Genomic DNA, 57,671 nt, shown 5'->3' on the forward strand with positions numbered 1-57,671 from the left:
TCAACAACGTCCTGTGCTTCCCCTACATCTTCCGCGGCGCCCTGGACTGCGGCGCGACCACCATCAATGACGAGATGGAAATCGCCGCGGTTCGCGCGATTGCCGAGCTGGCTCAGGCCGAGCAGAGCGAAGTGGTCGCCGCAGCCTATGCGGGCGCCAACCTGAGCTTCGGCCCCGAGTACCTGATCCCCAAGCCCTTCGACCCGCGTCTGATGATCAAGATCGCGCCGGCGGTGGCTGAAGCGGCGCAAGCTTCGGGCGTGGCCTCGCGCCCGATCGCCGATATGGACGCCTACCGCGAGAAGCTGCAAAGCTTTGTCTACGCCTCCGGCACCACCATGAAGCCCATCTTCAATGTGGCCAAGCGGGCTGCGAACAAGCGCGTGGCTTACGCCGAGGGCGAAGAAGAACGCATCCTGCGTGCCGTACAAGTGGTGGTGGACGAGGGCCTGGCCCGCCCCACCCTGATCGGCCGCCCGGCCGTGATCGCCGAGCGCTGCGAGCGCTTTGGCCTGCGCCTGCAGGAAGGCCGCGACTATGACGTCGTCAATGTCGAGAACGATCACCGCTACCGCGACTTCTGGCAAACCTACCACCAGATGACCGAGCGCAAGGGCGTGACGGTGCAAGTGGCCAAGATCGAAATGCGCCGCCGCCTGACCCTGATCGGCGCCATGTTGCTGCACAAGGGCGAGGTCGACGGCATGCTCTGCGGCACCTGGGGCACGACGGCCAATCATCTGCACTACATCGACCAAGTCATCGGCAAGCACCTGGGTGGCAGCCCCAGCACGCCGCAAGACGTGCCGGTCTATGCCTGCATGAACGGTTTGATGCTGCCGGGCCGCCAGGTCTTCCTGGTCGACACCCACGTCAACTACGACCCGACCGCCGAACAGCTGGCCGAGATCACCGTGATGGCCGCCGAGGAAATGGTGCGATTTGGCATCCAGCCCAAGGCCGCCCTGCTCTCGCACTCCAACTTCGGCACCAGCGACCACCCCAGCGCGCTGAAGATGCGCCGGACCCTGGCTCTGCTACGAGAACAAGCCCCCTGGCTGGAAGTGGACGGCGAAATGCACGGCGATGCAGCCCTGGACCCCGCCAGCCGCGCGATCACCATGCCGCGCTGCACGCTCAGTGGTGAGGCCAATCTGCTGGTGCTGCCGAATATCGACGCCGCCAATATTTCCTACAACCTGCTGAAGACCTCGGCCGGCGGCGGCATCGCCATCGGCCCGGTGCTGCTTGGCGCAGCCAAGCCGGTGCATGTGCTGACACCCTCGGCAACCGTGCGACGCATCGTCAACATGACCGCCCTGACGGTGGCCGACGCCAACGCCGCACGCTGAAATTCAAAGAGTTTCAGCCATCCAGCCCGCTGCATCGCGCACCAAAAAAGTGCGCATCGCAACGGGCGGGGGGTGTTTTTTACAAAAGTTTGTAAGGGCTTACCGGACCTGATCCGGTTACAAAAACTACACGATTTCGCAACATATTGCGAATGTGTGCACACACAAACAATTACCAGATTCCCGTTCCACCCCGGGCCTAGCGCTTGAGGTTTTCAGGCGATTTCGTTACCATTGCGCTTTCAGGAACAGGGTAATCCCGTGTCTTTGCTCTCTCGACCACCAATGTGGTCCACTTGGTGTAAGTCAGTCATCGCCAGCGTTTTGGTGGTGGCGGCAAGCGTTCAGGTGCAGGCCAAAGAATCGGTAGCCGCACCGGATCAGTTGTCAGCGACAACCGAAACGGTTGCTTTGTCAAAGCTGCCCCGCGAAGCCCAATCGACGCATCGCCTGATCCTTGACGGAGGACCATTTCCGTACGACAAGGATGGCAGCGTTTTTGGCAATCGCGAACGCTTGCTTCCCGCCAAAGCACGTGGCTACTACCGCGAGTACACCGTCAGAACGCCCGGCGCACGTAACCGTGGCGCTAGACGTTTGGTCTGCGGAGGCAAACCCCCTACAAATCCTGATGTTTGCTATTACACCAGCGATCATTATTCAAGCTTCAAACGCGTTGAACATTGATTCGATGGTGATGAAAAGTTCTGTGACTATATAGGAGGATCGCGACCATGCTTTTGCAGACCGTCCGTCCCAATATCGTGCAGGCCATACGGGCCTACCGCGTAGAGGACTTGATGCAAGCCGCCCAAGATGCCGGCCAGCATTTCTTGTATGCCAACTTGACCGAAGCACAGTCCAAGCAGGACGTGCTGGAAGCGATTGCTCAGGCATTTCTCTTTCCGGCCCACTTTGGCAAGAATCTGGACGCCCTCCACGATTGCATGACCGATCTGGTTCACAAGTCAGGCGCGCAGCCGGGATTTGTCGTTGTTCTTGAGCAGTTGCCCGACAACGTCAAGTTCGATCGCGAAGCACGCGAACAACTGCTCGACGTCTTCCGTGAAGCGGCCGATTACTGGGCCGATCGGAAGATCCAGTTCAGGTGCTTCTATTCTTTTCAGTAGCCCGCTCTCAAGACACTACGTCCTGGGAGCGGGCTACCGAAGAAGCCGCCGCCGTGGCAGCCAAGCCTGCCGCCAAGAACTCCAAAGCTGCCGCCAACGCCAACTTCGGCATGAATATGCCGATGATGAGCAGCGCGTTCGACACAGCCATGTGGCTCAGCGCCGCCTGAGCGACTCAGTTGCACCCATAAAAAAGGAGCCCTAGGGCTCCTTTTTTTTCGTCGGTTCGAAGCCGATAGCAGCAGAAAGCAGAGCCGAAGACCGCGAGCTTGGATTAGCTTTGCAGCGCCTGCGCCAGGCTGACATATTCCGCCACCGGCACCTCTTCGGCGCGCCGTTGCAAGTCGAACTGGCCGCTGAACCCCCGCGCCGACAACCAAACCCCCAGGCTATGCCGCAGCAGTTTGCGGCGTTGCGAAAACGCTGCCGCCACCATTTCGCCGAAGAGCTTGGCATCCAACTGCGGCGGCTGGGCATAGGGCTGCATACGGACAATGGCGGAGTCCACCCGCGGCGGCGGATCAAAGGCGCTCGGTGGCACATCCAAGACCGATTCAATGGCATAGCGCCACTGCAGCATCACGGTCAAACGACCATAGTCCTTGCACGCCGGCGAGGCCGCCATGCGATCCACCACCTCTTTTTGCAGCATGAAGTGTTGATCCACCACATGATCGACAAAGCCCAGCAGATGAAACAGAATCGGCGTTGAGATGTTGTAAGGCAGATTGCCGACGACGCGCAGTCGCTGGCCCTTGGCTGCAGCCAGCGCCGCAAAATCGACCTTCAACACATCGGACTCGATCACCTCCAGGCCGCTCTGATGACGCAGTTTGGCCGCCAAGTCCCGGTCCAACTCGATCACGGTGAAGGGTTGGATGCGCTTGAGCAAAGGCAAGGTCATCGCACCCAGGCCCGGGCCGATTTCCACCACGGCCTCGCCGGCCCGGGGGTCAATCGCATCGACGATGGATTCGATCACATGGACATCGGTCAGAAAATGCTGACCAAAGCGTTTGCGAGCAATATGTTGTGCCACGCTTCGACCTCAGTCCAACCACTCACGCACTTCGACATAGGCCCGCGCACGCAACTCCTTGACCCACTCCTGGTAAGCCTCTTCGTACTTGGTCTCTCGCAGGGCGGCGCGCGCCTGCTCTCGCAGCTGCTTCATTTCGATTTCAACCGATCGGCGGTCTTGCACTTGAATCAGGTGCAAGCCAAAGCGCGAAGGCACCGGGTCCGAAATACCACCCACTGGCAGCATATTCATCGCCTGCTCAAACTCGGGCACAAAGGCTCCGGGCGACATCCAGCCCAAATCACCCCCCTCGGGCGCACTGCCGTCCTCCGAGTTCTCACGCGCGATTGCCTCGAAGCTGGTGCGGCCAGATTCAATGGCTCGCTTGAACTCAGCCAAGCGGCGTGTCGCGACTTCCTGCGTCAACTGAGCGGAGGGACGCAGCAGGACATGTCGTGCGCGCGTTTGCATCACCGTGCTCAAGGAGCCCGAGCCTTCACGGTCAACCACCTTCAGCACATGAAAGCCTGCGCCTGAGCGAAGCAGCTTCGCACTCACCTCACCCTTGCCCAAGCCCTTGACCGCCTCGACAAACAAGTCGGGCAGCCGGTCGGCTGGACGCATGCCGAACTCGCCGCCGCGCTCTTTGCTGCTGTCATCGGAAATCTCCTTCGCCAGCTTGGCGAAGTCTTCTCCGGCCACAGCGCGGGCCAAGGCCTGTTCCGCCTTGGCCTGGCGCTCGGCTAGCACCGCATCGCTGCTGCCCTCTGGAACCTTGATCAGGATTTGCGCCAAATTCATCTGACCCGAGCCGCTCAGCTTCTCGCGACGCTGCTCCAGGTATTTGTCAATCTCACCGTCGGTGATCCGAATGCGCCCCTGCACCTCGCGCTCACGCACGCGCTCGGACATCATCTGATCACGCAGGTTCTCACGGAAGGTGCGGTAGTCGGTTCCGTCTTGCTTGAGCCGTTCGCGCAACTGCTCCAGAGTCAGCTTGTTCTGCGCCGCCACATTGGCCACCACCCGATCCAGCTCGGGCTCATCGACCTTGCCGCCGGCCTCTCGCGCATAGGTGACCTGAACACGGTCCTCGATCAGCGCCTCCATTGCCTGCTTGTGCAAGGCCACAGAGTCGGGCATCGCTTCGCCGCGACGACGTGCCTCTTCCTTCAGGCGGGCGGTGCGTTGCACCACCTCGCTGGCCGCAACCACGTCTTGGTTGACGACCACGGCGATGTAATCGCCGGGCTTCAGGTCGAAGGCTCGCTGCTGCGCCCAAGCCGGCTGGCTGGCCTGCAGGCCAAGCAGGATGAAAGAGCCAAGCAGAGTCAGAGATCGAATCGACATATCAGTCATAGGGAGCTTCAAGGCTTGCCGAGCGATCAGAGCTCAGGCGTCGGTAACCGGGGATATTGTCCCTCAAGACATTGAGCGCATTGGAGCCCAGCTGGGACAGGCCCACCAGTTCCATCTGCAACATCAAACGATTGTTCGTTTCGGCACGACCAGCGGAAAGCCGCTCGACCCCGAAACGCAAAATCCAGCAGCCGGAGTCGTACTCGAAACCCAGCACCGAATCGGTCAGTTTTCGATCCACCAGGCTGTACTGCAAGCGTCCGGCCGTATACCAAGCGCCGCTGCAACTGCTGGCATCACGCTTGACCGAGCTTTGCCCGTACAAAGGCCATTGCCACGCCAGTTCCAGCTGTTCGCTTTGGCCGTCCAACACACCTTGGCCATTCGGCACCGCTTGGCCGCGCGCCAAACGGTAGGCGGTGCTGATGGTACGGAAGGGGCCGGGTGAGTAACGCGCCCGCATGACGGTACGAACCGAACGGTTTTCATCCGGATTGAACTGCACCGCCCCATCCAACCACCACTTCGGATCCAGGTGAACGGCCCCGAGCAGCAACAAATCAGAGAAGCGCTGCGTGAGGGGCTTCTCGTTGGGCGTGACAAACTGGTCACGGAACAAATAGCGCTGCACCAGCCCCAAGCGCAAGACCTCATCACCTTGCGATTGATTGACCCACCGGCTGACGGCTCCGGCGGTCAGTTGATGGCCATCAGAAACCCGGTCGATGCCGGAAAACTGATTCGGGGTGTAGATCGAATCAAAGTTGAAATCCTTGGGGGCCGAGTCGAACTTGGGGAAGTTGGCTTGCGAACGGTAGGGCGTGTTGACGTAAAGCACACGCGGCTCCAAGGTCTGCAGCAAGGAGTGCCCCAGCCAGGAGGTGCTGCGCTCGAAGATCCAGCCATGATCCAGACTGAAGCTTGGCACGGTGCGGCTCATGCTTGTACGGCCATCCAACTGGGCTTGGTCGAGCCGGTAATGCGCCGAGTTGACGGCCACACGGGGAATCAACCACCACGCCGCGCCACCCAGCGGTGCGCTGACATGGGCCAATACATGCGCTCGCTGGCCCGTCGGTAAAGCGGTCAACTGCAGATTGCGCAACTGCGCATTGCGCGGCAGGTCGAAGCGGTTGTACTCCAGCTCGACCGAGCCTTCCAATCGGGCTTTACGACCCCAAGGCCGGAAGCCTTCAAAAACTGCGTCATCGGCTGCGGTCGTCAGTCGAACCCCCACCTGCGGTGAGCGTTGATACGGCGACTGGATCGGCGAGTCCAACTCCTGCAAGACCTGCCAACGCTGCACCCGGGCATAGGTCAGCGCATCACCCCAGGTCGACTGCCGAAGTCGGCTGAACTGCAAATCGGTCGCCAGCAGCCGTTCGGTCTGGCTTTGCATGCGGTCGGGCAAGTCCTTCCAGTAGTCATCATCAGACACCCGCTCGGCCCGCAGCTTGTAATCCCAGTTCTGGCCGAGTGTGCCGCGCTGATCCAGATTCAGCGCCCAACGGGCATCCCCTGTGGCACGGTCATGCGGCAGCATGGCCAGATTCAACTTGCCCGCATGTTCGGGCTCAAGGTAGCGAAACTCGCTGTCCAGGCCGACGCCTCGCCGAGACATCATGAAAGGCGTCACCGTCGCATCGCGCTGCGGTGCGATGTTCCAGTAGTACGGCATGCCGAACTCGACGCCGCTTCGGTTGCCAAAGCTGATGTTTGGCGCCAACCACCCCGACTTGCGCTGTCCGCCCAGCGGAAAGCTGAGAATCGGCACCGGCAGGACAGGCACACCATAAAAATGCAGCACGGCACCATGGGCCACGCCTTCATTCGCCTCAAAGTCCATGTCGAGCTTGCGCGCCGTCACCTCCCAGGCCCGCGGTGAGGCGTCTTCGCTCACAGGGCAGCTGCTATAGGTGCCGGCAATCGCCTGAATGCTGGAAGGTCCGGCGAAGGTGACGCGTTCCGCTTGACCGCCACCGCCGGTGAGCGAAAAGAAATAGCTTGGATTGAGAAACTCGCCCTCAAAGCGCTTGAGGTAGAGGTGCAGCTCCGGCCCCCGAAACACATTGCCGGCGCGACTCACCTCCACATCGCCGCGCGCGGTGGCCAAGTCTTCGACTTGCTCGTAACGCAAGTTCTTGGCCCGCAACAGCAACTCGCCATAACGCAACTCGGCCTCACCCTCGGCGTTCATCTCCTCATCAATCCGAGAGCTCAATCGCTGAGCACTGAGCGCCAGCGCCGGCCTGGCATCCCCCGCGGCCGCTCGGCCCAGCGTCTTGGCGGGCTTCAGTTTCAGCCCTTGTGTGCCTTGGGAATCGATCGTCCCCTGCGCCAAGACCCAGCCCGGCGCGCAAACAAGCAAGAGACTCAGCCAAGGACGAATCTGCGGGCGCGACACCGCAACGCGGGCCGGCGTCGGTCTGAACAACTCAGCGAAAGGGTGGCGATCAAACGTAGACAAAGGGCGCGGCACTGCGTCGGCGAGAGGCTGGCAAAGAGAGGGCTGGAATCGACTCAGCGGAGCGATGCATCCGCGTATTGAGCGGATCGCGACCCATGAGCCTGCGGTTTGTAAAATCCATTATCCATGAGGCCGCTTGTCCAAACAGCGGGCTCGACACCGACCCGAGAAGCGCCCCGCATGAATTCCATCTCCTGGCCCGACGAGCAACGCAAGCAAGGCTTTGATTCCTGGCTGCAAAGCCTGCAAAGCAGCCATGCGCTGCGCCTGGAAACGCTGGCCATTGCCAGCGCCGACGCCAGCGCCCGGCGCTATCTGCGCATCCAAGCCAATGAGGGCCAGAGCTTCATCATCATGGATGCGCCGCCCGCAGCCGGCAGCTGTGCGTCCTTTATTCAGATTGCTGGGCAGATGATTGAAGCCGGCCTGCATGCGCCGCGCGTCCATGCCGCAGACGAAGCCCAAGGCTTTTTGCTGCTGGAAGATCTGGGCGATCTGACCTATCTGAAAGCCCTGAAAGCCGCTACACCTGCCGAGGCCGATCGGCTGATGCGCGCCGCCACCCAGTCCTTGCTGCAATGGCAGCTGAAGATGGATGCCGGCCGCTTGCCGATCTATGACGAAGCCTTCATCCGGCGCGAGTTGCAGATTTTTGTCGAGTGGTGCGTGCAGCGCGAGTACGGCCGCAGCTGGACCGAGACCCAAGAAAAATGGTGGGCGCACGGCTGCGACGTACTGGTCAAAAACATGCTCGAACAGCCGCGCATCGCGATGCACCGCGACTACATGCCGCGCAATCTGATGGTTTGCGACCCCGCCAGCGGCAGCCCCGGCATTCTGGACTTCCAAGACGCGGTCGCCGGCCCGATCAGCTACGACCTCGTTTCGCTGCTGCGCGACACCTTCATTTCCTGGGACGAAGAACAGGAGCTGGACTGGGCGATTCGCTACTGGGAGCAGGCCCGCAAAGCCGGCCTGCCCATCAATGAAGACTTCGGCCAGTTCTGGCAGCAGCTGGAGTGGACCGGCCTGCAGCGCCACTTGAAGATCTTGGGCATCTTCTGCCGCCTCAAGCATCGCGACGGCAAGCCCGCCTATGCCGAAGACCTGCCGCGCTTCTTTGCCTATGCCATCAAGGTCAGCACCCGCTATGTGCAACTCTCACCGCTGACCCATTTGCTGCAAGACCTGCAGGGCTCGATGGTGGAGACCTCCTTCACTCTGCGCTAGGCACAAAAAAAGGCGGCACCTGGCCGCCCCATATTGAGCTAGAAGGCGCTCAGGGGTGCGCCGCCATCACCTGTGCCACGGCGGCGGTCAGACGCTTGCCATAGGGCACATGCAGGAACTCGTTCGGGCCATGGGCATTGCTCTTGGGGCCCAAGACGCCGCAGACCATCATCTGCGCGGCCGGGAAGCCTTTTTGCAGCATGCTCATCAGCGGGATGGTGCCGCCCTGGCCGATATAACCCACTGGCGCGCCGAAATGGGTCTCGCTGGCCTGGTTCAAGGCCTGGCTCAACCAGGGTGAGAGGTCGGGCGTGTTCCAGCCGGTGGCGCCATAAGCCCCAGCACGTCCATCGGGCACAAAGGTCACCTTGGCGTTGTAGGGCGCGTTGTCTTCCAGCAAGGCCTTCAGACGCAAGGCCGCTTCATTGCCATCGACCAAGGGCGGCAGACGCAAGGACAGCTTGAAGGCGGTGAAGGGGCGCAAGACATTGCCGGCATTGCTCATCGCCGGGAAGCCGTCCACACCGGTCACCGACAAGGTCGGCCGCCAGGTGCGGTTCAAGAGCACTTCCACTGGCTCGGCCGTCATCGGCAGCACGGGGCCACCGTCGGCGCCGCAGGCCCAGGGCAGGCGCTTGTAGACCTCGTCTTTCAAAATCGCAGCCGTCGCCTGCGCTTGCTCAATGCGATTGCCCGGGATCTCGCAATGGAAGCTCTCGGGCAAGAGCCGGCCGGTCTTGGAATCTTCCAAGCGGTCCAGCACCTGGCGCAGGATGCGGAAGCTCGACGGCACCACGCCCGAGCCATCGCCGGAGTGAATGCCTTCGGTCAGCACTTCCACCTTGAGCACGCCGCTGACCATGCCGCGCAGCGAGGTGGTCAGCCACAGCTGGTTGTAGTCGCCAGCGCCGGAATCCAGGCAAACCACCAGAGACACCTGACCCAGGCGCTCTTTCAGCACGTCCAGATAAGCGGGTAGATCGTAAGAACCCGACTCTTCGCAGGTCTCGATGATGCCAACGCAGCGAGGGCGGGCAATGCCTTGCTTGTCCAGCGCCATGATGGCAGTCAGCGAGGCATAGACGGCGTAGCCATCGTCGGCGCCGCCGCGCCCGTAGAGCTTGCCGTCTTCGTATTTAGGCGTCCATGGGCCCAGATCATTGCGCCAGCCGCTGAACTCGGGCTGCTTGTCCAAATGGCCATAGAGCACGATGGTGTCCGTGCTGTCGGCCTTGGTGGCCGGCACTTCAAAGAAGATCACCGGGGTGCGGCCGGGCAAGCGAATCACTTCCAGCTTCAGGCCGGCGACTTTCTTGCTCTCGACCCAGGCCGCCGCGTCGCGCAAGACCTTCTCAATATGACCGTTGGCGGCCCAGTCGTCATCGAACATCGGGCTCTTGGCCGGAATGGTGATGTACTGGGTCAGGGCCGGGACGATCTCATCGTCCCAAACCTGGGAGGCAAAGTCGGCGATGGCCGTGGATTGGGCGGGCTGCAGTGGCAGCGAGGGGTCGCGAGCGTTCATGGTGGGCTTCCAGCTTGTGGCGGGGGAAGCCTTTAGTTTAGGCCAGCAAGGCAGATTCAGCCGAAGCGCGCGGCCATCCAATGCTGCAGTCGGGCGAACACCTGCTCCTTTTCGGGCTCATTGAAGATCTCGTGGAACAAGGCGCCAAAACACTCGCTCTGCACCACGGTAGATGGGGCATGAGCAGCGAACTCAGCACTGCCGGCCGGGGCGACACAGCGGTCGCTGCCGGCCCAAAGCAAGAGCGTCGGAACCACCCAGTCCGCAGCATGTTGGCGCACCAATTCGCCGCCATCGACAATGGCCTTGGCCAGTGTTGGGGTGATGCGGTTGTGCACCAGCGGGTCGGCCAGATAGGCTCGCACCACGGCCGCATCGCGTGAAATCCAAGCCGGCTGTAGCCCATTGCCCACGGCCACATGCGGCAACAAGGCCACGCCCAGGGCCAACTGCAGGCGCTTGAACGCCGACATGCCGGGATCCAAGGCCGGGGAAGACAAGACCAGGGCATCTACAGGGCGGAACCAACACGGCAACTGCCCGCCACTGCTGGCCGCCAAGCCTCCCGCCACAAAGCGGGACGCCACCAGCCCCCCCATGCTGTGGCCCAAAAGCAGCATCGGGCCCTGCCCCAGCAGCGGGTCAGCACGCAACTCATCAATAACCTGGGCCAAGTCCTTCAGCAGCCGCTCATCATCCTTGACATCCCCGCGTCTGCCGCCCGATGCGCCGTGGCCACGCTGATCGTGTCCCACCACATGCCAGCCCCAACTGTTCAAGCGCGCGGCGACCGCCTCATAACGGCCCATATGCTCGCCAAGCCCATGGACGATCAGCACCGTGCCCCGCGCGGGCTCCAGGCCGGGCTTGCTCCATTGGCGCCAGTGCAAGGGCACGCCATCATCACATCTCAGGGTACGCATGCTCGCAGTGTAGGCAAACCGAGCCCGACCGCAGCCCAGGGCTTGCCCGGTCGGTAGAAGTACGCAAGCAGGGCGGCGCAACGCCCATGGATCCACAGGGCAAGACGCGCTAGGCTCAGCAGTTCTGGCACTTTGGAACCCTTTCAATGAACGATTTTTTCAGCCTGAGTACCGATGCCCAAGGCGTCGCCCATCTGATCTTGAACCGTCCGGAACGCTTGAACACCATGGCGCCCGCCTTCTTTCCGGCCTTCAGAGACGCGGTGCTGGGGCTACACCAAAGTGGTGAGGCCCGGGTGCTGGTGATTTCTTCCACGGGCAAGCACTTCAGTGCCGGCATGGCTTTGGAGACCTTTGCCGGCCAAGGCGCATTGCTAGACACCCGCAGTGCTCGGGCCCGCCTGAGCTTTCAAGACTCGCTGCGCCAGCTGATGGCTTGCTTCAGCGTCATCGACGAGGCGCGCTTCCCGGTGATCTGCGCGGTACAAGGTGGCTGCATCGGCGGTGCCCTGGATCTGGCTGCCGCCTGCGATATCCGTTATGCCTCGGCCGACGCTTTCTTCAGCGTGCAAGAGATCAACATCGGCATGACGGCAGATCTGGGCGTGCTGCAGCGCCTGCAGAGCATCATGCCGGCCGGCCTGGCGCGCGAGCTGGCCTACACCGGCGAACGACTGCTCGCCGAACGCGCACTCAGTTGCGGCTTGGTCAATGCGGTGTTGCCGGATGCGCAAGCGCTCTTGACTCATGCGATGGCCGTGGCTCACCAGATCGCAGCCAAGTCCCCCTTGGCCATCGCCGGCAGCAAGCTGGCCTTGAACCATGCGCGCGACCATGGTGTGGCCGCCTCTTTGCAACAGATGAGTCTTTTGCAAAGTGCCATCTTTGACACCGCCGAAATGGGTCAGGCCATCAGCGCCTGGCAAAGCAAAACCCCCGCAGACTTTGCCCCGCTGTCAGAAATTGCTCGACTATGAGTTCACTTTTGCAACGGGGACGCAGCGCCGTCAGCCCCGCGCCATACTGCCGCCCTACACTGCGGCTTTTGGCCCCCATCTCGCTGATGAAAACGCTGCTTTCCCTGTTGCTGTGTCTGCTGCTGGCGGCTTGTGCGGCGCCGAAGTACACCGTGGATGATGGACGCAAGGTGGACGAAACCTTGCTGACCAATATTCGCAACTACGGCGCCGGCGAACAAAGCTTGCGGCCCGCCATCGTGCGCAGCGCCAGCCTGAAGGATCCGGAATGTGATCGCCAATGGGAGCTGCCTTTCGCGGTGGCTACCAGCTATGGTTGGGCCGAGAACGACCGCGTGGCTTGGGTACGCGGCCTGCAGGTTGATGAACGGCTGACGGTGGTGGCGGCGGCCCCCACTTCACCGCTGAACTTGGGTGAAAAATTACAGTCTGTGGCCGCCCTGAAGGAAGAGAACAGCGAGAAGATGCTCGCCTTTTTGGCCGAACGCCGGGACGCTGGCAAACCCTTCTTTGTCACACTCAGCACAGGCGTGCAGCGGGTGATCACCCCCTTCGAAGTGTGTCGCGGCTATACCCGTCTGGCCCCACCCAACACACCCGAGGTGCAGGACTACCACTGGCTCTTGAGCATGCACTCGCTGGAGTTCAGCCAAATCCAGCCGACCGAGGACGAGGCCCTGTGGGCGGTGCTTTGGACGCAGGGGCTGTCCGAGGAGGGCGGCGTTCGTATGAAGACCTACCACTACGGCACCAAGATCGCCGGCACGCTCTACAACCTGGTCACCCTGGCCACCGGCTTGAAAGGGGCAGCACTGGCAGCTGAAGCGGCCATCTCCGCCGCCAAGCAGGCCGCACAGACCGTGGCCTCGGAGATCATCAAGCAACAATTGATCGAGCAAGGCAAGGCCCTGGCGGCGCAACGCGTGCGTGAAGGCCTGATCGATGCCGCCCGTGAATTGACCAAGCAACAGGTGATGAATGGCCTGCAGGCTGCGGCCTTGAACCGAAGCTCCTTGTCAGGCGTGGCCCGCATCGGCGCGACCGTATTTGACCGGGCCGACCAATGGGCTTTTGACCGCATGGCCAAGCTCGGCGGTAACCCGCTGGCCGGTTTCAGCCTGCATCAGAAGATGTTGGAACGAAGCCTGTCGGGCAACGCCTTTGCCTTGGACTTGGAACGGCTGGAGTCGCTGAGTAAATTGGCCCAGACCCGCGGCATCGACGATCAGGTGCAAGCCATTTTGCGCGGCTTCAAGGCCAGCGATCTGGCCTTGGAAATGGGTGCCATGCCGCTGGCCTCGGCCCCGGATGCCTTCTCTTTTGAAAGTCCCACCGACCCCGGCAGCGGGCGCTTTGCGCGCGGCCTGATTGACGCAATGCTGGAGATCCCGACCGAGTCGGGCAGCAAGAAATGACCCGTTCCCCGACCCGGCTTTTCACGATGCACCCGAAACTGATCTGCGCCGCCCTGGCCCTGAGCCCTTGGCTCGCGCTGGCCCAAACCAGCCCAGCGACTTCGGTCGCGCCCGCAAGCCCGGTCGCTTCTGCACCAACGCCAACGCCTGCGGCATCTGCCCCCACGCCCGCCAACGACATCGCCATGCCGGGCATGCCCAGTGCCGCAGCCTCAGGAGCCGAGAGTGGCGAGCCGGTCGCCCCGCCCCCCAGTTGCGCCACCCTGACCCAGCGCGCCATGTCCACCGATCTGCGGGCCGCCACGGCCGCCTCGCAGAACAAGCCGGTCGACGAACTGGCCAAGCTGTTCGACCGGGCCATCGCCCAATGGACGCTGACGCTGGACGCCTGTGAAGGGCGTGCCCGTGAACGCGCCCAGAAGAACCTCAGCGATGCAGAGCGGCAACGCAGCCTGATTGCCGAGCGCCAGGCGGCCGGTTCCCAATGTGAGATGTCGCACCGTGACGCGGCGGCGCTGCAGGACTTGGCCAAGCAAGCCTTTGGCGAGCGCCGCTGGCCGGATGCCGCCTCGCTCTACGGCAAGGCCGAAACCATGTGGGATTTGGCCGCCGAGCATTGCACCGGCAGCCAGCAGCAGATCGCCACCAAGCGTCGCGAGCAAGCCGAGATCGACGCCCACAACGCCGAGTTCTGTGCCCCCTTGTTTGACCGCGCACGCGAGTTCACGCAGAAGTTCCGCAATGCGTCCTCGGGCTTGGCGGTCACCGAGCGCCAGCAGCAGTCGCAAATCGCCGAAACCCTGTGGCGCAAGACCAGCACCATGTGCAAGGGCGCCGCGCTTGAACTGGCCGGCAACAATGCCCAAGCCTTGGCGCGCGAGCGCGGCACCCCCTGGGTCGCAAGCGCTGTCCCGGAGCCCGCCGCAGCCGCGCAAGCCGCCAAACCCAGCACTGCTGCACCCGCAGTCTCCGCAGCGGCTGTGGGCGCCGCCGCCCTATCCATCGTCAGTGGACGGAATGCGGCCGCTGCAACCACGGGTACGGCCACGACAGCCAGCACTATTGCCAAGAGCAGCAACACGGCTGTGGCCTCGCCCGCACCCGCTGCTACAAGCACTCCGGCGCCCGCAACGACGCCGCCAGCCGTCGCGGCACCAGCGCCTGCTGCGGCACAGCCCAGCAGCGCCAGCAAGCCCGCCGGCGCCCTGCAAGATCTGGATGTACGCGCCGGCGACACCCATTACAAAGGTCAGTTCGTGCGCGAAGAGGGTCAGGTGGTGACCGGTACCGGCCGCGTCGAGTGGGCCAACGGTGACGTCTACATCGGCGCCTTGGTGCGCAGCGCCCGCCAAGGCAAGGGCGAGTTCATCTGGGCCAATGGGCAACGCTACGAAGGCGATTGGGTGCAGAACAAGGCCACCGGCATGGGCAAGGTTCAATTCACCAATGGCAACCGATACGAAGGCAGCGTGATTGACGGCACGCCCGATGGCGAAGGACAGATGAGCTATGCCAGTGGTGATGTCTACAAGGGGCAGATCAGCCAGGGCATTCCCCATGGCAAAGGCAGTTACCGCTGGAAGAACGGCCAGCAGTTCGATGGCGACTGGGTGCAAGACAAGCCCCATGGCAAGGGCATCCTGCGTTATGCCAACGGCAACCGCTACGAAGGCATGGTGTCCGCCGGGCAGCCGCACGGCACCGGCAAGATGGAGATGAGCTCGGGAGACCGCTACGAAGGCAGCTTCCACCAAGGCAAGCCGCACGGTCAGGGCAGCTACCACTGGAAATCGGGTGAACGCTATGTGGGCGCCTGGGTCAACGGGCTGAAGGACGGCCAGGGCACCTTCCACTGGCCCAGCGGCGACCGCTGGGAAGGCCTCTTCAAGGCGGATGAACGCACCGAAGACGGCCTCATCATCCGCAAAGAGTGACTTTGAGGACACCTCCCTTGCAAGCCAAAAATCGCGAGCCCATAGAACTGAGCCCGCCGGACATCAGCGCTTATCGCCACAGCCTCAGTGGCGTCGACTATGTGCATCTGTTCGACTCGGGACGACCGGGACCGACCGTGATGGTGCAGGCCTTGACGCATGGCAATGAGCTGTGCGGGGCGATTGCGCTGGACTGGCTGCTCCAGCAAGGCATGGGCCGCACATGGCAGCCGAGTTGCGGCCAGTTGATTCTGAGCTTTGCCAATGTCGAGGCCTTCGAGCGCTTTGACCCGGCCAACCCGAATGCCTCACGCTGCGTGGATGAGGATCTGAATCGCGTCTGGGCCGACGAGGTACTGTTTGGCTCCAGGGACTCACTGGAACTACGGCGCGCCCGCCAGTTGCAGCCCTTTGTGGACCGCGCCGATCTGCTGTTCGATATCCACTCCATGCAAGATGCTTGCCGCCCCTTGATGGTTTGCGGCATGTTGGACAAGGGCGCGGCCTTCGCGCGAGAACTTGGCATGCCGGGTGATTTGTTGATCGACACCGGCCACCCCTCGGGCCTGCGCATGCGCGACCGCGGCGGCTTTGGCGACCCGGCCAGCCCCAAGAATGCCTTGCTGATCGAGTGCGGCCAACACTGGGAGCAAAGCTCGGCCGATGTCGCCATCGACAGCCTGGTGCGCTTCCTTCAACTGACCGGCATGGTGAGCCCGACCTGGGCCTCGGCTCATCTGCGTCTGCCGCTTCCGCCAGCGCAGCACACCATCCGGGTGGATCGTGCCATCACCGCGCTCAGCACCGACTTTCATTTCCTTTCCCCCGTACACGGCCTGGACGTGATTGCCACGGCAGGCACCGCCTTTGCTCGTGACGGCGACACCGTCTTTGTCACCCCTTATGACGACACCGTCTTGGTGATGCCCAGCATGCAACACGGCAAGCCCGGCAACACCATGGTCAGGCTGGGGCGTTTCGAAGCGGCTTGATCCGGCGAAGACATCGGTGCGTCATGGCAAGACGGCATCGTGAAGCAAGACCTCAGGCGGGTAGTAAAGCTGCAAGGTGCGCTGTAGGCTGCCGTCGCGCGCAGCCTTGCTCAGGGCCTCACGCAAGACCTGTTGATCGACCTCATTGAGCGAACGGCGCGAGATATAGGCGCCCACCTCGGAGCGCGGCAAGCCCTGCAATTCGGTGAAGCGAAAATCACCGCCCGCGTCGGTGTCGCTGCGCCCCTCCTGCAAAGCCGAGTACAGCAGCGTCGGCGGCAAGATGGTGAATTCCACCCGCCCCCCTCGCAACATCGCGCCGACGGTGCGCAAATCGGACACATAGTCGACACGCTTCTCGGCCTCCAGTTGTCGCATTAGCCGCTCATACTCATCGCCCCAGCTGTAGCTGCGCACCATCGCGGCACGCCAGGTGCTGCGGCTCAGCAAGCTGCGCACATCGGTCGGCACGTCGGCCCTGTTGGCCAGCGAAATCAGCGTTGGACTGAGCTTGAGCATGGGCACAAACTGGGCCTTTTGATCCCGCTCTGAGTTGCGCGAGGCCGGCAAAAAAAGGTCCGCCTCCTGACTCTCGAAAAACATCATGGTCACGCGAGCGCGCGGCACCACCGGAAACACAAACTGGCAGTCCAGCGCACGGCCAATTTGGCGCAGCAAATCCGGGTAGACGCCGTCCACCCGATCCCCGATGACACGGACATTGAAGCCAGCAGAGGCCACCGGCACACGCACGGCGCGAGAACAAGGCTGGGCCCAGGCCAACTGACTGAGGCACAAGCTCAGAAGTCCCAGCAGACCCACGAGTCGGGGGCGTTATCCGGCCATCCTTACCTCTGCAGAAGTTGCTCCCAACGATGGAGCCCGGGCAGCGAGCGGCTCAGCATAGCAGCGTGAGTCCTGCCCCGCTCACCAGCCAGGCCGGCCAGAAGCCTGACCCCCTCGAATCAAGCGAAGCAAAACGCGTTCAGCTTGTTGCCATCCAGGTCACGGAAATACGCCGCATAAAAGCCCTCTCCGCGCGGACCCGGCGCACCTTCATCCTGAGCTCCCAGCGCCAATGCCTTGGCATACAGGGCATCGACCTTGGCTCGGCTGTCCATCGCCAACGCAATCATGACCCCATTGCCCACCGTTGCCGGCTGCTCGTTGAAAGGCAGCATCACGGCAAAGCCGGGCTGATCCATGCCCGCGCCCCAGGCGTAGCCTCGGCCGAACTCCATCATGCGCTTGATGCCGATGACCTCAAACAAGGCGTCATAAAACGCCGCCGCGCGCGGCAAATCATTGGTGCCCAAGGTGGTGTAGCCAATCATCTCGATCTCCTTGAATCAAAGAAAAACCGCGCTGCCTCGGGGGCCTGGGTGGATCAACCGCGGTCGAACTTGAACACCGCCATACTGGCCAAGAGGTTCGGAAAACTGCGCACCACCTGTCCATCTTGGATGCCAAAGCCATCCAAGATGCGCAGCCGGTTCTTGCGCGCCAGCACCTCAAAATCGGCAAAGGTACCGACCCGGATGTTCGGCGTGTTGTACCACTCGTAAGGCAGCACGCGCGTCACCGGCATGCGCCCCAGCGCCACCTGCAAGCGGTTCGGCCAATGGGCGAAATTGGGGAAGCTGACGATGCCGGTGCGGCCCACCCGCGCAGTCTCGCGCAGCATGGCCTCGGTATTACGCAAGTGCTGCAAGGTCTCGAGTTGCAGCACCACGTCAAAACTCTGGTCCTCAAAGATGTTCAAGCCGTCTTCCAGATTGAGCTGAATGACGTTCACCCCGCGTTGCGCGCAGGCGAGCAGATTGGCATCGTCCAACTCCACGCCATAGCCGGTGCAGCCCCGGTGCTTTTGCAGATAGGCCAACAACTCGCCGGTACCGCAACCCAGGTCCAGCACCCGTGAACCCTTGGGCACCAGGGCCGCAATGTGTTGAATCACGCCACTGCTCATGCTGCCTCTCCTGACTGCTCGCCCGCAATGCGGGTGAAATAGGCGCGCAGAACGCCGTGATACCTTGGGTCATCCAACAAGAAGGCGTCATGCCCGTGCGGCGCATCGATCTCGGCATAGGAGACATCGAGCTTGTTGTCGAGCAGCGCCTTGACGATCTCACGCGAACGGGCCGGCGAAAAGCGCCAGTCGGTCGTGAAGCTGGCCAGCAAGAACTTGCAACGGGCGCTGGCAAAGGCCCGGCTCAGATTGCCGCCATGCTCGCGCGCCGGGTCGAAGTAATCGAGCGCGCGAGTGATCAGCAAATAAGTATTGGCATCAAAGTAATCGCTGAACTTGTCGCCCTGATAGCGCAAGTAACTCTCGATCTGGAACTCGATGTCCTGGGTGGAATAGCCCAGTTCGGTGGAGCGCAACTCGCGGCCGAACTTCTGCTCCATCGCATCGTCGGACAAGTAGGTGATGTGCCCGATCATGCGCGCCACCCGCAGGCCGCGCTTGGGCACCACGCCATGGGCGTAGAAGTGACCGCCATGGAAGTCAGGGTCGGTGATGATGGCACGGCGCGCCACCTCATTGAAGGCAATGTTTTGCGCCGACAGACAGGGCGCGGTGGCGATTGCAATGCAGTGACGCATGCGCTCGGGGTAGCGCAGCGCCCAGTCCAGAGCCTGCATGCCGCCCAGCGATCCGCCCAGCACCGCCGCGAGTTGTGTGATGCCCAGTTGATCGAGCACACGGGCTTGCGCATCGACCCAGTCTTGCACCGTCACCACCGGGAAGTCAGCGCCGTAGACCTGACCGGTGGCCGGGTTGGTGTGCATCGGCCCGGTCGATCCGAAGCAGGAGCCGAGGTTGTTGATGCCGATGACGAAGAACTTGTCGGTGTCCAAGGGCTTGCCAGGCCCGATCAGGTTGTCCCACCAACCTTCGCTCTTGTCTTGGTCGGCATAGGTGCCGGCCACATGGTGGCTGGCGTTGAGCGCATGGCAGACCAGCACCGCATTGCTGCGCGTGGCATTGAGCTGCCCATAGGTCTCGTAGACCATTTCATAGTCGCGCAATTCAGCGCCGCTGCGCAAACGCAAGGGCTGCGCAAACGCCATGCGCTGGGGACTGACGTCACCCAATTGACCGCTGTGTGGCATGAACAAGGCCTCCTGAAAAACAAAACCGGCACCGCTGGAAAGAAGCGGACGCCGGCTGTTCGGAGTCCCTCTTTAGCGGCATTTATTGAGCGCCCGCAATTCGGAACAAATCGGCGCTATGGACGGCATTATAGAAGGGCGCTGAAACTCGCTCAGCGCCCAGGCTTGCTAGCTCAAGGGGCCCGGCACAAGCAATGCACCACCGCCCCAAAGGGCTTGCCGCTGTTGCTGATCTCGCTGACGAAGGCCAGCTCCGCCTGCGCCTCTTGCACTGCCTTGGGTAGGGTCAAGCCCAGCTCCGCGCGAATCGCGGCGGCGATCGACGGAGCCACCACCTCGTCCAGGCTGGACAGCAAACGCTCCAAGCGCCCCATTTCGCCTTCAACATAACTGACGCGCGCATCGGTACCCAGCTTGGCCTTGACGGCGGCGGACTTGATGGCGTCATCGAGACTGCCCAAGCGGTCCACCAAGCCGCGCTCCAGGGCCTGGGCGCCGGTCCAGACTCGGCCTTGGGCCACGGCGTCGATCTCCGCCACCGGCTTCTTGCGGGCCTTGGCGGCCTTGCCGGTGAACTCAGCATAGATGTGATTGATGCCGGACTGCACCGCCGAGGCCATGCGCGGGTCCAAAGGCCGGCGCGGGTCGTAACCGCCGGCCAACCAGGTGGTGGTGTGGCCACCGGTGTGGATGGAGAGTTTTTCCAGCAGCTTGTCGCCGGTCGGCAGCATGCCGAAGACGCCGATCGAACCGGTGATGGTGCCGGCCTCGGCGATCACCTCATCCGACGACATCGAAATCCAATAGCCGCCCGAGGCCGCCACATCACCCATGGACACCACCACCGGCTTGCCGGCCTTTTGAGTCAGCTCCAATTCGCGCCGAATCACTTCGGAGGCAAACGCACTGCCGCCCGGTGAATTGACACGCAGCACCACCGCCTTGATGTTCTCGTCCTCGCGCGCTTGGCGGATCAATTTCGCGGTCGAGTCGCCGCCAATCTTGCCCGGCGTGGCGCTGCCGTCGACGATCTCACCCTCCGCCACCACCACGCCCACCGCGGGGCCATGAGTCAGGATCGGCTGGATATGCGCTTGGTACTCGGCCAAAGAAACGCGCCGGAAACTCTTGCCCGTCTCATCCTTGGCCCCTTGAGCGATCAGCAAATCGCGCACCTCGTCGCGAGTCTTGATGCCGTCGATCAATTTGGCGTTCAGCGCCAGCTTGGCCGCGTCCCCGCCGACTGCCGCCAAGGCCTCGGGCAACTTCTCAATGCCGGCGGCAATGCTGCCCTTGGGCAGCTTGCGGGCCGTTTCCACCGCATCGGTGTAGCGGGTCCACAGCTCACCGTAAAGATAGCTCTCGGCTTCTAGCGATTCCTTGGAAGGCCCGTTGGCGAAATAGGGCTCGGCAAAGCTCTTGTACGTGCCAACACGCAAGACATTGGCTGAAACACCCAGGCGGTCCAGCGCGTCCTTGTAATAGTTGCGATAGCGGCCAAAGCCCTCAATCAAGACCACGCCCAGGGGGTTCAGATAGATTTCGCTGGCCTGCGCCGCCAAGAAGTAGCTGCGCTGATCAAAGTTGTCGCCATAGACGACGATCTTCTTGCCGCTGGTCTTGAAGCGCGCCAAGGCGGCCGAGACCTCATGCAAGCCCGCCATGCCGGCGCCGCCGAATTCGTCCAGGTCCAGCAAGACCGCGCTGATCTTGGGATCTTTGGCGGCCGCATCCAGTGTGGCCAGCACATCGCGCAAGCGGGTTTGCTTCTGGGCTTGGCCACGCAACTGCGCCATGGCCTGATCGCGCGCCGAACCCGAAAACTGCTCGACCAAGCCGCCATGCAAGTCCAGCACCAGAATGGTCTTGTCTTTCAAGGGTGCCGGCCCACGCGACACCAGCGCCGAGACCAAGGCCACCAAAATGGCCAGCATCAGCAGATTCAAGACGAACCGCCGGCTGCCGTCCAAGAAGGCCCAGAACTTGCTCAGGACCCACCACAAGCCGGTAAACACGCGTTTGACGCCCATCTTGGCGCTCCCTTTTCAATGAGTGAATGCGCAAGGATTGTGCAGCAAGCATGCACGGTATGAACTAGTCAGGTTTCCACACGGTTTGCTTGTCCATGATGGACTGGAACAAATCGCTGCCCTCCAGCCCACCGAGCCAGCCGCGCAGCGCGACATGGGGCGCTGATTCAAACCAAGCCAAATCGACCCGGGCGAACTGGCGAACAAAGGGCATCAAGGCCATATCGGCCCATGAGGGCGATTCGCTCAACAGATAGGGCCGCTCCTGCAAGACCTGCTCCATCGGGGCCAGCATCAAGGACTCGGCCTCGGCGCGCCATTCGGCCTGTGTCGCAGCGGGATGCCGCTCAGGATACTTGTAACGATCCAAGAGCTGTTTGAACGGGCCGTCGTTGCGGGCAATCCAGGCCTGCGCCTCGGTCTCGAACTGCGGCTGCCGCCAGCCCTCGGGGTCCTGCTGCGCCAAGGCCCAGGCCATGATGTCCAGGCTTTGCTCCAACACTTGGCCGTTGGCCAAGACCAGGACCGGCACCGTGCCTTTGGGCGAGGCCTGTAACAGGGCCGCCGGCTTGTCGCGCAATTGAATCTCTCGAATCTCGACGGTGACCCCGGCATAGCGCAAGGCCAGACGAGCCCGCATGGCATAAGGGCAGCGACGGTAGGAGTACAGGATGGGCAGTTCGGTCGTCAGCATGGGCTTGCGATTGTGCCCGCTCCACTACCCCGACTCGCGGGGTTGCCCTCACCCGACCCTGAGGCAAGAATCCGGCCGTTCCCTGTGACCGATCTGCATGCCTTCCGTCTTCTTGCTGCGCCGCAGCGCTCAATCCATCGCCAAGTCTTGCGCCGCTCTTCTCGGGACGGCGGGCTGGGCTCTGGCGGGCACGAGTGTGCGGGCATCGGAGTGTTTGCCGGCCCTGCATCAGGCCCGTCCGACCGTGCTGGCCTGTGATCTGCGCATGAGTGATGGTCATGTGGACCGCCTCTTGCACCGGCTACGCATCGAGGGGCAGGCGCCCAAGGTGTTGCTCTTCACCCCCAGCGCCGATGACCCGCTGCTGTTCCCGACCTTGGCAAACGGTGCGCATGGCTATTGGGTTGAGCCCGAGAAACCCGCCGCAGCCTTGCCGGCCGCACTGGCAGCAGCCCAGGCCGACCGGGCGCGCATGTCACCGCAAATCGCCCGCGACACGCTCGCCGCCTTCGACTTGAGCCGCGGCAGCGCCAGCTGTCTGCACAAACCATCGATCGCACACGATCTCAGCCCGGTGTCTGCCCAAGGCGAAATGCAGCGCTCGGAACAGGCCTTGCTGTCCTTGCTGGCGCATGGCCTCTTGGCCAGCGAGATAGCCTTGAGTTGGCAATTGGCGGTGGATGAGATTGAGGGCCGGATTGCGGCGATCTACCGAAAGCTGCACTTGTTGAAGGCCGCTTCGGCCATCGACCTTCAGCTGTCCTGAATCAGTCCCGCCTTCTGACGCGGCCCTCAGGCCGCAGGCGGCGCGCTATCCACAAAGCTCTGGCGCGCGCTGAGCTTTTCAAAGTGGCGGGCCAGATTGGGATTTGATTCACGCCACTGAATCGCTGGGAAGCGGAAGTCCACATAGCCCAAAGCGCAGCCGACCGCGATGTCGGCCAAGGAGAAATGATTGCCCGAGCACCAAGGCTTTTCGCCCAGGCCTTGGTTCATGGCCGCCAAGGCGCCGACCACCTTGTCCAACTGGCGCTGCACCCAGGCCTCACAGCGTTGCTCGGGCGTCCGCCCGGCAAAGCGGTTCTCCATCAAGGCGGCGACGGCGGCGTCCAGCACGCCATCGGCCAGCGCTTCCCAGGTCCGCACCTCGGTGCGTTCGCGGCCGCGCTCAGGGATCAGCTTGCCCACGGGCGACAGCGTGTCCACATATTCAACGATGACACGGGAATCGAACACCGCGCCGGTGATCGAGTCCTGTCCTTCCATCACCAAGCAAGGCACCTTGCCCAGCGGATTCACTTTGAGAATCGCGTCGCTGTTCCAAACGTCCTCGAGAATCAACTGATAGTCGAGCTTCTTTTCGGCCATCACGATGCGCACCTTGCGAACGTAAGGGCTGGTGAGTGATCCGATTAATTTCATGGTTGCTGCTGTGAGTTCGACTCTGTTGAAACCATTCTAGCCATGGCATTGTTGCAACTCGTCCTGTACAAAAGACCTGATCTCAGGCATACAAGCGGTGATTTTCAGCGCATCAAGTCTGCGAATCAGCGAGGCAAGAAGCCTGCCATGGCCGGCGCTTAAAATGGGCGCCCTGCTCCACCTCTCTTTCAAAGCGGCACCTTGCCGTCTCAAGCCATGACTCAACACGCCCTCTCCTCGATCAGCGCCCTTTCGCCCCTGGACGGCCGCTACGCCTCGCGCGTCGCCCCCTTGCGGCCGCTGCTGTCCGAGTTCGGCCTGATGCATCGCCGCGTCCAGGTCGAGGTCGAATGGTTCATCGCCCTGTCGGATGCCGGCTTTGCCGAGTTCAAGCCCCTCACCGGCGCCGCACGCGGCCTGCTGCGTGGTCTGGTAACGCGCTTCTCGGAGGCCGATGCCCAGGCCATCAAGGACATCGAGAAGACCACCAATCACGACGTCAAGGCGGTCGAATACTGGCTGAAGTCGCGCTTTGAAGCCCAGCCCGAGCTGAAGGCGGCCGGCGAGTTCGTGCACTTCGCCTGCACCAGCGAAGACATCAACAACACCAGCCACGGCCTGATGCTGAGCCACGCCCGCGCCGAAGTGCTGCTGCCCACCGTCGACCGCATCATCACCAAGCTGACGACGATGGCCCATGCCATGGCCGCCACGCCGATGCTGAGCCGCACCCACGGCCAAACCGCCAGCCCCACCACCGTCGGCAAGGAAATCGCCAATGTGGTGGCGCGCCTGCGCAACGCCCGCGCTCGCATCGCCGAAGTCAAGCTGCTGGCCAAGATGAACGGCGCTGTCGGTAACTACAACGCCCACCTGAGCGCCTGGCCCGAGTTCGACTGGGAAGCCTTCAGCCAGCGCGTGATCGAGCAGCAACTGGGCATGACCTTCAACCCCTACACCATCCAGATCGAGCCGCACGACTACATGGCCGAGCTGTTCGACGCCATCACCCGCGCCAACACCATTCTGATCGACTGGTCCCGCGATGTTTGGGGTTATGTCTCGCTGGGCTATTTCAAGCAGCGCACCATCGCCGGCGAAATCGGCTCCTCGACCATGCCGCACAAGGTCAACCCGATCGACTTCGAGAACGCCGAAGGCAACTTCGGCCTGGCCAACGCCCTGCTGACCCACCTGAGCCAGAAGCTGCCGATCAGCCGCTGGCAGCGCGACCTGACCGACTCCACCGTGCTGCGCAATATGGGTGTCGCCATCGGCTACGCGGTGCTGGGCTATGAGTCGCTGCTGAAGGGCCTGGACAAGCTGGAAGTCAACGAAGCCGCCCTGGCCGCCGACCTCGACGCCGCTTGGGAAGTCTTGGCCGAACCGATCCAAACCGTGATGCGCCGCTTCGGCCTGCCCAACCCCTATGAGCGCCTGAAGGAGCTGACCCGCGGCAAGGCCATCACCGCCGAGGGCGTGCGCGAATTCATCAGCGGCCTGGAAATCCCCGAGGCCGAGAAAGCCCGTTTGCTGGCGATGACCCCGGGCAGCTACACCGGCAAGGCCGCCGAACTGGCCCGCAAAATCTGAGTCGGCTGACTCATAGTCAAGAAGGCGCCCACCGGGGCGCCTTTTTTTCGCCTGCCGATCACAAACGGTCACAAAGGCGGCACGCATCAGGCACAGACAGGCGGCAGCACGCTGTCCAGAATGAAGTCAGACGCATCAAGCCAAGAGCTGCTGCTTTCTTGCCCCGCCTTCCTGTCTCTGGAGTCCCGCCATGCCTTCGTCGCGCCCTCTTCTTGCCGCCGGCCTCTTGAGCTTGTCATCAGCCTTCAGTTGGGCCGGCCCGGTCGCGCCCACGCCCATTACGCTCAATTTCAACGGCACCGACACCTGGTCGGGCAGCTTCACCGCGCTCAGCAGCGGCAGCAACAGCTTCGTCTTGGACCTGAGCCCTTTCGCCGGCATGCAGCTCGGTGGCTTGACGGTCTTGCTGTCCTCCAACTTCTTGAGCAATAGCGGCTATGACATCAGCAGCGCCAGCTTCGGTGGCCAGGCCTTCAAGCCCTTGCTTGATCAGACCTATCCAGGTCTTGGCGGCGCTGATCTGTGGCTGTTCAGCACCTCCTCATGGAGCCCCGCACCGCAGCTGATCCAAGTGACGGGGCAGTTGCTGGGCGGCACGGTGGGCTTCACCGGCTCGGTCAGCCTGATCGCCCAGCCCGTGCCCGAGCCCGCCAGCTATGCGCTCTTGATGCTGGGTCTGGCCGGCATCGCTTGGGTGCGCCGACAACGTCAGCCGCAGAACTATGGGCGCTTGGTACACCTGCCTGAGCCCAAAGTCCTGCGCTGACGCCAGCGCCGTTCCTCGGATGCTGGCTAGCGCCCCAGTGGACTCAAACCGGCCAGCGCAGCAACAGCCTCGCCCCACCGAGGACCGGCGCGGCCTGAATCAGGGCCACGCCGCCATGGGCCTCGGCCACCCGGCGCACGATGGCCAGGCCCAGGCCAAAACCGCGGCTGCCGCGCTCTTTGGCGCGGTCCAGCCGCTTGAAGGGAGTGAAGACCGCTTCGCGCAGGGCTTCGGGCACGCCTTCGCCGTCGTCATCCACGGCCAAGCACAGCTGCCCGGCTTCGACCCAGGCGCTCAGGGCGATGCGGCTGCGGGCATGGCGTGCGGCGTTGCGCAAGGCGTTGCGCAGACCGTAAGGCAGCAGTCGAGCATCAAAGCGCACTGCCTCGGACAAGCCCGTCAACTCGGTTTGAAGCTCCCTCCCCTCCAGCAAGGGCGCAAGGCTTTGCGCTTCGCTCAAAAGCAAGGCGCGCAAATCGCCCGGCTCGCACTGGGCTTGCAAGGCGCCCATATCGAGTCGGGCCAGCATCAGGCTGGCGTCGATCAAGGCATCCAGCTCGTCGATATCGCGGTCACAGGCCTGCACCGCCAATTCACGCCGAGCCGGGTCGTCTTCTTCCACCAGGGCATCGATAGCAAAACGCAGGCGCGCCAGGGGCGTTCGCAACTCATGCGAGACCGCACCGGTCAGCTCACGCTGCGTGGCCAAAGCCGCAGCCAAGCGCGCCAGCGTGGCGCGAGCGCCGGCCGCAATCGGCGCAAACAAACGGCTTTCGGGTTCGGGCACGACGCTGTCAAAGCGGCCGGCCGTCATCTCATCGGCCGTCTGCTGCAAGGCGCGAATGTCGCGCCAGATCGGGCGCAACAACCACGCCGCCAAACCAAACACCAGCAGCGCCAGGCTCAAGGCCGCGGCCAGTTGCATCCACAGTTCACGCGGCAACTGCAGCTCATTGCCGGGATGGTTGTCGGCATTCAAGGGCCCCAGGCGCAAGACCTGCTGGACCGGCAAAACCTGACCCTGACCCTCAGCCGCCGGCGCCGGCAAGGCCGCGTAAACCTTGCGATTGAAGCCGTGCACCAGCAACTCGCCGGCCTGCAGCTGACGCCGCTCCGACTCTTTCAGCTCGCTGGCCGAAACAATCACCACCGGGTAGGCGAACAATTCATCCAAGACCTTGACGCGCTTCTGGCGCGCGGCGGCGTCCAGCGGTGCCAGTTCCTTGACCAGCATATCGACGGTGCCGCGCATGAAGCGGCGCACATAGTCGTCGGTGACACCGTCCACCGCCAGCATCAACAAGGCCTGCACCAGCAGCACCAGGGCCATCACCACCAGGCCGATGCCCAGCGCCACCCGAGTCATCGGGGAAGCCATGGCCTGACCCAAGGGGCGTTGCGATAGGGCCATGCGCCTCCTCACTCAGTCTTTGGCGAAAAGATAACCCTGCCCCCGCACGGTCTTGATGCGCGCGGCCGCCTGGGCGTCATCGCCGATTTTCTTGCGCAAGCGCGAGACCCGGGCGTCGATGGCGCGGTCCAGGCCATCAAACTCGATGCCGCGCAGGCCTTGCATGATGTCTTCGCGAGTCACGACGGTGCCAGCGCGTTCGGCCAGGAAGAGCAGCAGGTCGTACTCGGCGGTGGTCAACTCGATGGTGACCTCACCCAAGCGGGCTTCGCGCGCACTCGGCTTGATCAGCAGCTCACCAAAGCGCAACTCATCGGCCGAATCCTCAGCAGCGCCGGCTGGCTCGCGACGCAACAAGGCCTTCAGCCGCGCCATCAAGACGCGCGGCGCCACCGGTTTGGTGATGTAGTCGTCGGCACCACCCTCCAAGCCCAACACCTGGTCGATATCGTCATCGCGCGCGGTCAGCATGACGATGCGGCCTTTGAAGTCACGCCGTACATCGCGCAGCACATCAAAGCCGTCTTTGCCGGGCAGGTGCCCGTCCAGCAGCACCACGTCAAAGGCCTCGGCGCGCATGCGGGCCTCGCCCTCCAGGCCGTTGGCGCAATGGCTGACTTCATAGCCGGCGCGCGTCAGGGCCTCCAGAACCAATTCGGCCAGGCGCTCATCGTCTTCGATCAAGAGAATTCGGGCGGCGCTGGCCGTGCTTTCAGTGCTCATGGCTTTGTCTTTGACAGTTCAGACGGACGGGGCCAAGCCCCGGATTCGCGCGAGTGTAGTTTCAGCGGAGATCTTCCCATGCCACGGCGGCAACATATATAGGGCAAGGCGGCCAACGCCGGCAGCCGACCATCCCGCTTGTTGAAGACGCGAAAAAGGCGCCGCGGCCGTCCGCACATGCCGACGCCCAGGGATGCTTCAAGCGCTTTTCCTGCATCCAAAGCCCCTGCCGACAAAAGCTTGGACAATACGACACCTTCAACGAGCCCCAGGACCGCCATGAATTTCATCCAGCAACTCCACGCCGCCGAACGCCTCAATGACTCGCTGCTGTGTGTGGGGCTGGACCCGGAACCGGCCAAGTTCCCGGGCGCCTGGAAGGGCGACGCGGGCCGCATCTATGAGTTCTGCGCCGCCATCGTCGACGCAACCAAAGACCTGGTCATCGCCTTCAAGCCGCAAATCGCCTACTTCGCCGCCCACCGCGCCGAAGCGCAGTTGGAACAGCTGATGGCCCACATCAAGCGTGTGGCGCCACAAGTGCCCGTGATTCTGGACGCCAAGCGCGGCGACATCGGTTCCACCGCCGAGCAATACGCCAAAGAAGCCTTCGAGCGCTACCAAGCCGATGCGGTGACCCTGTCGCCCTTCATGGGCTTTGACACGATTGAGCCTTATCTGCGCTACCCCGATAAAGGCGCGATTCTGCTCTGCCGCACGTCCAACCCCGGCGGCAGCGACTGGCAAAACCAGCGCCTCGCCGATGTGCCCGGCAGCCCTAAGCTCTACGAACACCTGGCCCGTTTGGCTCAGACCGACTGGAACAAGAACGGCCAACTCGGCCTGGTGGTGGGCGCCACCTTCCCGGGCGAAATCGCCCGAGTGCGTGAACTGGCGCCGACGCTGCCGCTGCTGATCCCCGGTGTCGGCGCTCAGGGTGGCGACGCCGAGGCCACCGTCAAGGCCGGCTGGAAAGCAGGCGCCCCCATCATCGTCAGCAGCTCACGCGCGGTGCTCTACGCCAGCTCGGGCGAAGACTTTGCGGCCGCGGCCCGCCGGGTGGCACAGCAAACCCGCGAGCAACTGAATCTGGCGCGCAAGGCCTGATTCCCAAAAAACGCAAGACCCAAGCTGCGCACAATTGCTCACAAAGCAGTCCCGACGCAGATAAGCACCGCTTTTCCGGGCCTGCCCTCATGGTCAAGGCCAGTTTTGTCGGGGAGACTGCTGGCTTTCGCCAAGGACTGGCCTTGGCATGCGCTGAAGTAGCGGAGCGGTCGGCATTGTGAGCAAGGATTCCCTCGATGATTTGAGCAGCCTGGTGGGGCATGACCTGCCCGCGGGCGAGCAGCACACGATGCTAGAACGCAAGGTGCGCTGGCATTCGATCCGGCTCTTCATCGGGGCCTCGGCCATCATCTTGTTGTTTGCCTTTGCGGTCTTGCTGTTCGGCCGTCAGGCCAGCGAACCGCTGCAAGGCCTGCTGCCCCCGGCCATGGCCGCGGGTACCGCCTTGATCAGCTTGCTGTGTTTGTGGAAGCTGCCTCGCCGCCTCGGCTCGGCGGCCGTCGTCACGCTCTTGGGCCTGCTGATGGGCTTGGCGGTCTTGATCGCCGTGTCGCGCGCCACCGGCTTGTATTCGATCAGCCTGCCGGTGATGGCCCTGCTGGTCGCCTTTGCCACCGCCATGCTGGGGCAACGCACCGGGCTGGCGCTCACGGTGGTCGGCCTGCTCGGGGTGCTGGGTCTGGCGCTGGCCGAACAAGCCGGCTGGGCCAGCTCTCCGACGGCCCTGAGCTCCCTGCTGCTGCGCACCCTCTCGCATGCCGTGCTCTTGCTGGCCGGCCTGGTCGTGGGCTATGCCATGCTGCGCATGGTGCAGCGCTCCACCAAAGAAGCCGCCGAACGCAATGCGCGCTTTCGCGGCCTGCTCAGCATGGCGGCCGATTGGTACTGGGAGATGAACCGCGACTACCGCTTCACCCACCTGGCCGAAGACCGGCCCGGCAAGTCAGGCCTGGACCTGCAGGCGCGACTGGGCAAAACGCCTTGGGAAGTGGAGCAGATCGGTCTGTCCGACGAGGACATGGACGCCCACCGCGCCGACCTGGAATCGCACCGCCCCTTTCATGGCCTGGTGGCGCGGCGCCGCGGCAGCGACGGCGATATTCGTTACGTCTCCATCAGCGGCGAGCCCCGCTTTGACGCGCAAGGCAACTTCCGCGGCTACTGGGGCGTGGGCCGCGATGTGACCGAAGAAGTACAGGCCGAAAAAGCCATTCACGCCACCGAGACCCGTTACCGCGAACTGTTCCGCCGCTCGCCCAGCCCCTTGGTGCTGCACCGCTGGGGCCGGGTGTTAGACGCCAACCCGGCGGCCATGGCCATGTTTGGCTACACCCAGCGCAGCAGCATGATCGGCCAGGACTTGTTCGCCCATTACGAGCCCGGCGACGACGAGCGCGCGCGCCAACGCGCCGGCAAGATCGAAACCATGGCCGTCGGCGCCATGCTGCCGATGGCCGAATTCCGCCTGCGCACGCTGTCAAGGCGGCGCCGCCTGGTGTCGGCCACCAGCGTGCGCGTGGACGCCGCCAGCGGCCCGGCCACGCTGAGCTTCTTCATCGACCAAACCGAGCAATCGCGCGCTCAAGACGCGCTGCGCCGCTCGGAAGGCCTGCTTTCGCACCTGGTGGCCACCAGCCCCGATGTGATCACGCTGACCGAGCTCAGCTCCGGCCGCTACGCCATGGTCAACAAGACCTTCGAGCGCCTCAGCGGCTACAGCAGCGAAGAGGTGCTGGGCCGCACGGCCGAGGAGTTAGGCGTCTGGAAAGACCCACGCGACCGCGAGCGGGTGCTGGAAGGCGTGCGGCTGCATGGCCGCGTCACCGAGTTGCCGGTCACCTTTGTGACCAAGTCGGGCGAGCCGATTTCAATGCTGATGTCGGCCGCGCCCTTCGCCATGGACGGCCAGCAATACCTGGTCATCAATGCCCGCGACGTGTCCGAGGCCGAGCGCACCCGTCTGGTCCATCAAGCGATTCTGGAGAACGCCTCGATCGGCATCACCCTGACCCGAGACCAGCATTTCGTGCAGGTCAACCGGCTGGTGGAAGAAATGTTTGGCTGGCCCAGCGGCGCACTGATCGGCCAGCATGGCTCCATCGTCTGGCCCAGCAAGGAAGAGTACGTGGCCGCCGGTGATGAGCTGGGTGCGCGCCTGGCGGCCGGCGAACAAGTGGAAATCGAACGTCTGATGCGGCGTCGTGATGGCAGCAGCTTTTTGTGCCGCCTGTTGGCCAAGGCGGTGGACCCGAATCACCCCAGCCGTGGCGGCACGATCTGGATTTTGGAAGACATCACCGAGCGCCGCCGCGTCGAAGCGGCTCTGGCCCAGGCCAAGGACGAGGCTCAAGCCGCCAGCCGCGCCAAGAGCGCCTTCCTGGCCAATACCAGCCACGAGATCCGCACGCCCTTGAACGGCTTGCTGGGCCTGGCGCGCATGCTGCAACAGCCGGATCTGAACGAGCAAACCCGGCGCGAGTACCTGGACCAGATGCTGGACAGCGCCGAAAGCCTGTCGGGCCTGATCTCGGACATCTTGGACCTCTCCAAGATCGAAGCCGGCCGCCTGACGCTGGAAGCGGCACCGTTCGGTTTGCGCGATATGTTGGCCACCATGCGCATGGCCTATCTGACGCTGGCGCAGGCCCACAAGTTGGCTTTCAAGATCGAGGTCGAGGAAGCGGTGCCGGCCTGGGTGGTGGGCGATCAGGTTCGCATCCGCCAGATCCTCAGCAACTATTTGAGCAATGCGCTGAAATTCACCGCCAACGGTTCGGTGGCGGTGCATGTGCGCAGCCTGGGCGATGACAAGATCCGCATCGAAGTCAGCGACACCGGCCCCGGCATCGCCCCCGAGATGCACCAGCGCCTGTTCCAAGCCTTCACGCAAGCGGATGAGTCCACCACGCGCCGCTTCGGCGGCACCGGTCTGGGCCTGTCGATCTGCCGTGAGCTGGCCACCTTGATGGGCGGCGAGGTCGGGGTGCAAAGCGAGCTGGGCCAGGGTTCGACCTTCTGGGCCGAGTTGCCGCTGCCGGCCGCGCCCACGCCGATCAGCAGCCAGCCACGCGAAGCCCGTAACAACGAGGACCTGCAAGGCCTGCGGGTGCTGATGGTGGAAGACCACCCGGTCAATATGATGATTGCCGTGGCCCAGTTGCAGCAATGGGGCATGGAGGTCTCGCAAGCCAATGATGGCAGCCAGGCGGTGGAGGCGATCTTTGCCGCCGCCAGCATGGGCAAGCCTTTTGACGCGGTCTTGATGGATGTGCAGATGCCGGTCATGAGCGGCCATGAAGCCACCCGCGAGGTGCGCAAACGCTACGACGCCGAAGAGCTGCCCATCGTGGCGCTGACCGCGGCGGCGCTGGTGTCCGAGCGCGACGAGGCGCTGGCGGCAGGCATGAATGACTTTTTGACCAAGCCCATCGATGCGCCCAAGCTGCGCGCCACCTTGGTGCGCCTGATCGGCCACCGCGACAACGATCAGACCCGCAGCTGAAATCCTGCCCGGCCGCTTACTGCCGGGCAAGAGACAATTGGGGCATGAGTACGCCCCAACGCTCCCAAGCCCTCGCCCTGCTGCCCGACAAAGGCCTGCCCGATCTGCTCTTTTTGCTGCTGCACGGCGCCGGCGCCGATGCCTCGCAAATGCGCCCGCTGGCCCAGGCCTTGCGCGCTCAGTACCCGCAGGCGGCGGTGGTGTCTATCAACGGGCCTGAGGCTTTCGAGCCGCCCTCGTCCGAAGCGCATGCTGATGGTGGCCGGCAGTGGTATTCGCTGCAAGGCGCCAATGACGACAACCACCCCGAGCGCGTCGGCGCCGCCCTGCCCGGCTTTATTGCCACGGTGAGAGCCTGGGCCGAGCAGTTCGACATGGCCTGGGAACGCGTCGCTCTGGCGGGCTTCTCGCAGGGCGCCGTGCTGGCCCTGGAAGCCGTGCAAGCCGAGGCGCAACTGGCCGGTCGGGTGCTGGCCTTCTCGGGTGCCTACGCCACGCCGCCGACGCATGCGCCACATGAAGTCAGCCTGCACTTTTTGCACGGCCAACGTGACCCGGTGCTGCCCTATCAGGACCAGGTCCATGCGGCACGCCGATTGGTGCAGTTAGGCGCCGACATCACCGCCGATGTGCTGCCCGATCTGGGCCATGAATTGCACCCCGAGTTGATCGAGCGCGCCATGCAGCAGTTGCGAACCTTTGTGCCGGCACGGCTCTGGCGCGAAGCCCAACTGGCTGCAGCCGAACAAGACAAGCAAGCTCCGCATTGAGCTGCCGTTATGGCAAACTCCGGGCACAGCGCCAACCGGGGCGCTGCTGGATCCGCAGACAGGGCTGAGCCCACCCGGGCGGGCGCGAGTTGAAGACCGCGTCCGAACCATCACTTGCTTGATTGACGCCTTTGTGCGGCCTGATTGCGCGGATCGCAGGCTTACCACGCATGGAGGTTTCCCTTGAAGACAAGCCACGACGGGGCCGTGCCCCAACTGCCTGCCAAAGCCAATCTGCAGCAACTCAAACGCCAAGCGCGTGAACTGCTGCGCGCCTGGCAAGCCGCCGACCCAGCCAGCCTGGCACGCGCCGCCCCTTATCAACGGGCCCACGCCCCCGAGCCACCCAAGCTGAGCCTGGCTCAGCTGGTGATTGCGCGTGAGCTGGGCTTCCCGAGCTGGCCGGCGCTGCAAGCGGCGGTGTCGACCCAAGAACAAGCGCGCCAGCTGGACAGCGCGGCCCTGGTGCAACGCGTCTTGGCGCTGAGCCTGGGTCGCGGCTGGGACAGCCCCCAGCCTGAACGCGCCCTGGCCCTGCTGCAGCAAATGCAAGGCGCTTGCCCCCGTGAGTTGCGCCCCGCCCTGGCCCTGCTGCGCGGCGAATTGGACGCGCTCGAGAGCCCGCCCACGGCCGGGCAGCGTCTGCCGCCCTTCGATGCACCGGCCTTGGCCTATGTCTGCTTCTCCGGCCTGCACCGGCTGGGCGAGCCCTGGGCCAGCGGCCTGTTGCGCAGCGCCCAGACCCTGCATTCACCGCTGAGCCCGGCCGCCCTGAATGCACTGCGCATGCCCGACCCCGATCTGCCCGCTGAAGCCGATTCATCCGATTCAGCCGAAGTGCCCAGTCTGCCGCTGCTGTACGGCGCCATCGCCCGAGCACAAAGCCCGGCGCTCGCCGCCGCCCTGCTGGCTGCCGGCGCCGAGCCCAACGATGGCGAGTCGCTGTATCACGCTTGCGAAGACCCCGACCGGGCTCGCGCGGCACTGCAAATCCGCCAACTGATCGCCCATGGCGCGCGCTTGCAGGGCACAAACGCGCTCTTGCGCTTGCTCGACTTTGAGGACCTTGCCGGCCTTGAGTTGGCGCTGAGCCTGGGGGCCGATGTCAATGAAGCTGGCCCGCAAGGCGGCCATGCCTTGCACCATGCGCTGCGCCGGGGCCGCTCCAGCGCCTGCCTGAAGCTGCTGATCGCGCAGGGTGCCGATCTTTCGGCACGCGACGCCGAGGGCCGCACGCCGGCCACTTTGGCGGCGCTGCTCGGTGAGCTTGAAGCGCTCAAGTTGTTCGCGGCACAGGGCGCCCAGCCTGAATTGCCATCCACGCGAGAACGCTTCTTGGCGGCCTGCGCGGCCGCCGATGAACACAGTGCCCGGGCCCTGCTGCAAGCGCAGCCCGATCTGCTGATTCTGCTCGGCCCACAAGAGCTGCGCCTGCTGCCCGACCAGGCGCAACGCCGCGCACGAGCCTCCGTGGCCTTGATGCTGTCGCTGGGCTGGCCGATTGCGGTGACAGGCGACTGGGACGCCAGCGCCCTCAACCAAGCGGCCTTCAACGGCGACGCCGGCCTGGTGCAACTGCTGCTGGAGCACGGCGCCCGCTGGCAAGAGATCAACGGCTTTGGCGGCGATGTGATGGGCAGCTTGCAGCATGCCGCCGTGCATCTGCCGCAGCCCGGCGGCGACTATCTGGGCACGCTGCAAGCCTTGTTGGCGGCCGGTGCGCCCTGGCCGACAGAGGATGAGCGGGAGGAATTGCCACCCGTCCTGCAAGCCTGGCTGGATGATTCGGAGCCGCTGTCGCCAGCGCCCCAAGGCTAGGCCTAAGGCTTCAAACCTCCAGGAGCTTGCTGCGCTGGGCCTGATTGGCTTGATCGATGCGGGCCAGCACCGCCTTGAAACGGGGCAGTTCCCGCAAGCTTTGCAGCGCCGGGTCCTGCGCCAGCCACCAGCCTCGCCGCCAGCCCAGGCGAACCGCGTCCTCCAAGGCCGCCAGCGCCGCCTCGGGCTGGCCGCGCATCGCAGCAATGCGGGCGCGGTGATAGCCGATGGCGTGCCAGACATTGCCTTGCTTGGCATAACGCTCGATGAAGCTGGAGGCCTGCTCAAGGAAGGGCTCGGCTTGCTCGCGGCGCTCGGTGGCGCAGTAAATGGCGGCCACATCGAGCCAGGCATGCTGGCCCAGAAAGGTGCTCCAGTCGTCGTACAAGGGCACGGGGTCGGCCAGAACCAGCCCAATCACAGAGCTCAAGGTCTTGTAGGCCTGCTCGGGCTGACCCAGCAAGAGGCGCAGCAAGGCAGTCTCGATGACCGCATCGCGCTCCTTGCTCTGCACCGGCAAGGCATCGACCGCCTTGCTCAGGGCCGGCCGGTCTTGCGCGCAGACCCACAGCCGCGCCGCTGAGACCTGCGCCCAGACCGGCTGCGGGCTTTGCGCCTGGAACTGGGCGAAGGCCTGCCGGGCTTCTTCAATCATTCCCAGATCTAGGTAGATCCAGGCCAGTTGATCCCAAAAGTAGGCGTCTTTCGGTTTGATCATGAGGGCTTGGCGATAGCCCTGCACCGCTTCATCGAGCCGCCCCCTGGCAAAGCCAATGATGCCGAAACCCCGAGTGCCGTTGGCATGCTTGGGCGCCAGGCTGAGCGCGCGCCGGTAGGCCTGCTCGGCGAGTTCGTAGCGGCCTGCGTTGGTGGCGGCCCAGCCCGTTAAGTGCTGGATCTGCGGCGATAGGGGGCTCAGCTCAGCCGCTCGGCTGTAGTAGCCGAGCGCCCGGGCCGGCCAGCCGGCGCTGTTCTCGGTGCCCCCAGCCCAGAACAGCAGGGTGGCATCGTGCGGCGCCTTGGCCAATGAACGCTCATGCCAAACCCTGGCCTCGTCATGCTGGCCGCGATGGGACAGCAGACTGCCCTGCGCGCCCAGGGCCAGCGGCAGCTGCGGGTCCAATTGCAAGGCCCGGTCGACCAAGGGCTGGGCACGTGCATCCATGGCACGAAAGCTCAGCCCGTTACCGTAGAAATATTCGCCAATCCAGGTCACGGCCTGGCCCACATAGGCCAAGGCGAAGCCGGGATCGGCGTCGATGGCGCGTTGGAAGTAGGCGCGCGCCTTCAAAATGCCCTCGATCTGAGCGTCGCGCTGATAGTGCAGACCCAGCAGGTAAAACTCATAGGCGTCGGCCAGGGGCACGGGTGTCGTGTTGGCCGGCAGCGGCGCCACGCCCAGGGCCTGCAAGGCGGCGTTGGCGGCGCTGACAGCCAGGCTGCCCAACGCAGCGGCAGGAGACTCCAGCACCTGCTGCCAGAGCACTTCGCTGTCCACCGCACGGTGCAGGCTGAGCTTGAGCTGCAGGCCCTGCTGCCAGCGCCGCAGCTCCCCCCAGAGCACATGGGTCACGGCCAACTGCTTGGCCTGCGGCGCCAGAGCCTGGGCAGTGCGGAATTTGAAAGAAGTGGCGCGGGCCGCCACCCGGATCTGCTGATGGCCGGACAGCGCGCCGATCACGCTTTCGGCCAGGCCGTCGGCCAACGGCTGCTCCAGCGCCTTGGGCGAGGTGTCATCAAAGGGCAGCACGGCCAGGGTGATATCACCCGCCGGCATGCGCGCAGCGCGCTGCCAGAGCCACCAGCCGCCCGAGCCCAACATGGCCGCTGCACCGGCTGCCGAACCGCCAAGCAGCAGGCGACGGCGGCGCGGCGTCGGCGAGGCCGCCAGCGCCAGCGGTGCAACATCGAGCCGCGGAGGCTCCGGTGCCGGCTCCGGGGCAGGCTCGGCCTGCTGTGGCGCTGATGCCGCGACAGACAAGACTTGGGTTGATGTGGCGGCGGGTGTTGCGGCGGGTGTTGCGACTCGCATGACCTCGGCCTCGGCCGACACCTCGCTGACCGCGGCCACCAGACGATAGCCCTTGCGCGGCACGGTGACGATGTAGCGCGGCTGGCTGGCCTCATCACCGAGCACGCTGCGCAGCTGCGAGATCGATTGGTACACCGAACTTGGGGTTACTACCAAGTCCGCCCAGACCTCGTCGAGCAGCTGATCCAGGGTCACCAGCTGTTGCGGCCGGCGCGCCAGTGCCATCAGCAAGCGCATCTTGCGCGGTTCCAGCTTGACCACTTGCTCGCCCCGGCGCAGCTCGTCCAACACCGGATCGGCCTGCCATTCGCCGATCTGCACGGTCCGCGCGGCCAGGGGATCGGCGTCTGCGCCCGGCTTCAGTGACTCGCCCCCGTTCATGAGAAATTCCCGTAAACCATTGATTTCATTGAAAAACAAAACCTTGAGAGAAGCGTAAGAGTTCCATCAGGACTCGCCGGGCGTGGCCGCCGACCATGGCACCACATTGACATCACGCCAGGGAGCCCCGATGCGCAGCAAGCAGACTCAAACACCGTTTCAGAGCCACATGCTGGACCCAGCCGGCACGCCGGATGATTGTGCGGGAGCCCGGCTCGCAGCCCGGGGGGATTGCCCCCCTAACTTGAAGTCTCATGGCTTCAGCCCGTCTCAACCTGGGTCCGTCGCTGAGTTGCTTTGGCGTCGGTGGCCCAGCACCACCACGGCGCGTCAACCCTGGCGCGTGGCGGCCGTGGAGAAGCCCAAGCTGAGCCGTCTCGCCTTGCTGGCCGCCCTGTGCACGGCGGCCAACGCCCAGGCCGCGAATGTGACTTTCAACAGCGAGACCAGCTTCCTGGCAGCAGTAGGCGCGGTCAATGCTGAGACCTTCAACGCCTTCAGCACGGACACTAACAACGACCTGTTTGGCGTACCCAAAGCGCTCACTCTGAGCGGCTTCACGCTGAAGGGTGCCTGGAACGTGGATGCCCCAGACCCCGGCACAGACCCGCTGCGGACCATCGACGGCAGCACCCATGTGCTCATCGACTTGGCCTGGGGCGGCGGGACCGACCTGCGATTTGACGCACCCACCAAGGCCTTCGGCGCTTGGTTCCGCGGCGCGCCCACAGCCATCAAGGTGGATGGCGACAGCCTGGACGGCTTTGGCTCCTACCGCCACGTCGCTGAACTGCGCCCCGAGTTCGCCGCCCAAAGCGCACTGCAATTCATCGGCTTCACGTCGGACCAGACCTTCAACCGCCTCATCTTCCTTGGGAATGGCTGCTGCCGTTGGAACTTCGCCATCGACAACCTCAGCTACGCCGCCACGCTGGCACCCGTGCCCGAGCCCGAGAGCTGGGCGCTGATGGCGGCGGGCTTGTTGGGCTTGGGAGCCCGGGCATGGCGCAAAGCAGCGCAGGTCTGAGGTCTGGGGCTGCGACGCCCGTCCACGCCCTCATCCGCTGACCCACACGCCTTTTCCTTTTTCTCTCTCTCACTCTTTCACTCAAGGAGTCCCTCATGTCCCTCACCACCCTGATTGCCCGCGCATCCAGCGCCTTGCTGCTGCTGGCGCTGGCATGGCCTGCCCAGGCCAACAAATTCTTCGTTCAGTTCGACGACATCAAGGGCAGTTCAACCGACCAGGAGCATCGTTCCTGGACCGAGATCGCATCCTTCGCCTGGGGCCTGAGCAGCGACGGCGCCAGCAAGACAACAGCGATGGACTTCAGCTGGGAACAACTGATGGACAGCTCCACCGTGCCCCTGCTGCTGGCCGGCGCCAGAAAGCAAGTGCTCAATCCGGTGACCTTCGAGGTCGAGAACAACGCCGGTCAGCAGTTCTTCCAGATGATCTTCAGCAATGCCATCGTGAACGGCATGACGGTGGACAGCAACGGCAATGACATCAATGCCGCAGGCAGCTTCAACTTCAGCAAGGTCGTCCTGAACTACCGCCCGATTGAAGCCGACGGCAAGCCGGGCAAGGTACTCACCGCCTCGCTGAATTTCAGCACCAATGTGTTCACCGGCGACGCCCTGGCCTTCAACGGCCTCTTCTTGGCCGGCGGCCAAGTGAGCATCGATGGCGGACTGCCGATCACGAACCCTGTGCCGGAACCCGCAAGCTGGGCGCTGATGGCTGCGGGCCTGCTGGGCCTGGGCTGGTGGACTCGGCGACGGGCGGGTTGCATCGCAGCTCATGCAGGGCTGTGTGTGAACGCGGCCCGGCCCTTGACAACGAACACCTCTCAGGAAGCCCGATGAACTCCAACAAACTTCGACATACCGCTCTCGCATTCGCCCTGGCGCTGGCCCTGGCACCCGCCCACGCCGTGGCGACCATCGATGTACCCGAGGCGGCCATCGAGTCCATCTTCGCCAATACAGGCCTGTCCATTGACCTGCGTCTTTCGGCGGGCCGCAGCCTGGTGAATGCCAGTTTGCTAGACCTGAATCGCAACGAGTTCTTCTCGCTGCGTTCGACGCTGGGCTTGGCCGCTGCCAATCCCAGCGTGGCCCTGGTGTTCGTGGACACCCTGAACTTCACTGATTTCAGCGCCAACCAGGATGCTGTTGCCGGGGTCGGCTTGGGCGCGACGGCCATCGAAGCCGCGGCCATGGCGAGGCTGTTTGGCGCACACGTCACCGCGCAGAGCCTGGGCTACAACATGGGTCTGACCACGGTGGCGGGTTCGAACGGCAACCTAATGAACCCGACCTACCTGGACATCGCCAACAACCCGGCGGGCCTCACCCAGGTGCAAATCCAGAAGATCCTGCTCAGCCCACTGCTGCAGACCGATACGAACGGCCAGCGCTTCATCGACATTCTGCCGGTCTATGTGACGGCCACGGCTGCGGTGCCCGAGCCCGAGAGCTGGGCGCTGATGGCTGCGGGCCTGATAGGTCTGGGTGCGCTGCAGCGCCGTCGCCTTCGCAACTCACAGGCCGGCGCCTAAACACAGCAGTCCATTCACCGCCCACGCTTTCAATGCAACAGGAATAGCCCATGAGCACCCCCTTCAACACCTCGCGCACTGCCCCGGAGCGCCTGCGCCTGAACACCCTCGCCCTGGCCTGCCTGCTGCTGTCCGGCCCCGCCGCGCTGGCCGCACCCGGCGGCCGCACCACCATCGTCGTCAGCACGGGCGACAGCCTCAGCGGCTTGGAGGCAGGCACCACAATCAGCCAGGTGCAGGGGCCTCTCTCCTTGGGCGAGGCCGGGGATCTCGGCTTCATGAGCTTACTGGCCGGCAAGTCGGTCACCAAGGGCAACGATGCCGCCTACTGGCAGGGCACGACGCTGGCCGCGCGGGAAGGCGCGGCCGTCAATGGGCTGGCCAAGGGCCAGACGCTGTTCGGCTTCAACCCATTGGGTGACGGTAGCTTCATGGGCTTCATCACCGGGCCGGGCACCGTCTCGGGCAACGAGGTGGGTCTGTGGTCCGGCGGACAGTTGCTGGCACGGACCGGCACCCTGATCAGCAAAGACCTGGCCGGCCGCGCCGTAAACGGCCAGTTGACACGCATCGACAACACCTGGCGCAGCCGCAGCGGTGCGCTGCTGTACAGCGCACCGCTGCAAAGCAGCAGCACCCCGTCCGACCCGGCCCGCCACAGCCTGTGGCGCGACGGCAGCCTGCTCCGGCTCAGCGGCGACGCAGCCCCGGGGCTGGCGGGTAGCTTCACCGAGTTCCTCCAAGCCGACAGCAATGCCACTGGAGCGCTGGCCTTCGTCGCCAACCACAACGACACCAGCCAGCGCTTCACCGGCGCCACGTCGGGCCTAGTGGTGCAGCAGGGCGTATGGCGCGGCCAGACGCTGCTGGCACGCTCGGGCGGCAGCGCGGCCGGCACGGGGCAGAGGTTCATCAATTTCAGCCAGGTGATGCTGGCCGACAACGGCCAAGTGGCCTACAGCGCGCGGGTGACGCCACAAGACTTCAACCAAAGCGAGCTGTCGATCTGGCGGGACAACGCCCTGGTGGCGCTGTCGGGGAGCTTCATCAGCGTGGCGGGACAGAACTTCAGGCTGGGCGACCCCGGCCTGCACGGCATTGCCCGCGACGGCGCGGTTGTCTATGAAGGCCGACTGATCGGCAACAGCGAAACACTGGACGCCCTGTGGCGCGACCAGGTCGTGCTGGCCCACACCGGCCAAGCCAGCAGCGCAGACGGCCTGCAAAACCTGGCGCTGGGCGGCCTGAGCTTCCGCACACTGGCCAAGGGCGGGCAGGTATTGATGCAGACACAGCTGGTGGGCGCAGGCGTGACCACCAGCAATGACCACGCACTCGTGCTGACCGATGGCATCGAGCAGGTGCTGGTGGCCCGCACCGGCGACGCGGTGGGCAGCAGCGACGTGGTGCTGCGTCTGGGGGCTGCCACCGTTAACGACAAGGGCCAGGTGGCCTACCAGGCTGATCTCACCAAGGGCAAGGAGAACGCCTCCATCTTCACGCCAACGCTGCGCTGGCGCGGCAGCGGCAGCAGTGGCAGCTGGAGCGACACGGCGAACTGGACGCTCGGCCTCAACCCGGCCGACGTACACGACGTAGTGCTGGACGCCAACAGCCGTCTCACCGTGACTGGCCCGACCGGCACGGTGAGCGTGAAGACGCTGCAGCTGGGCGCCGGCGGCGGCACCGGCCTGACCACGCTGACCATGTCCGGCGGGCGCATCAACGCCGACAGCGTGCGTGTCGGCGCGCTGGGCGTGCTCAGCGGCCACGGCAGCTTCGACGGCTTCGTGCACAACCAAGGTGTGCTGCAGGTGGAGCATCTGCAGATCACGGGCGGACTGGAGAACGCGGGCAGCGTGCGGGCGTCCACCGGCTTCGGCAGCCGGCTGGAGGCCAACCTCAACAACAGCAGCACCGGGCGCGTGCGCGTGGGCAGCGGCGAGCTGTTGCAGCTGATCGGTAAGGCGCATCAGAACGCTGGCGTTGTGGAGGTCAACGGCGGCCGGCTGGAAACCACGGGTGACCTGGCCAACGCCCGGGGTGGCATCGTCGATCTGAAGAACGCCACTGCGGTGGCCGACGGCGCCTGGCGCAACGACATCGGCGGCCGGCTGTTGATGAACGACGCTCGGCTGAGCACCAGCAGCGGCCTGGCCAACGCCGGCCAGGTGCTGATCACGTCGGGCAGCAGCGAGTTCTTCGGTGCGGTGACGAACCAAAAGGCCGGCCAGATCCTGCTTTCCGGCCAAGGTACGACCACCTTCTACGACACCGTGGACCTGCAGGCAAACAGCGAGCTGCGCACCTCGGCCGGCGCCACCGCCGTGTTCTTCGGCGCGGTGGCGCAGCGCAGCGGCGCCTTGCTCACGGGCACGGGCCACAAGTACTTCGAAGGTGGCTTCAGCGTCGGCAACTCGCCCGGCCTGGGAGAGGATGCAGGCAACGTCAGCTTCGGTCTGGGCAATGTCTACCTGGCCGAGCTCGGCGGCACCGAGCTGGGAAGCAGTTATGACCATTACCGCGTGGCCGGCACACTGACCCTGGGAGGCACGCTCAAGCTCACCTCCTTCGCCGGCTTCAGCGGCCAGGCCGGGCAGAGCTTCGACCTGTTCGACTGGGGCACGCTGCAAGGCGAGTTCAGCAGCATCGACAGCAGCGGCTTGCTGCTGGCCGAGGGTGCGCAGTTGGATCTGTCGCGGCTGTACATCGATGGTGTGATCGGCGTGACGGCCGTGCCCGAGCCGCAGCAATGGGCCTTGTTGCTGAGCGGGCTGGGGCTATTGGCTTGGCGGCGACGCCCGGCGCGGTGAGCCCTGCAGCAGCTAGCTAACTGGGAGGCTGGCTGTCCGGCCGGCCGGCCAGCGAATGATGTCAGTCGAGCACGACTTCCGTGCGCACCGTGCCCGCCCGCTCCGCGCTGGCCGTCAGCGCCAGCCGTGTGCCCTTGGGCGCACGCACCACCCACTCGCCGATGGCACGGTCGGCAGTCAGTTCACGGGTGGGCAAGAAGGCTTGCTGCGAACTCTTGGGGGCATGACCCTCCAACTGCGGGCCTTCCATGCGTTCTTTGCCGCTGACCAGGCTCACGGTCGGATCCAGCGCAGGCAAGTGGATCTCGAACATCACGCCGCGCACCACCTTGCGCTCCAGCGCCCGCTTGGTCACATAGGCCGGCAAATAGCCGCTGTTGGCCACCGCCATGCGGATGCGCCAGCTGTCGGGGCCGAGGGCGCGCACCTCGGTGCGCAGCAACTCCAGCTTGGGCAGGCTCAGGGCGATCTGGTTCATCCAGGCCGGGAAGCGCGCCGCCTCGCGTTCGCGCAGAGCGGGTGGCGGATTGCGCCAGTAGTTCATCTTGTCCCAACCGCCAATCTCGACGTCACCGAGCTGCGGGTGATGAAAGGGCTTCCAGTCCACATAGGCCTGGCCGCCGCATTGCTCATCGCTCCATTTCAAGAGCTTCAAATCGTCTTCCACCGGGTGCTCGCGGTACCAGTCGATCCATTTGTAGCCTTCGATGCCGGCTTCCTTGTTGGGTGACCAAATTTCCACCACCCAGAACAGCGCGCCCAGATGCTCATAGACCCAGTCTTGCGTGCCGGTGATGACTTCCTTGGGGTGGTATTTGAAGTCGTGCCAAATGCTGATGGCGGGGTAGCCGCTGTGCTTTTCACCCAGGGCCGAGAAGCGCTTGTAGCTCCACAAATCCTCGGGAATCATGTCATCGTCGCTCTGCGAACCCATGGGGCGCAGGATCACGCCGCTGTGGGTGTGATAGCTGATGGCCGCGCCAATATTCGGGTGGGTGGTGATGAAGTCCACCATGGCCCGCACCTCGGGCTCGCTGGTTGGATAAGGCCCGGCGCCCACCTGCTTGTGCTCCTGCCGCCACTCGCTGGGGAAGTTGCGGTTCAAGTCCAGGCCTTCGCGGTCTTTGTTGACGGTGACGGTCAGGCCGTCATGGTTCTTGATGAAGCCTTCCGGGTAGAGGCGGTAGTACTCGCCGCCAAACTCGCCCGGCTCGCGCGCCACCAGCAGGCGCGGCTCGGTGGGGTGTTTTTTGTAGGGACCGTGCGGGTCGGGCACACGCATGCTGAGCATGCGGCCATCGCCGTCCACGTCTTCGGGCGTGAGGCCATCGACCGGCTCTTCGTCAAAGGGGTAGGGCCGGGTCGAAGAACGGATGTGACGCGGCCGGTCGGCCAGCGCCAGCTCGGCACCATCTGGGTTCAGGCGCGGCACCATATAGACCGCCCGGGTGTCCAGCAGCTGCGTCACTTGCGGGTCGCTGCCATAACCGCTGAGCAGATGGTGCAGGTAGTACAAGCAGGTGGTCGAAGCGGTCAGCTCGGCGGCGTGGATATTGCCGTCCAGCCAGAAGGCGGGCTTGTCCACATCGGCGCCGGTGACGGTATTGGTCAAGACCAGCACCCAGATGGCGCGCCCCTCGTGGCTGCGGCCGATGGAGCGCACCGACACCAGATTGGGGCAGGCCTCAGCATAGGCAAACAGCAACTCGGTCAAGGGCTCATAGCGATAGAACTCATCGAATCGAGGGGTCGGGAGTGCAGCCATGAGGTCTCAGATCAAGTGGAATGGATCGGCCCATTCTGCCCAAACACGGCGGCTTGTATAGCCGGGACTCCCCGCCCCTTGACACCAAGACTATTGGCCCTTGAACAGGCCCTGGAACTGCCGCGACACCGGCAATTTCTCGTCCCGGCCTTTCAGGGTGATGTGCATGCTGTTTTCGTCCACCCGCACCGCGCTGGCGATATGGCGGCTGTTGACCAGCACCGAGCGGTGCAGCTGCCAGAACAGTTCGTGATCCAGTTGGGCCAGCATCTCCTTGAGCGGCGTTCGGATCAGCGCCTCGCCGCCTTGGTAGACGACACGGGTGTAGCGGTTGTCACTCTCAAAGTAGATCACCTCTTCGGGGGCGATCAGCTTGATCTCACGCCCCAGGGAGGCTTGGATCGGCCGTGAGACGGGCCTGGCAGCGGGTAGCAACTCTTTCAGCAGCTTTTGCAAATCCGAGGTGGGTGCAGCAGGGGTCGTGGCGTTAGCCAGGCGGGCGCGAATCCGCTGCAGCGCCTGCGCCAGCCGCGCGTCTTCCACCGGTTTGACGCAATAGTCCACCGCGCCCGCTTCAAAGGCCGACAAGGCGTGGTCACCATAGGCCGTCACAAACACCACCTGCGGCGGCGCGGCCAGCTCACTCAGGCGCTTGGCCACCTCCAGGCCGCTGAGGCCCGGCATGCGGATGTCCAGAAAACACAAATCCGGTTCGTGGGCCAGATAGTCATCCCAGGCGTCGACGCCGTTTTCACTGGCAGCCACGATCTGCAACTCAGGCCACAGGCGCTGGAGCGCGGCGCGCAACTGTTCGCGCGGACCTTCTTCATCGTCGGCGATCAGGGCTTTGACTGGGTTCATCATGCTTGAGTTCCCTCGGTTTCGATGTGGAGTTGTGACAGGCAGCCGGGCGTCAAAGCCGTCAGGCTCAAGCGTGCCCGTTCGCCATACAGCTGCTGCAGGCGGGCGCGCGAATTGGCCAGCCCGGTGCCGTCTTCGGCTTGCGGACTCAGGCCGGCACCATCGTCGCCCACCTCGATCAAGACCTGACCCTGCGCCGGACGGCTCGCCCGCACCTCGATGCGGCCGCCTCGCAGCGCCGGCTCAATGCCGTGACCAATGGCGTTCTCCACCAAAGTCAGCAAGAGGCCAGGTGGCAGCGGCAGCGGCAGCGACTCGTCCACGCCCTCGCCGAGCTCGACGCTCCACTGCAGCCGGGCCCCCATGCGCGCCTGCATCACCTCCAGATAGCTGCGCACGATTTGCAGCTCTTCTTGCAGCGTCAAGCTCTCGCGCTCAAACATTGGCAAGGTGGCGCGCAGGTACTGAGTGAAGGAGCGCAAGGTGCTGCCGGCCCGCGGGTCTTGGGTGTCCACCCAATGCTGGACCGAGGCCAGGGTGTTGAACAAAAAATGCGGCTGGATCTGCGCGGTAGCGAGGCGGCGAGCCAGCTTCAGGTTCTGTGCCTGCTCCTCCAACTCGCGCAGCTTGGCCTCGATCTGCTGCACCCGAATGACGACCAAGAAGAACCAGGCCGTCAAAGCCAACACCACGCCAGCCACAAAGGCGAGCATCAGGCCCCTCGTCTCCGTGTGATCCAAGTCGGGGCCCAAACCCAAGGGCTGAAACTTCAGCCACAGCAAGACGCCCAACATCAGCAACACGCAAGCCAGGGTGGACAGATTCAAGCGGGTGCGCGTCGGCTGCCGCCACAGGGACTTTGCCACCCAAAGCCCGGCATAGCTCAGGGACAAGGCGCCCAGCACGACCCAGATGACCAAGTTGCGGGGCAACAGGTTGTAGTTGATCGCCAGCAGCGCCAACACATTGCCATAGACGTAGTGGTCAATCGAGCCCGGCCAAGGCTGGTCGCCAGCGCGCGCCATCTCGTCGGCGCTGAACACCCGGCGCGGGCCAGGCCAGACCCATTGGCTCCAATCGAGCTTGAGCTTCTGTGCATCCTTGTCGGACGGGGGGGAGGAAGAGCATCGCATGGCCGGCAGTCTAGGCCAGGCTCGCAATGTCGATTGGCCGGATGCGGCGAACTGCGGATCGCCGCGCCGAATGGCGCTTAAACCGACATCAACTCACCGCCGACAAACACCTTCAACTCGCCGGGCTGGAAAGCCACCCAGGGCTCGTCGCGAGTCAGCGGCTCGGTGGCAATGATGGCCACGCGGTCTTGCGAGGTGGTGTGCGCCGCGAAGTCCACGCTCATGTCTTCGTCTTGCAAATGCACCCGGCCAAAGGGGTGGGCGCGCAGCAAGTAATGCAAATGGGTGGAGCCATGCGCCCACAAGGCCTGACCGTTGGAGAGCAGCATATTGAAGGTGCCAAAGGCGTTGAGCTGCGGCATCAGCTCGGCCAGCGTGCGGGTCAGCTCGGCAATGCTGGGCACATCGCAATGCGCCTTGGCCAGCTCCTGCATCAGCCAACAAAAGGCGCGCTCGCTGTCGGTCTGGCCGACCGGCTTGAAGGCCGCATGCAGGCGTGGCTCAAAGTCCTTCAAATTGCCGTTGTGGGCAAACACCCAGTAGCGGCCCCACAGCTCGCGCTGGAAGGGATGGGTGTTCTCCAGCGAGACCTGGCCCTGCGTGGCCTTGCGGATATGGGCAATGACGTTATCGCTCTTGATCGGGTAGCGCTGCACCAACTCGGCCAAGGGTGAGACCCGCGCACTGTGGTGGTCGACAAAATGGCGCAGGCCGCGTCCCTCGAAGAAAGCAATGCCAAAGCCGTCTTTGTGTTCATCGGCGCGATTGGCCAGACCGGTGAAGCTGAACATCACATCGGTGGGCACATTGGCATTCATGCCGAGCAGTTGGCACATCGCAACTCAACCTTCAAAAAACAAACGCTTGATGCCCTTCAGGCTGATCAAGTTGCCGGGATTGCTGGTCTCGTTCAAAACCCCGCTCATGCGGCGGCGCAGGCGCTCGCTCTTGTTGCCGCGCCAGATCAAGAGATCGATCAACCAGGGGTGCGCGTTGACCTTGTTGGCGCGCTCGTACAGGTCGAACTTGGGCTTCAGTGCCAGCAGGCTTTGCTCGTAGGCGGCACGCACCTGGGCCTCGTCCCAAGCCTTGCTACGCCCGGCCAGCACCGCGTCGGCCGCCAGCATGCCGGTCTCCATGGCCTTGCCAATGCCTTCGCCGGTGAAGGAATAAGTGCTGCCAGCGGCCTCGCCCGTGGCCAGCAGACCGGGCCGGCTCCACTTGGCGCCACTCAGCGTGCAGCGCAGCGGCGCGCCTTTCAGGTCACCCAGCAACTCGCCCTCGCGCATCAGCTCCGCCGCCGGCGGGTAATGCTCGACAAAGGCGTCGAAGATCTTGCGCAGGTTCAACTCTTTTTTGGCACCCTTGCCGCCGACCGCCTTGTGGCTGTCGGTCACGCCCACGCCGATATTGAAGCAGCCATCCGGCGCGGGGAAGATCCAGCCATAGCCCGGCTGCACCGCTTTGCACCAGACCACTTCCATGGCCTTGATGCGCCCCACCATCGCCGGCGCGCGCACATAGCCCCGCAAAGCCACGCCACTGGGGGTGTGGCGTTCGCACAGGCCGGCAGCCGTCAAGGCCTTGGGCACCGCGCCGGTGGCCAGAATCACCCAGTCGGCGCGCAGCTCCTGCTGCCCATCGCCGACCTTCAGTTGCGCGCCGATGACGCGTTGCTGCGCAGCGTCCAAGAGCGGCGCCTCAAAGCGCACCGGCGCAAAAAACTTGGCTCCCGCTTCCTGGGCAGCGACGCAGAGGATTTCATCCAGTTGCTGGCGCGGCAACACGGCCAAGGTGCCCGGCACATCGATGCGCCCGCCACGCGGCCCGATGCAAGCCACATGCGCGACCGGCTCGGCGCGCGCCATGACGCGATCCAAAAGACCCAAACGCGCCAAGGCGGCGTGCGAATCGGGGATCAGGCCGTCGCCACAAATCTTGTCGCGGCCCTGCGGCTGCTGGTCCACCAAGACCACATCGACGCCTGCCTGCGCCAAGACCCGCGCACAAGCACTGCCGGCCGGCCCTGCGCCAATGATCAAAACTTCGCATGCCTGAGGGAGCGCTGCGGGGGAATGCTGGGGAGTGTGTTCTGACTGAGACATGACAGGCGGATCGATCGAGTTCTTTTTCTTTTCATGCAGGAGATTCATTCTAGGAGGCTTCAGGCCTGCGACCGCTCCAGGCCGACGCCAAAAAAAATGGAGCCCGAAGGCTCCATGCTTGAGTCTATTCAGACGGCATCAATAGCCGAAAGAGTAGCCCAGGTAGTACTGACGGCCGACCGCGCTCATCGAGTTCGGGAAACCAGCATTTTGGTCGTTGTCGGTCTCGCCCGGCATGGCGTCGAAGGCGTTCTTGACACCGAAGGTCAGCTTGCTGTTCTTGAAGCCCAGGCCTTTGTAGCCCAGTTGCAAGTCCACGGTGTTGAAGCCCTTGACCTTCTTGGTCGTGGAAGTCACGTCGGCCGGCTCGTTCGCGTCCTTGAAACCGTCCATATAGCGGTCCGACACCGAAGCCATCCAGGGGCCGAAGTCCCAGTTGACGGTCACGTTGTTGACGTACTTGGGCTTGTCCATCAGACCCACATAGTCCTTCAGCGGCTCGCCAGGGGCGCGGGCTTGACGGAAGTGCAGGTTGTAGCTGAACTGGTTTTCCAGGGCGAAACGGCCCACGGCGGTAGACAGGCGGTAGCTCAGACCAAACTCCAGGCCTTGCGCTTCAATCTTGGCCACGTTCAGGATCGGCAAGTCCGCGCCGACCAGATTGCCCACCTTGGAACCTGCGCCAGGAGCGGCACGGGTGACCCAGTCCTTGCCCAGCTTGCCGCCGATCATCTTGTCCGGGTTGTCCAAGATGTACTGCAGGCTGCGGCCGATCGCGTCGGTCTTGTTGATGGCGTACCAGTCGGCCGACACCACCAGATCGCGGTTGACTTCGAACACCGCGCCCAAGGCGAAGTTCTTCGAATGCTCAGGCTTCAGGTTCGGGTTGTTGTGGCGAACCACGTCGTACTGCGTCTGCACGCACTTGGACTTGTCGATGCCCTTGTCGGCGCAAACCAGATAGTCCTTGGCGAACTCGGCCGACTCTTCGTTGTCCTTCAGCAGGTCTTCGAATGCCGGAGCACGGAAGCCTTCGGAGTAAGAACCACGGATCGCCAGGCTGCGCACCGGGGTCCACTTCATGGCCAGCTTAGGCGTCGTAACGGAACCGGCATCGCTGTAACGGTCATGACGAACCGCCACTTGCGCGTCCAATGTCTTCAGCAGGGGCAGGCCCAACTCAGCATAGACGGCGTTCAGCTTCCGGCTGCCGTTGATGGCGGTGACTGGTGCGCCGGTCGCGCTCAGGCGGCCAGCAGCCGACAGTTCATCGGGCTGATAAGAGATCGACTCTTTGTTGTGCGAGTAACCCACCGCACCTGCCGCCATGCCGCCGTCCAGCTTGAACAGCTCGCGGGTGGCCTTGGCGTTGAAGAACTGCACCTTGCCCTTGGAGATCGTGGTGCCGCTGACGTTGTACTTGGCGATGTCGGCGGCATTCGGAACCGTCCATGGCGAGAAGGTGCCTGCAGCGATGTCCTTCTTGGCGGTGGCGTAGTCAAAGAATCCGGTGGCCTTGTAGTCGGTCTTGCTTTCGCTGCTGCCGATCTCAAAAGTGAAATCGGTATCCATCGCGCGGGTCTCAAAGCCAGCGCCAATGCGGTTGAAGTCGGTCTGGGGAATCCAGCGACGCACGCCGTTTTGGTCATAGCGGATGCGGATCTTGTCCACCACCTCGCCGGCCGGCAGCTTGGTGCCGTTGGCCAAGGTGATGCCGCCCGCAGGCACGGTCACGTTGGAGAAGGTGCCGGGAGGGGCCGAGAAGAAGTTGGTGGTCTTGTTGGTGCTGACCAGGGCTTCCAGATATGCGCTGGACTCGGCGCCAATCTTCTTGGTCAGCACGCCCAAGACACCGGTACGCTCGGTCGCCGGAAGCAGGTTGATGGCCTTGTTGAAGTAATAAGGGCAATAGGTGCCGGCGTTGTCGGTGACCAGGTCTTCCGAGCACTTGTTGACGGGCATGGTGGTGCCGCCGGTGCTGGCGGAAATCACGTTGCCGGTGGGCGAGGCATCGTTGTACATGCCCGGGCCCTTGCGGAAGGTGATCTCGCGATCGCGGCGCAAAATGGGGTCACGCTTCAGGTGATCCAGCGTCACCAAGACGTTGTAGCCGTCCTTGTCGAAGTCACCAAAACCCAGAGCACCCGAGAAACGCTTTTCTTCGCCGTCGCCGCGCGAAGTCTTGCCGTAAATCACATTGCCTTCGATGCCTTGGAAATCGCGACGGGTCACGAAATTGACCACGCCGGCAATCGCGTCGCTGCCGTAGATGGCGCTGGCGCCGTCCTTCAGCACTTCAACGCGCTCAATGGCGGCCAAGGGGATGCTGCTCAGGTCATAGGCGCTGGCATTGGCCGAATTCTTGGCCATGCGGCGGCCATTGATCAGCACCAAGACATCATCGGCCGAGAACTGGCGGAAGCCCAGGGTGGAGCGGCCGGGCGCGCCGGTGGCATTGGCTTCATCGTTGTAGGAGCTGAAGCCAGGCAGCTTCAGGAACACTTCATTGGCCGTGGTGGCACCCGAGCGCTCGATGTCTTGCTTGCTGATGACCTGAACAACGGTGGCCTCTTCCGACTGCACGCGCTTGATGTTCGAGCCGGTGACAGTGACACGCTCGATCTGCTGTGTCTGTCCGGTGGTTTGGGCCATTGCGCTGGCGCCCATGGCGCTCACCGCGAGGAATGCTGCAGCGCCAATGGCGCTGACTTTGTACTGCTTCAACATGTGGGACTACTCCGGAATTTTTGGTGGATGACCAAACAAACAATGGGCCGGAACGATTCACCGTCGGATGGACGGCCTGCGCCTCGCTACCCACTGCCGGAACAAGTCTATGGACTGAACTGGCCCAGTTCCGCGCGGGTCAACACCTGTCGGCGACCCGCTACAGACTTCCTGCAATGCTATTTTTTTGGTGTAGTCAATCGGTTTTTGCGCGAAGTTCGCACATAGGTTTGCGCGGATTGACGTTTGGCATGACTTTTAGGCCTTGATGTCTACAAAAACTCAAAATCTGCTCCGAGTTTTTTGAACCTCGGGCTCCAGCGGGCCTGCATGCCGGCACACTTTCGGTGCGCTGTTCGCACAGACCTTCATCGCAAGCCATGATTTGGCTTCAAAAAAGCAAAAAAAAGGGGCCGAAGCCCCTTTTGTGGTTTGCGGGTCGATCTCTCGACCCTCTGGCAGCAAATTAGAACTTGTAGCCAGCGCTCAGGTAGAACGTGCGACCCAGGGAGTCGGTGTAACGTGGGTCGTAGCCCACGTGGTGCGAACCACCTGTACGCAGCGACAGCGGAGGAGCCTTGTCCCACAGGTTCTTGACGCCGAACTTGATGTTCAGAGCCTTGTTCCAGTCGTACTGAGTCTGCCAGTCGAAGGTGTAGTAAGCCGGCACTTGCAAAGTCACATTGGCAAGAATTGGCCGTTTCGCTGCAGCACTTGCGGCAACATCAATCACGTCGCTGCGCGGCATGTCGGTGTAGCCCGAGCGATAGTTCATCGACAAGGTGTTCTGGAAAGCGCCGGTCTGCATGCTGCTGGTCACGCGGAAGATGTTCCGGAACGACACCGCATTATTGATACCGAACTTGTCCAAGCTTGTTTCGAACTTATCACGCGTTCCCGGACGGGTGTAGCTCGACTCGATCAGGTAAGTACCAGCAATCGAGTTGGTCCAACGTCCGAAATCGGTATTGAATCGAGTCGTAAAGTCCCAATCCACACCCGAGGTCTTCGATTGACCAATGTTGATGGAAGCCAGCTTGTAAGCGTAGTACTTCTTGCCGTCGCCTGGGTCTGTGAACGTGGTGAACAGATCAGCATAGGTCTTTGGATCGCCAAACCCAAGGGCCTCGCTGACGCTGGTCACTTGGTCCTTCATCTCGATGTTCCAGTAGTCCATGCCGGCCGAGAAGGCAGCATTGGGCTCGAAACGCAGACCAAACGAGAACTGAGTCGACTTCTCAGGCTGCAGCAGTGCATTGCCTTCGCTCAAACGCTGGTACTGAGCACGACCAGGCTTGCAGAACTCGGTGCCAGGGAAGGGGCAGGTGTAGGGATTGGAGGTCACGCCCGAGGGGGTCTGTGGCCGTGCAATCGCCAACATCGAAGGTGCCTTGAAGCCTGTTCCGTAAGAACCACGGAACATCAATTGACGCATCGGCTGATACTTGGCCGACAACTTGTAGGTTGTGGCGCTCAGGTCCTCACCCACCGTGGCGCCGGACGCCTTGTTGGTGGTTGCGCTGATCGTGTCGTAACGGAAAGCACCCGACACTTCAAGCGCCTTCGTGATCGGGACGATCAACTCAGAGAAGGCACCCGCTGTCTTGCGCTCCAGATCGAAGGCAGGAATCGCGGCGAAGTTGAACAGGAAGGTCGAGACCTTGCCTGCATCGGTCGGAACCTGCTTGTAGTGGTAGTTGCGAACGTCGACACCAACGCCCAGCATTGCATCACCACCCGCGACCTTGAACACAGGGCCGGAAGCGCGCAGATCAGCACCGGTCAGTTCAGTGGACTCAGAACGCACCGAGCCATTGAAAATGCTGTCACGGATCTTGCCCATGGTCTCAGCAGACTGCCCACCGGCAAGCGCGAAAGGATTCAAGGCACCGGAGCTCAGCAGCGCATTGGTTTCGGTCCGCTTGGAGTAGCCATTGATGTACTGCTCATCCACCTCATTCTTGGAGTAGGTGAAGCCACCCGAGGCACTCCACTCGCCGATATCAACTTCTGCGCCGGCGACAAAGTGGTTGGATTCCGTCAGGGTACGCGAAGTGCGGCCACCGAAGTCCATCATGCGATAGGTGGCGGTCACCGAGCTCACATTGGCCACCGGGATCGTACCCAGATAAGGCTGGATGAAGGTCGCAAATTGCGCTGAATTGGTTGCGATTGGGATGTTGACCGCATTCGGCGCAATGACAGCGGTCAAGTCGTACTTGGAGTACGCATAGTCCGCAAACAAGCGAGCCTTGGGAGTCAACATGAAGTTGACATTGGTAAAGAAGCTGTCACGCTTGGATTCGGGGAAGATTTCCAGCGTCGAGGCGAAGTCGAAGTAGCACTGCGCATCCTTGCCGTTGGCTAGCGTATTGGCCTGGATGTACAGCTCATGCTTGGGAGCGCACTTGCCTGTCTTTTCGTACTCTGGGTTGAAGGCGGTGTACTGGCCGTCATAAGTTCCGCCCTTGGTATCCTTCAAAGCGATGGATGCGTTGGCGGGTACGGCGTGAGGCGCGCCACGGTTGTAGAAGTACTCTTTGCCGCCATTTTCAAAGCGCACAAAAGCCGATTTGGCGAAATCACGATCGGTCGCCAGCAGACGCTTTTGCTCATCATGGCGATAGGACAGCATGATGTTGAAGCGATCGGTATCGAGATTCCCGATACCCCAGACCGCGCTGGCGTTCCAGCTCTGGCCGCCACCCGAAGGCATGTCATAGCGGGCTTCCACATTGCCGCCTTGCAGATTGCGCTTCAAGATGAAGTTGACCACGCCGGCAATCGCGTCGGAACCATACAGCGCGGACGCGCCGTCCGTCACGATTTCAACACGCTCAATGGCGCTCATCGGAATGGAGTTCAAGTTCACCGCACTGCCTGAACCTGTCGGGGCAACCCGACGACCGTTCAACAGTGTCAATGTGTACTCTTCGCCGATGTCGTGGATCGAAGCCGAGGTGAAGCCGCCGGAGTTGGTACCCACCGCAGTTGTCGTCACCGAGAAGCCCTGCATCGCAGGCAGCTTCTGGATCAGTTCGCTCACGGAGGTCGCGCCGGTCTTGGCAATGTCTGCCGAAGTCAGCGTCTGAACAGGAATGGAGCCTTCGGCCGCAATGCGACGAATGCTCGAGCCCGTCACTTCGATACGTTCCAGCTGAGTCGTCTGGGCATGCGTCACCACAGACATGGAACCTAGTGCAGCCAGGACTGCAATGCGCACTGCGCTGACTTTAGGTGTCTTCAACATATAAAAAACCTCGGGGTAGTGGGGTTCGTCCAAACCGCCGCCATCCAACGCTGCCTTTTTCAAACAACTAGGGATGGACTAGCTCCAATTTGTGACAAAACTTTACCTACCAGCTATGACTGTTGACATGGTGGCATCCCCCCGTGACTGGGATGCAACACTCCCCCGAAATCATGGGGATGAACAAGCCAAGTACCGCAGACGACCTGCGCTCAAGCCTCGCAAGCCTTCACTTTGAGTCGCCACGCATGCAACAAAGGCTCGGTGTACCCACTCGGTTGCGCCATGCCCTTGAAGACCAAATCCAGCGCGGCCTGGTAGGCGGAAGAAGCCTCAAAACGCCCAGCCATCGGCTTATAGAGCGCATCGCCGGCGTTCTGCCCGTCCACCACCGCAGCCATGCGCTGAAAGGTCTCGTGAACCTGCGCCGCGGTAGCTACACCATGATGCAGCCAGTTGGCAATATGTTGGCTTGAAATCCTTAGGGTTGCTCGATCTTCCATCAGCCCCACATTGTGGATATCCGGCACCTTGGAACAACCCACGCCCTGATCCACCCAGCGCACCACATAGCCCAAGATGCCTTGCGCGTTGTTATCGAGCTCTTGCTGAATTTCGGCGGCCGTCCACTCGGCCTTGGCGACCACCGGGATCTGCAGAAGTTTGTCCAAAATGGCGTGACGCCCAGCATCTGCGTCGATCTTCTCCAATTCCTGCTGAACCTCAGCCACATTGACCTGGTGGTAATGCAAGGCATGCAGGGTCGCAGCGGTGGGTGACGGCACCCAGGCGGTGTTGGCGCCGGCCTTGGGGTGGCCGATTTTTTGCTCCAGCATGGCGGCCATCAGATCCGGCATGGCCCACATGCCCTTGCCGATCTGGGCACGGCCGCGCAGACCGCAACTCAGGCCGGTCAGCACATTGCTGCGCTCGTAGGCGGCAATCCAGGCGCTGGTTTTCATATCGCCCTTGCGGATCATCGGCCCGGCCAACATGGCGGTGTGCATCTCGTCGCCGGTGCGATCCAGGAAGCCGGTGTTGATAAAGGCCACGCGGGCAGCGGCTGCGGCAATGCAAGCCTTCAAATTGACGCTGGTGCGGCGCTCTTCGTCCATGATGCCCAGCTTGACGGTGTTTTCGGGCAGACCCAGCATCGCTTCGACGCGACCAAAAATCTCCGAGGCAAAGGCCACCTCGGCCGGGCCGTGCATCTTCGGTTTGACGATGTAGACCGAGCCGGTGCGGCTATTGCCCTTGCGTTGCAGGTCATGAATCGCAATGGTCGTGGTGATGACCGCGTCCATGATGCCTTCAGGGATCTCGCGGCCATCGGCGTAAAGAATTGCCGGATTGGTCATCAAATGGCCGACATTGCGCACAAACATCAGCGAACGGCCATGCAAGACCACCTGTCCGCCGGCAGCACCGGTGTAGACACGGTCGGGGTTCAGGCTGCGCGAGAAGGTCTTGCCACCCTTGCTGACCTCTTCGGTCAGCGTGCCCTTCAGAATGCCCAGCCAATTGCCATAGGCGAGCACCTTGTCGTCGGCGTCGACCACGGCGACCGAATCCTCCAGATCCAAAATGGTCGACAGCGCCGCTTCCAGCACCAGATCACTGACGCCAGCGAGGTCACTCTTGCCGATGGCAGTACTTCGGTCGATTTGGAGGTCCAGGTGCAGGCCGTTGTGACGCAGCAGCACCGAGCTGGGCGCGCTGGCCTCGCCTTGATAGCCAATGAACTGGGCCGGGTCGGCCAGGCCGGTCACGCCAGCGCCCTGAGCCACGACCAGGCGACCGGCTTCCACGCGGTAGCCGGTCGCGTCCTTGTGCGAGCCTTGTGCCAGCGGCGCCGCCTGGTCCAGCACCTGACGGGCATAGGCGATCACCTTGGCGCCACGCACCGGGTTGTAGCGGCCGGCCTTCTCGGCGCCGTCGGTCTCGGGGATGGCATCGGTGCCATAGAGCGCGTCATACAGCGAGCCCCAGCGCGCATTGGCGGCATTCAAGGCGTAGCGCGCATTCAGGATCGGCACCACCAGTTGCGGGCCGGCTTGCACGGCCAGTTCGGCATCCACATTGGCGGTGCTGATCTGCACCGCGCCGGGTGGCGGCACCAAGTAGCCGATGCGCTCCAAATGGGCGCGGTAGGCCGGCATGTCGGTGATGGGGCCGGGGTGGGCGCGGTGCCAGGCATCCATCTCGGTCTGCAGACGGTCTCGCTCGGCCAGCAGGGCGATGTTCTTCGGCGCCAAGTCTCGGACGATGGCATCAAAGCCGGCCCAGAAGGCGGCGCTGGCGACCCCGGTGCCCGGCAGGACGCTGTCTTCAATGAAACGGTACAGCGGGGTGGCAATTTGCAGACTGTGGACGGTGGTGCGTGCGGTCATGGCCTGAGTCCTCGACAGAGATGAAATGAAAACAAGATGGCCCTCAATTTATGCCAAATTGAATGACGGATTCATGCGCACGCGCGCATTGAATCCATGACGAAAATGCACAAATAGATCGAGAAACCAATTTTTTAGCGCGGCGAAGTAGCAGAATCAGGCCCCATGGATCGCCTCAAGCAAATCGAATCCTTTGTCAGCGTGGCCAGCAAAGGCAGCCTGACCGCTGCCGCCGCACTGGAAGGCGTGGCCCCGGCGGTGATGGGGCGGCGCATCGATGCGCTCGAGGCCCGCCTCGGCGTCAAGCTGCTGGTGCGCACCACCCGTCGCATCACGCTGACCCACGAAGGCAGCGCCTTTTTGGAGGACTGCCAACGCCTGCTGGTGGATTTCAACAATGCCGAGGCCAGC

43 protein-coding genes (1 of these 43 running past the window's edge) are annotated in these 57,671 nt (G+C 63.3%); 20 read left to right on the forward strand and 23 right to left on the reverse strand.

What is annotated here, in order from left to right; genetic code table 11:
- The 3 genes from ACOVRJ_RS22065 to ACOVRJ_RS22075 form a co-directional block, all read left to right on the forward strand.
- Window positions 1-1,352 (forward strand): phosphate acyltransferase (locus ACOVRJ_RS22065; RefSeq protein ID WP_422045968.1); only part of this gene is annotated, 1,352 nt, incomplete at its 5' end.
- Between the two features lie 285 nt (window positions 1,353-1,637).
- Window positions 1,638-2,039: a ribonuclease domain-containing protein gene (locus tag ACOVRJ_RS22070; protein WP_422046059.1), complete on the forward strand. Its 402-nt coding sequence runs from the start codon at window positions 1,638-1,640 to the stop codon at window positions 2,037-2,039.
- A 47-nt stretch (window positions 2,040-2,086) separates the two neighbouring features.
- Window positions 2,087-2,482 (forward strand): barstar family protein, encoded by a 396-nt coding sequence (locus tag ACOVRJ_RS22075; protein ID WP_422045969.1) that lies wholly within the window; start codon window positions 2,087-2,089, stop codon window positions 2,480-2,482.
- Between the two features lie 274 nt (window positions 2,483-2,756).
- Here the strand turns inward: ACOVRJ_RS22075 and rsmA are convergent, their stop codons facing one another.
- From rsmA to ACOVRJ_RS22090, 3 genes are read right to left on the reverse strand one after another with little or no spacing between them, the layout of a single operon-like run.
- The gene (rsmA, locus tag ACOVRJ_RS22080) at window positions 2,757-3,521 is read right to left on the reverse strand and encodes a 16S rRNA (adenine(1518)-N(6)/adenine(1519)-N(6))-dimethyltransferase RsmA (RefSeq protein WP_422045970.1); all 765 of its coding nucleotides are present in this window, start codon (window positions 3,519-3,521) and stop codon (window positions 2,757-2,759) included.
- A gap of 9 nt (window positions 3,522-3,530) precedes the next feature.
- Window positions 3,531-4,853, reverse strand: a complete 1,323-nt coding sequence (locus tag ACOVRJ_RS22085; RefSeq protein ID WP_422045971.1) for a peptidylprolyl isomerase — start codon at window positions 4,851-4,853, stop codon at window positions 3,531-3,533.
- Window position 4,854: 1 nt separating this feature from the next.
- Window positions 4,855-7,296, reverse strand: coding sequence for an LPS-assembly protein LptD (locus ACOVRJ_RS22090; protein WP_422045972.1), 2,442 nt, complete (start codon window positions 7,294-7,296; stop codon window positions 4,855-4,857).
- Between the two features lie 213 nt (window positions 7,297-7,509).
- Between ACOVRJ_RS22090 and ACOVRJ_RS22095 the strand changes: the two genes are divergently transcribed.
- Window positions 7,510-8,559, forward strand: a complete 1,050-nt coding sequence (locus tag ACOVRJ_RS22095; protein ID WP_422045973.1) for an aminoglycoside phosphotransferase family protein — start codon at window positions 7,510-7,512, stop codon at window positions 8,557-8,559.
- A 49-nt stretch (window positions 8,560-8,608) separates the two neighbouring features.
- Here the strand turns inward: ACOVRJ_RS22095 and ACOVRJ_RS22100 are convergent, their stop codons facing one another.
- Window positions 8,609-10,084 (reverse strand): M20 family metallopeptidase, encoded by a 1,476-nt coding sequence (locus tag ACOVRJ_RS22100; protein WP_422045974.1) that lies wholly within the window; start codon window positions 10,082-10,084, stop codon window positions 8,609-8,611.
- Between the two features lie 56 nt (window positions 10,085-10,140).
- Window positions 10,141-11,007 (reverse strand): alpha/beta hydrolase, encoded by an 867-nt coding sequence (locus ACOVRJ_RS22105; RefSeq protein WP_422045975.1) that lies wholly within the window; start codon window positions 11,005-11,007, stop codon window positions 10,141-10,143.
- 146 nt (window positions 11,008-11,153) lie between these two features.
- On the opposite strand from ACOVRJ_RS22105, the gene ACOVRJ_RS22110 reads away from it, so the two are divergent.
- The 4 genes from ACOVRJ_RS22110 (at window position 11,154) to ACOVRJ_RS22125 (ending at window position 16,325) form a co-directional block, all read left to right on the forward strand.
- Window positions 11,154-11,984: an enoyl-CoA hydratase-related protein gene (locus ACOVRJ_RS22110; RefSeq protein ID WP_422045976.1), complete on the forward strand. Its 831-nt coding sequence runs from the start codon at window positions 11,154-11,156 to the stop codon at window positions 11,982-11,984.
- 86 nt (window positions 11,985-12,070) lie between these two features.
- The gene (locus ACOVRJ_RS22115) at window positions 12,071-13,399 is read left to right on the forward strand and encodes a hypothetical protein (RefSeq protein WP_422045977.1); all 1,329 of its coding nucleotides are present in this window, start codon (window positions 12,071-12,073) and stop codon (window positions 13,397-13,399) included.
- Between the two features lie 26 nt (window positions 13,400-13,425).
- The gene (locus ACOVRJ_RS22120; RefSeq protein ID WP_422045978.1) at window positions 13,426-15,333 is read left to right on the forward strand and encodes a hypothetical protein; all 1,908 of its coding nucleotides are present in this window, start codon (window positions 13,426-13,428) and stop codon (window positions 15,331-15,333) included.
- Between the two features lie 17 nt (window positions 15,334-15,350).
- The gene (locus tag ACOVRJ_RS22125) at window positions 15,351-16,325 is read left to right on the forward strand and encodes a succinylglutamate desuccinylase (protein ID WP_422045979.1); all 975 of its coding nucleotides are present in this window, start codon (window positions 15,351-15,353) and stop codon (window positions 16,323-16,325) included.
- A 21-nt stretch (window positions 16,326-16,346) separates the two neighbouring features.
- On the opposite strand, the gene ACOVRJ_RS22130 is transcribed toward ACOVRJ_RS22125, so the two are convergent.
- From ACOVRJ_RS22130 to ACOVRJ_RS22155, 6 genes are all read right to left on the reverse strand, one after another.
- Window positions 16,347-17,123, reverse strand: coding sequence for a substrate-binding periplasmic protein (locus ACOVRJ_RS22130; protein ID WP_422045980.1), 777 nt, complete (start codon window positions 17,121-17,123; stop codon window positions 16,347-16,349).
- Window positions 17,124-17,290: 167 nt separating this feature from the next.
- Window positions 17,291-17,659 carry a VOC family protein gene (locus ACOVRJ_RS22135; protein ID WP_422045981.1) on the reverse strand — a complete coding sequence of 123 codons (369 nt, stop codon included), beginning with the start codon at window positions 17,657-17,659 and terminating at the stop codon, window positions 17,291-17,293.
- Between the two features lie 53 nt (window positions 17,660-17,712).
- Complete coding sequence (gene metW, locus ACOVRJ_RS22140) at window positions 17,713-18,294, reverse strand: methionine biosynthesis protein MetW (RefSeq protein WP_422045982.1); 582 nt, start codon at window positions 18,292-18,294, stop codon at window positions 17,713-17,715.
- Window positions 18,291-19,442 (reverse strand): homoserine O-succinyltransferase MetX, encoded by a 1,152-nt coding sequence (metX, locus tag ACOVRJ_RS22145; RefSeq protein WP_422045983.1) that lies wholly within the window; start codon window positions 19,440-19,442, stop codon window positions 18,291-18,293. Before metX ends, metW begins: the two co-directional genes overlap by 4 nt.
- A gap of 173 nt (window positions 19,443-19,615) precedes the next feature.
- Entirely contained in the window at window positions 19,616-21,472 is a 1,857-nt protein-coding gene (gene sppA / locus ACOVRJ_RS22150; RefSeq protein ID WP_422045984.1) for a signal peptide peptidase SppA, read from the reverse strand.
- Window positions 21,473-21,536: 64 nt separating this feature from the next.
- Window positions 21,537-22,166 (reverse strand): glutathione S-transferase, encoded by a 630-nt coding sequence (locus ACOVRJ_RS22155; protein WP_422045985.1) that lies wholly within the window; start codon window positions 22,164-22,166, stop codon window positions 21,537-21,539.
- 97 nt (window positions 22,167-22,263) lie between these two features.
- Here ACOVRJ_RS22155 and ACOVRJ_RS22160 point away from each other — a divergent pair, with 97 nt between their 5' ends.
- Window positions 22,264-22,932: a hypothetical protein gene (locus tag ACOVRJ_RS22160; RefSeq protein WP_422045986.1), complete on the forward strand. Its 669-nt coding sequence runs from the start codon at window positions 22,264-22,266 to the stop codon at window positions 22,930-22,932.
- 26 nt (window positions 22,933-22,958) lie between these two features.
- On the opposite strand, the gene ACOVRJ_RS22165 is transcribed toward ACOVRJ_RS22160, so the two are convergent.
- Complete coding sequence (locus ACOVRJ_RS22165) at window positions 22,959-23,588, reverse strand: glutathione S-transferase family protein (protein WP_422045987.1); 630 nt, start codon at window positions 23,586-23,588, stop codon at window positions 22,959-22,961.
- 216 nt (window positions 23,589-23,804) lie between these two features.
- Between ACOVRJ_RS22165 and purB the strand changes: the two genes are divergently transcribed.
- Both purB and ACOVRJ_RS22175 read left to right on the forward strand, forming a co-directional pair.
- On the forward strand, window positions 23,805-25,181 hold the full coding sequence (purB, locus tag ACOVRJ_RS22170) for an adenylosuccinate lyase (RefSeq protein ID WP_422045988.1): 1,377 nt from the start codon (window positions 23,805-23,807) through the stop codon (window positions 25,179-25,181).
- A gap of 190 nt (window positions 25,182-25,371) precedes the next feature.
- Window positions 25,372-25,947, forward strand: coding sequence for an FxDxF family PEP-CTERM protein (locus tag ACOVRJ_RS22175; RefSeq protein ID WP_422045989.1), 576 nt, complete (start codon window positions 25,372-25,374; stop codon window positions 25,945-25,947).
- 43 nt (window positions 25,948-25,990) lie between these two features.
- Here ACOVRJ_RS22175 and ACOVRJ_RS22180 read toward each other — a convergent pair whose 3' ends face one another.
- Entirely contained in the window at window positions 25,991-27,358 is a 1,368-nt protein-coding gene (locus ACOVRJ_RS22180) for an ATP-binding protein (protein ID WP_422045990.1), read from the reverse strand.
- Window positions 27,359-27,370: 12 nt separating this feature from the next.
- Window positions 27,371-28,081 (reverse strand): response regulator, encoded by a 711-nt coding sequence (locus tag ACOVRJ_RS22185; RefSeq protein ID WP_422045991.1) that lies wholly within the window; start codon window positions 28,079-28,081, stop codon window positions 27,371-27,373.
- A gap of 279 nt (window positions 28,082-28,360) precedes the next feature.
- Between ACOVRJ_RS22185 and pyrF the strand changes: the two genes are divergently transcribed.
- From pyrF to ACOVRJ_RS22205, 4 genes are all read left to right on the forward strand, one after another.
- The gene (pyrF, locus tag ACOVRJ_RS22190; RefSeq protein WP_422045992.1) at window positions 28,361-29,188 is read left to right on the forward strand and encodes an orotidine-5'-phosphate decarboxylase; all 828 of its coding nucleotides are present in this window, start codon (window positions 28,361-28,363) and stop codon (window positions 29,186-29,188) included.
- A gap of 178 nt (window positions 29,189-29,366) precedes the next feature.
- On the forward strand, window positions 29,367-32,651 hold the full coding sequence (locus ACOVRJ_RS22195; RefSeq protein WP_422045993.1) for a PAS domain S-box protein: 3,285 nt from the start codon (window positions 29,367-29,369) through the stop codon (window positions 32,649-32,651).
- Between the two features lie 44 nt (window positions 32,652-32,695).
- On the forward strand, window positions 32,696-33,421 hold the full coding sequence (ypfH, locus tag ACOVRJ_RS22200) for an esterase (RefSeq protein WP_422045994.1): 726 nt from the start codon (window positions 32,696-32,698) through the stop codon (window positions 33,419-33,421).
- Between the two features lie 183 nt (window positions 33,422-33,604).
- Entirely contained in the window at window positions 33,605-35,239 is a 1,635-nt protein-coding gene (locus ACOVRJ_RS22205; protein WP_422045995.1) for an ankyrin repeat domain-containing protein, read from the forward strand.
- A gap of 10 nt (window positions 35,240-35,249) precedes the next feature.
- Here the strand turns inward: ACOVRJ_RS22205 and ACOVRJ_RS22210 are convergent, their stop codons facing one another.
- Complete coding sequence (locus ACOVRJ_RS22210; protein WP_422045996.1) at window positions 35,250-37,652, reverse strand: winged helix-turn-helix domain-containing protein; 2,403 nt, start codon at window positions 37,650-37,652, stop codon at window positions 35,250-35,252.
- 292 nt (window positions 37,653-37,944) lie between these two features.
- Between ACOVRJ_RS22210 and ACOVRJ_RS22215 the strand changes: the two genes are divergently transcribed.
- From ACOVRJ_RS22215 to ACOVRJ_RS22230, 4 genes are all read left to right on the forward strand, one after another.
- The gene (locus tag ACOVRJ_RS22215; RefSeq protein WP_422045997.1) at window positions 37,945-38,679 is read left to right on the forward strand and encodes a PEP-CTERM sorting domain-containing protein; all 735 of its coding nucleotides are present in this window, start codon (window positions 37,945-37,947) and stop codon (window positions 38,677-38,679) included.
- Window positions 38,680-38,774: 95 nt separating this feature from the next.
- Window positions 38,775-39,521, forward strand: a complete 747-nt coding sequence (locus ACOVRJ_RS22220) for a type VI secretion system tube protein Hcp (RefSeq protein ID WP_422045998.1) — start codon at window positions 38,775-38,777, stop codon at window positions 39,519-39,521.
- Window positions 39,518-40,216, forward strand: a complete 699-nt coding sequence (locus tag ACOVRJ_RS22225) for a PEP-CTERM sorting domain-containing protein (RefSeq protein WP_422045999.1) — start codon at window positions 39,518-39,520, stop codon at window positions 40,214-40,216. The genes ACOVRJ_RS22220 and ACOVRJ_RS22225 overlap by 4 nt, the downstream gene beginning before the upstream one ends.
- 50 nt (window positions 40,217-40,266) lie before the next feature.
- On the forward strand, window positions 40,267-43,029 hold the full coding sequence (locus ACOVRJ_RS22230; protein ID WP_422046000.1) for a DUF7453 family protein: 2,763 nt from the start codon (window positions 40,267-40,269) through the stop codon (window positions 43,027-43,029).
- A gap of 61 nt (window positions 43,030-43,090) precedes the next feature.
- Here the strand turns inward: ACOVRJ_RS22230 and ACOVRJ_RS22235 are convergent, their stop codons facing one another.
- The 8 genes from ACOVRJ_RS22235 to ACOVRJ_RS22270 all read right to left on the reverse strand — a co-directional run bounded on the left by ACOVRJ_RS22235 (window position 43,091) and on the right by ACOVRJ_RS22270 (window position 57,260).
- On the reverse strand, window positions 43,091-44,794 hold the full coding sequence (locus ACOVRJ_RS22235; RefSeq protein ID WP_422046001.1) for a M14 family zinc carboxypeptidase: 1,704 nt from the start codon (window positions 44,792-44,794) through the stop codon (window positions 43,091-43,093).
- A gap of 90 nt (window positions 44,795-44,884) precedes the next feature.
- Window positions 44,885-45,658, reverse strand: a complete 774-nt coding sequence (locus ACOVRJ_RS22240) for a LytR/AlgR family response regulator transcription factor (protein WP_422046002.1) — start codon at window positions 45,656-45,658, stop codon at window positions 44,885-44,887.
- A complete protein-coding gene (locus ACOVRJ_RS22245) occupies window positions 45,655-46,788 on the reverse strand; it encodes a sensor histidine kinase (RefSeq protein ID WP_422046003.1) in 1,134 nt (377 codons plus the stop codon). Before ACOVRJ_RS22245 ends, ACOVRJ_RS22240 begins: the two co-directional genes overlap by 4 nt.
- Before the next feature lie 77 nt (window positions 46,789-46,865).
- Complete coding sequence (locus ACOVRJ_RS22250) at window positions 46,866-47,624, reverse strand: class II glutamine amidotransferase (protein WP_422046004.1); 759 nt, start codon at window positions 47,622-47,624, stop codon at window positions 46,866-46,868.
- Between the two features lie 6 nt (window positions 47,625-47,630).
- Window positions 47,631-48,893, reverse strand: coding sequence for an NAD(P)/FAD-dependent oxidoreductase (locus tag ACOVRJ_RS22255; protein ID WP_422046005.1), 1,263 nt, complete (start codon window positions 48,891-48,893; stop codon window positions 47,631-47,633).
- Window positions 48,894-49,031: 138 nt separating this feature from the next.
- Window positions 49,032-51,620: a TonB-dependent receptor gene (locus ACOVRJ_RS22260; RefSeq protein WP_422046006.1), complete on the reverse strand. Its 2,589-nt coding sequence runs from the start codon at window positions 51,618-51,620 to the stop codon at window positions 49,032-49,034.
- A 466-nt stretch (window positions 51,621-52,086) separates the two neighbouring features.
- On the reverse strand, window positions 52,087-54,903 hold the full coding sequence (locus ACOVRJ_RS22265) for a TonB-dependent receptor (RefSeq protein ID WP_422046007.1): 2,817 nt from the start codon (window positions 54,901-54,903) through the stop codon (window positions 52,087-52,089).
- 179 nt (window positions 54,904-55,082) lie between these two features.
- Complete coding sequence (locus tag ACOVRJ_RS22270; protein ID WP_422046008.1) at window positions 55,083-57,260, reverse strand: malate synthase G; 2,178 nt, start codon at window positions 57,258-57,260, stop codon at window positions 55,083-55,085.
- A gap of 165 nt (window positions 57,261-57,425) precedes the next feature.
- On the opposite strand from ACOVRJ_RS22270, the gene ACOVRJ_RS22275 reads away from it, so the two are divergent.
- Window positions 57,426-57,671 carry the start of a LysR family transcriptional regulator gene (locus tag ACOVRJ_RS22275; protein WP_422046009.1) on the forward strand. It continues 678 nt past the right edge of the window, so only the first 246 of its 924 coding nucleotides appear in the window; the start codon lies at window positions 57,426-57,428; the stop codon falls past the right edge of the window.

The sequence above is a fragment of the Roseateles sp. genome, from assembly GCF_049240545.1.
Classification (GTDB): Bacteria; Pseudomonadota; Gammaproteobacteria; order Burkholderiales; family Burkholderiaceae_C; genus Paucibacter_A.

What these genes read in the sequence shown, in the direction of transcription:
- ACOVRJ_RS22220 (WP_422045998.1), top strand. Translation starts at nt 38,775, where the DNA reads ATGTCCCTCACCACCCTGATTGCCCGCGCATCCAGCGCCTTGCTGCTG.
- ACOVRJ_RS22175 (WP_422045989.1), top strand. Translation starts at nt 25,372, where the DNA reads ATGCCTTCGTCGCGCCCTCTTCTTGCCGCCGGCCTCTTGAGCTTGTCA.
- metW (WP_422045982.1), bottom strand. Translation starts at nt 18,294, where the DNA reads ATGAGCAGTGGCGTGATTCAACACATTGCGGCCCTGGTGCCCAAGGGT.
- ACOVRJ_RS22225 (WP_422045999.1), top strand. Translation starts at nt 39,518, where the DNA reads ATGAACTCCAACAAACTTCGACATACCGCTCTCGCATTCGCCCTGGCG.
- ACOVRJ_RS22075 (WP_422045969.1), top strand. Translation starts at nt 2,087, where the DNA reads ATGCTTTTGCAGACCGTCCGTCCCAATATCGTGCAGGCCATACGGGCC.
- ACOVRJ_RS22155 (WP_422045985.1), bottom strand. Translation starts at nt 22,166, where the DNA reads ATGCTGACGACCGAACTGCCCATCCTGTACTCCTACCGTCGCTGCCCT.
- ACOVRJ_RS22100 (WP_422045974.1), bottom strand. Translation starts at nt 10,084, where the DNA reads ATGAACGCTCGCGACCCCTCGCTGCCACTGCAGCCCGCCCAATCCACG.
- ACOVRJ_RS22255 (WP_422046005.1), bottom strand. Translation starts at nt 48,893, where the DNA reads ATGTCTCAGTCAGAACACACTCCCCAGCATTCCCCCGCAGCGCTCCCT.
- ACOVRJ_RS22245 (WP_422046003.1), bottom strand. Translation starts at nt 46,788, where the DNA reads ATGCGATGCTCTTCCTCCCCCCCGTCCGACAAGGATGCACAGAAGCTC.
- ACOVRJ_RS22240 (WP_422046002.1), bottom strand. Translation starts at nt 45,658, where the DNA reads ATGATGAACCCAGTCAAAGCCCTGATCGCCGACGATGAAGAAGGTCCG.
- ACOVRJ_RS22185 (WP_422045991.1), bottom strand. Translation starts at nt 28,081, where the DNA reads ATGAGCACTGAAAGCACGGCCAGCGCCGCCCGAATTCTCTTGATCGAA.
- ACOVRJ_RS22110 (WP_422045976.1), top strand. Translation starts at nt 11,154, where the DNA reads ATGAACGATTTTTTCAGCCTGAGTACCGATGCCCAAGGCGTCGCCCAT.
- pyrF (WP_422045992.1), top strand. Translation starts at nt 28,361, where the DNA reads ATGAATTTCATCCAGCAACTCCACGCCGCCGAACGCCTCAATGACTCG.
- ACOVRJ_RS22270 (WP_422046008.1), bottom strand. Translation starts at nt 57,260, where the DNA reads ATGACCGCACGCACCACCGTCCACAGTCTGCAAATTGCCACCCCGCTG.
- ACOVRJ_RS22250 (WP_422046004.1), bottom strand. Translation starts at nt 47,624, where the DNA reads ATGTGCCAACTGCTCGGCATGAATGCCAATGTGCCCACCGATGTGATG.
- sppA (WP_422045984.1), bottom strand. Translation starts at nt 21,472, where the DNA reads ATGGGCGTCAAACGCGTGTTTACCGGCTTGTGGTGGGTCCTGAGCAAG.
- ACOVRJ_RS22070 (WP_422046059.1), top strand. Translation starts at nt 1,638, where the DNA reads ATGTGGTCCACTTGGTGTAAGTCAGTCATCGCCAGCGTTTTGGTGGTG.
- ACOVRJ_RS22165 (WP_422045987.1), bottom strand. Translation starts at nt 23,588, where the DNA reads ATGAAATTAATCGGATCACTCACCAGCCCTTACGTTCGCAAGGTGCGC.
- ACOVRJ_RS22230 (WP_422046000.1), top strand. Translation starts at nt 40,267, where the DNA reads ATGAGCACCCCCTTCAACACCTCGCGCACTGCCCCGGAGCGCCTGCGC.
- purB (WP_422045988.1), top strand. Translation starts at nt 23,805, where the DNA reads ATGACTCAACACGCCCTCTCCTCGATCAGCGCCCTTTCGCCCCTGGAC.
- ACOVRJ_RS22235 (WP_422046001.1), bottom strand. Translation starts at nt 44,794, where the DNA reads ATGGCTGCACTCCCGACCCCTCGATTCGATGAGTTCTATCGCTATGAG.
- ACOVRJ_RS22115 (WP_422045977.1), top strand. Translation starts at nt 12,071, where the DNA reads ATGAAAACGCTGCTTTCCCTGTTGCTGTGTCTGCTGCTGGCGGCTTGT.
- ACOVRJ_RS22160 (WP_422045986.1), top strand. Translation starts at nt 22,264, where the DNA reads ATGCCTTCCGTCTTCTTGCTGCGCCGCAGCGCTCAATCCATCGCCAAG.
- ACOVRJ_RS22135 (WP_422045981.1), bottom strand. Translation starts at nt 17,659, where the DNA reads ATGATTGGCTACACCACCTTGGGCACCAATGATTTGCCGCGCGCGGCG.
- ACOVRJ_RS22085 (WP_422045971.1), bottom strand. Translation starts at nt 4,853, where the DNA reads ATGTCGATTCGATCTCTGACTCTGCTTGGCTCTTTCATCCTGCTTGGC.
- metX (WP_422045983.1), bottom strand. Translation starts at nt 19,442, where the DNA reads ATGCCACACAGCGGTCAATTGGGTGACGTCAGTCCCCAGCGCATGGCG.
- ACOVRJ_RS22095 (WP_422045973.1), top strand. Translation starts at nt 7,510, where the DNA reads ATGAATTCCATCTCCTGGCCCGACGAGCAACGCAAGCAAGGCTTTGAT.
- ACOVRJ_RS22105 (WP_422045975.1), bottom strand. Translation starts at nt 11,007, where the DNA reads ATGCGTACCCTGAGATGTGATGATGGCGTGCCCTTGCACTGGCGCCAA.
- ACOVRJ_RS22210 (WP_422045996.1), bottom strand. Translation starts at nt 37,652, where the DNA reads ATGAACGGGGGCGAGTCACTGAAGCCGGGCGCAGACGCCGATCCCCTG.
- ACOVRJ_RS22120 (WP_422045978.1), top strand. Translation starts at nt 13,426, where the DNA reads ATGCACCCGAAACTGATCTGCGCCGCCCTGGCCCTGAGCCCTTGGCTC.
- ypfH (WP_422045994.1), top strand. Translation starts at nt 32,696, where the DNA reads ATGAGTACGCCCCAACGCTCCCAAGCCCTCGCCCTGCTGCCCGACAAA.
- ACOVRJ_RS22180 (WP_422045990.1), bottom strand. Translation starts at nt 27,358, where the DNA reads ATGGCCCTATCGCAACGCCCCTTGGGTCAGGCCATGGCTTCCCCGATG.
- ACOVRJ_RS22260 (WP_422046006.1), bottom strand. Translation starts at nt 51,620, where the DNA reads ATGTTGAAGCAGTACAAAGTCAGCGCCATTGGCGCTGCAGCATTCCTC.